The organism is Bradyrhizobium roseum (assembly GCF_030413175.1).
GTDB lineage: Bacteria > Pseudomonadota > Alphaproteobacteria > Rhizobiales > Xanthobacteraceae > Bradyrhizobium > Bradyrhizobium roseum.
In genome coordinates, this window is sequence record NZ_CP129212.1 from 688,310 (window position 1) to 744,461 (window position 56,152).

Consider the following 56,152-nt stretch of genomic DNA (forward strand, 5'->3'; position numbering starts at 1 on the left):
CGAGCTTGCCCGCGCGGTCCAGCGCGTAAAGCTCGTCACAGCCGCCGACATGGGTTGTGCCGATGAAGATTTGCGGAAAGGTCGAGCCGTGTCCGGCACGCTCGTACATCTGCTCGCGATAGGCCGGTTCGTCCGCCACGTTCAATTCGGTGAACGCGGCATTCTTGCGCGTCAGCAGTGATTTGGCGGCGGTGCAGTAGCCGCAGCCCGGGCGGGTGTAGATTTCAATGGCGGTCATGGGGCGCTCTGATTTGGCAAGTACTTGAATTATATGGGAGCGCGGTGGCTGTCCACAACCCGCGCGAATACCAGCACGTCGACCTGCGCGGCCTTGGCGCGCAGCAGCGCCCGGGCGCAGGCGTCCGTCGTGGCGCCCGAGGTGAGCACGTCGTCGATCAGAACGACGCGGCGGCCGGCGATGTCAGCGCTGCGGTCCGGCGCGACCTTGAAGGCGCCCTGAACGTTGGTGGCGCGCTGCGGCCGCGACAGTCCGATCTGCTGCGCGGTTGGGCGGATGCGCCGGAGCGCCTCGGTGGCCAGTTTCACCCCGCTTTGGCGCGAAATCACCCGCGCCAGTGCGCCCGACTGGTTGTAGCGGCGGCTCCAGCCGCGCCGCCAGTGCAGCGGAACCGGCACCAGCACGTCGGCCTGGCCAAGCAATTCCTGTCCGGCGCGGGCCATCCAGCGGCCCATGGCCGGCGCGAGATCGGTGCGGTCCTGGTATTTCAACGCATGCACCAGCGTGCGGGCGACGTCGTCATAGCGTACCGCGGCGCGGGCGCGCTGGTAGGCGGGTGGGCTGGCGATCGCCTCCATCGACAGCAGGTCCGGTCCCGGATCGTAAACAAAGGGTATCCCGAGCCGCGGGCAATAAGGCGGTTCGATGAACGACAGCTTTGCCCAGCACGAAGCGCAGACGCCCTCGCCATCGACCGGCTCGCGGCAGGACACGCACTGCGTCGGCAGCGCGATGTCGAGCGCGAGTTTTGGCAGATGCGCGAACGCATCGCGACAGGCGTTCAACGCGCCGCGCAGGTGGCTGGTGACGGAGCGTGGTGGTGATGCCTCGGCGTCCATGGGGGGAGGCTAGCGCCGGGGCGGGCGCGGCTCAAGCCGCAAGATGTTGTCACGCTACAACAGCATTTCGTTGTGCTGGCGTAATATCGCTCGCGCGCTGCGGGTCTCGCCGTGCTGGCTCGGCGCGATCGCATCATAGGCCAGCCGCATTTGGCGCGCTGCCGTCGCCGGCGCAACGGCGCCGATGCCAGTGCCAAGTCCCGGAACGAGCAAGGTCCGAATTGGCGTCTTCGTGCGTGCGTTGTGCGTCAGCACAGCAATCAACGCAGCCCGGAAGGCCAGATACACATTGACTGTCGCGCTGATGTTCGAGGGTATCCGCATCGTCGGCGCGCTAATCAAATATGGGATATAGTCGTGGCCGGTAGGCACGACTACGGCTTGCCCAACCGGCAGTTCGCCATAATGCTGCTCCGCGAGCAGGCCTTGCAGCGCTGTTTGAAGCTCCCACCCGAAATATTTCGAATACAGCAAGTCGATCCCACCATCCATGAAACCAAAGCTATTAGCCGGGCTAACGATGGCGTCCGCCTTGTGTTCGAAGATGTCGCCGCGAGATACGTGCACTTCGGGTACGTCGGCAAAAGCCTGTTCCCAAGCCTTGACGATGCCTGCATTGATGTCTCGAAGATGAACCGCGAGCATGAGGAATATCCGTATCCGTATGACAAAAGAATAGCGGTCCATCTGGCAGCTCTCAACCTCCGGATTGCCAGCGTAGGGCGGGCAGCGTACCAACCGGCATGGCTTCGAATCCGACCGCCGCGCCCATCCTGTTCGACCGCGCCTTGTTGCGCGCGCGGATGGAACGCGCGCGGCGTGGCGGACCAGCGACCTTTTTGCTCGATCGCATCCGGGAGGATTTTGAAGATCGGCTGCAGGCGGTGATGCGGAATTTTGCCGATGTCGCCGATATCTGGACGCCGGACGGATTGCTGCGAAAGCCGCTGGCCGATCGCTTCCAGTCGCTCACGCGCATCGATCCCGATCAATCGGAAGCGCTGCCGCTGCAACCGCTATCGCTCGATCTGGCCGTCTCGGCGCTGGCGTTCCAGTTTGCGAACGATCTGCCGGGCGTGCTGGCGCAAATCCGCCGTGCGCTGCGGCCCGACGGGCTGCTGCTGGCGGCGATGATCGGCGGCGATACCTTGACCGAACTCCGGCAATCCTTTGCCGCGGCAGAAGCCGAATGCGAAAGCGGGGTGTCGCCGCGCGTCGCGCCGTTTGCGGATTTGCGCGATGTCGGCGCGCTGCTGCAGCGGGCGGGGCTGGCGCTGCCGGTCACCGACGTCGATCGCGTGGTGGTCCGCTACGACAGCGCGTTTGCGCTGATGGCCGACCTCCGGCGGATGGGCGCCACCAATATCCTGATCGAGCGGCGGCGTACGCCGACCCGCCGCGCCACCATGCTGCGGATGGCGCAGATTTACGGCGAGCGATTTGCCGATGCGGACGGTCGCATCCGCGCGACCTTCGATGTCATCTGGCTGACCGGCTGGGCGCCGCATGAAAGCCAGCAGCAGCCGTTGAAGCCGGGGTCGGCGAAGGCGAGTCTGGAGGACGCAGTGAAGCGGAAGAAGTGATGCCTGTCATTGCCGGGCTTGACCCGGCAATCCATCCGCTTCTCGAAGAGTCTTTCGAAGATGGATAGATGCGCGGGTCAAGCCCGCGCATGACGATCGTGGGCGTTGCGCGCCCCGCTACATCAGCACATCGATCAAATGCGGAATCAGCGGAATGTCCGCCGGCGGCATCGGGTAGTCGCGCAGCCTGTTGGCGCGGACCCAGGCCAGTTGCTGGCCTTCGCGCGCGACGGCAAGGCCTTCCCAGCGCCGGCAGATGTACAGCGGCATCAGCAGGTGAAACGTCTCATAGGCGTAGCTGGCAAAGGTCAGCGGCGCGAGGCACGGCTCGCTGACCTCGATGCCGATTTCCTCGCGCAGCTCGCGGATCAAGGTTTGCTCCGGACGTTCGCCGGGCTCGACCTTGCCGCCGGGAAATTCCCACAAGCCCGCGAGCGCCTTGCCTTCCGGGCGCTGGGCGATCAGCACGCGCTTGTCGGCATCGACCAGCGCACAGGCGACGACGAGGGTGAGCTTGAGGTCGGCCATGCGACGCGCTCTCGCCTATGACCGGTAGTCGCCGTTGATTGCGACATATTCCTTGGTGAGGTCGCAGGTCAGCACGCGGTCGCGGCCCTTGCCGAGGCCAAGCGTGACCTTGATCTGGATTTTCGGGTTCTTCATCACCTCGGAAACCTCGGCCTCGTCATAGGACGGGTCGCGCGCGCCGCTTTTGGCGACGCGGATGCCGTTGAACGAGATCGATAGCTTGTCGCGGTTGGCCGGTTCGCCGGCCTTGCCGACCGCCATCACCACGCGGCCCCAATTGGCGTCCTCGCCGGCGATCGCCGTCTTCACCAGCGGCGAATTCGCAATCGACATCGCGATTTTTCGCGCAGACATTTTGGTGGTCGCGCCTTCGACGACCACCTCGACCAGCTTGCGCGCGCCTTCGCCGTCGCGGGCGACCTGCTCGGCGAGGTCGGCCAGCACGGCGTGGAACGCCCTGGTAAACGCCTTCAGCCTGGGATCGCTGGCGCGGCTGATCTTCGGTGCACCGTTGGCGGCGGCCGCGCCGGTCGCGAAGGCCAGTAGCGTATCCGACGTCGATGTGTCGCTGTCGATGGTGATGGCGTTAAACGTGTCCTCGACGCCGCCCTTGAGCAGCGACTGCAGCACGGCCGACGACAGCGGCGCGTCGGTGAAGATAAAGGACAGCATGGTTGCCATGTCGGGTGCGATCATGCCGGCGCCCTTGGCCATGCCGTTGATCGTGACCTTGGCCTTGCCGAGTTTCACGGTCGCGGTCGCCACCTTCGGAAAGGTGTCGGTGGTCATGATCGCCCTGGCGGCGTCCATCCAGTGGTCGGGCGTAGCGGCGTCCGCCAGCGTCGCCAGCACGCCGTCGAACTTGGTGGCGTCGAGCGGCTCGCCGATCACGCCGGTCGAGGCGAGGAACACGTCGGAGGTCGCGCAGCCGACCGCCTTCGACGCGATCTGCGCGGTCTGCGCGGTCGATTGCTTGCCGGTCTTGCCGGTGAAGGCGTTGGCGTTGCCGGAATTGACCACCAGCGCGCGGGCCTTGCCGCCTTTCAGCCTGGCGCGGCACCATTCGACCGGCGCGGAGGGGCATTTCGACTTGGTGAAGACGCCCGCGGCCGTGGTGCCCTTGTCCATCACGGCGAGCAGTACGTCGGTGCGGTTCTTGTAGCGGATTCCGGCGGCGGCGGTGGCGAGCTTGACGCCCGCAATCGCCGGCATGTCGGGAACATCGGTCGGGGCGAGGGGGGAGACGGCAGTGGACATGGAAGCACCTGTTCGGCCAGATCAAACCATAGCCGGACCAGCCCCGGCCATCGACGTCTTCAGGGCCGGTTAGCGACCCCCGGACATGAAACGGCCGGGCGCTTCGGCCCGGCCATAACGATGGTCAATACTATTGGTCTCGCTGAAGGAACAGCGATTTTTTACTTCTTCGCCGGCGGCGCCATCTTGGAATCCGACGGCTTCGGCGCGTCGGTCTTGGCGGCTTCGGCCGGCTTGTCCATGCGCTCGACCTTGGCGGTCTCGCGCAGCTTGGCGACGTACTCGGCCTGGGCCTTGCGCGTCACATAGGTCTCGATCTGGGCCTTGACCTGCTCGAACTCGGGGGCCTTGCGGGCGCGCTTTTCCTCGACCTTGATGATGTGCCAGCCGAATTGCGACTTGACCGGGTCGGAGATCTTGCCGGGCTCGAGCGTGAAGGCGACGGCGGAGAATTCCGGCACCATCTGCTCCTTGGTGAAGAAGCCGAGATCGCCGCCATCGGAGGCGCCCGGGTCCTTGGACTTTTTCTTGGCCAGTTCGGCGAAATCGCCGCCCTTCTTCAGCTCTTCGGCGATCGCCTTGGCCTCGTCCTCGGTCTCGACCAGGATATGGCGGGCATGGACTTCCATTTCGCCGGTGATCTGCTTGGAGGCCTCCTCATAGACCTTCTTCATGGCCTCGTCGGTGGTCGCGGCCTTGCCCTCGGTGGCGAGCAGGCTGTCCATCAGGAGGCGGCTGCGGGTGAAGGCCAGACGCTTCTTGAAATCCTCGGAATTCTCGACCTTCTTGTCCTCGGCGGCCTTGGCGACGATTCTCAGGTCGATCAGGAACGCCAGCACGTTGTCCTTCTTGGTCGCCGGGTCCATCTGCGCGAGGCTGGGGCCCAGTTCCTCTTCCGCGAGCGCCACGTCGCTCTGGCGTATCTCGACACCGTTAACCTTGGCGAGAACGGGGTTGTCCTGGGCACGAACCGGCAGGCCGGCGGCCAGAATCGCGGCCAGGCAGGCCGTCGTGGCCAGGGTGGCGAGGCCGAAACGCAGTCCGGTTTTCGTTTCCGGGAACGAGGTGGTCATGCAAAATCCTTGTCTTGAAGATGGGGGCGGCAAAGGCGGCGGGACACTCGCCCAATCATACGGCATTGGCAACGCGAAAAGTCTGTCAAAATGATGAATTCCTTGACAGATGGCTGCACGTTGACAAGGTCCGAACCCAGCCATATCTGTGCCGGAACCACCAGCGGCGATAGCGCTTATTTTGCTGCGTTTTTTGCCGTTGAACCTTGGATTGCCCGATTCCCACTCATTTGGCGGATGACCCCCGGTTCGGGGCGTTCGCCTCGATGCGTCACGGTGAGTTGATAGGCAACTTGGTGGACCACGTCGCGGTTGGTAACGCAAGTAACGGCAAAGGCAGGATTGGCATGATCGGCGCGCTCGCCCGCAAGTTTTTCGGCTCCGCCAACGACCGGCGGGTGAAGGGATATCAGTCCCGCGTCAACGCCATCAATGCGCTTGAGCCCGAACTCGTCGCGCTGTCCGACGACGCGCTGAAAGCCCGCACCGCCGAATTCCGCCGGCAGCTCGCCGACGGCAAGTCACTCGACGATATCCTGGTGCCGGCCTTCGCCACCGTGCGCGAGGCCGCCAAGCGCACCCTCGGCCAGCGCCATTTCGACGTCCAGCTGATCGGCGGCATGGTGCTGCATGAGGGCGACATCGCCGAGATGAAGACCGGCGAAGGCAAGACTCTGGTGGCGACGCTGGCGGTGTATCTCAATGCGCTTGCCGGCAAGGGCGTCCACGTCGTCACCGTCAACGACTACCTCGCCCGCCGCGATTCCGGCTGGATGGGCCAGATCTATTCCTTCCTGGGCATGACCACCGGCGTCATCGTGCACGGCCTCGACGACGCCGAGCGCAAGACCGCCTATGCCTGCGACATCACCTACGGCACCAACAACGAATACGGCTTCGACTATCTGCGCGACAACATGAAGTACCGCCTGGAGGACATGGTCCAGCGCGGGCACTATTACGCGATCGTCGACGAAGTCGACTCGATCCTGATCGACGAGGCGCGTACGCCGCTGATCATCTCCGGTCCGCTCGACGACCGCTCGGACTTCTACAACACCATCGACACCTTCATGCCGAAGCTGGAGAAGAAGACCGACTACGAGGTCGACGAGAAGCAGCGCACGGTGACGCTGACCGAAGGCGGCATGGAGAAGATCGAGACGCTGCTGCGCGATGCCGGCCAGCTCAAGGGCGAGTCGCTCTACGACGTCGAGAACGTCTCGGTCGTGCACCATGTCAACCAGGCGCTGCGGGCGCACTCGCTGTTCACCCGCGACAAGGACTATATCGTCCGCGACGACGAAGTCATCATCATCGACGAGTTCACCGGCCGCATGATGCCGGGCCGGCGCTATTCGGAAGGCCTGCACCAGGCACTCGAAGCCAAGGAGCACGTTACGGTCCAGCCGGAAAACCAGACGCTGGCCTCGATCACCTTCCAGAACTATTTCCGCATGTACGAGAAGCTCGCCGGCATGACCGGTACGGCCGCGACCGAAGCCGACGAACTGTTCGACATCTACAAGCTCGAGGTCCTGGAAATCCCGACCAACGTGCAGGTCGCGCGTCTCGACGAGGACGACGAGGTCTACCGCACCCAGGGCGAGAAATACGCGGCGATCCTGGCCGAGATCGAACGGGCCAACGCGCGGATGCAGCCGGTGCTGGTCGGCACCGCCTCGATCGAGAAGTCGGAAGTGCTGGCCGAGTATCTCAGGAAGAACGGCTACAAGCAGATCGATTTCGGCGCGGAACACGGCATGGAGAAGCTCTACGCCGCGGCGCGGGCGGGCAAGCCGGCAAAACTGTTCGCGGTGCTGAACGCGCGCTTCCACGAACAGGAAGCCTACATCGTCGCCGAAGCCGGTGTGCCCGGCGCGATCACGATTGCCACCAACATGGCCGGCCGCGGTACCGACATCAAGCTCGGCGGTTCGCTGGAGATGCGGATCCAGCAGGAGACCGGCAACATCACCGACGAGGCTGAGAAGGCCAGGAAGATCGAGCAGATCAAGGCTGACATCGAGCGCTTCCGCGAGATCGTGCTGAAGGCGGAGGAAACGGTCGAGATCGAGCCCGCCAAGGGCTCCAAGCCGGCCAAGACCATTACCAAGCCAGGCGGCCTCTACATCATGGGCTCGGAGCGGCATGAATCCCGCCGCATCGACAACCAGCTTCGCGGCCGTGCCGGCCGTCAGGGCGACCCCGGCCGCTCAAAATTCTTCCTGTCGCTGGAAGACGATCTGATGCGGATCTTCGGCTCCGACCGTCTCGACAGCATGCTGCAGCGGCTCGGCCTCAAAGAGGGCGAGGCCATCATCCATCCCTGGATCAACAAGGCGCTGGAGAAGGCGCAGCAGAAGGTCGAGGCCCGAAACTTCGACATCCGCAAGAACCTGCTCAAGTTCGACAACGTCCAGAACGACCAGCGCAAGGCGATCTTCGACCAGCGCATCGACCTGATGAAGGACGACAGCGTCGCCGAGACCGTGACCGACATGCGTCATTCCTTCATCGACGACGTCGTCGCCAAGCACATTCCCGAGCATGCCTATGCCGAGCAGTGGGATACGGCTGGGCTGAAGGAAGAGTTGAAGCGCGTGCTCGACGTCGATCTGCCGGTTGACGAATGGGCCAAGGAAGAGGGCATCGCCGACGAGGAACTGCTGTCGCGGATCGAGAAGAACGTCGACGAGCGCATGGCGGCCAAGGTCGCACAGTGGGGCCCCGACGTGATGCGCTACGTCGAAAAGACCATCCTGCTGCAGACGATGGACCATCTCTGGCGCGAGCACCTGATCATGCTCGACCATTTGCGCCAGGTGATCGGCCTGCGCGGTTACGGCCAGCGCGATCCGTTGCAGGAGTACAAGCTCGAGGCCTTCAACCTGTTCGAGACGATGGGCGCGCATCTGCGCGAGGCAGTGACCGCGCAGCTGATCCGCGTCGAGATCGTGCCGCCGGAAGAGCAGCAGCCGGTGCTGCCGCCGATGGAAGCGCACAAGCTCGATCCGAACACCGGCGAAGACGAGATGGCGTTCGCCGGCGCCTCGCTGGTGCCGGATGCCACCGCCGCCGCCCGCGACCCGAAGAACCCAGCCAGCTGGGGCAAGGTCGGCCGCAACGAGGATTGCCCGTGCGGGTCGGGGAAGAAGTACAAGCACTGCCACGGCAGATATGCCTGACCGCCGGTGCCGGCTCTCGAGCCGGCGCCGCAGGCGAACACCCTGTCCGGCAGCGAGCCGGACATCAGCCAGGTGCAGGCCTCAATTCGAGCTGTCGATCAGGCTTTCCAGCAGCCGCTTGAGTTCGCTGGTCGGCTTGTCGCCGTAGCTTTCCAGGATGTGCTCCTCCTGGCTCACGGCCAGGGAATTCAGCCGCTTGCTCAGCGCCTTGCCGCGGTCGGAGACGTACATCAAGACCTTGCGGCGGTCCTTGGGGTCCTGAACGCGGTAGACCAGCGCGTCCGACACCATGCGGTCGACCATCTTGGTCAGGGTCGGATGGTTGAGGAGCACGGCGTCCGCCAGTTCCCCCATGGAATGCCCTTTGCCGTCGGACAGCACCTTGAGGATGCGCCACTGCTCGACAGGTACGCCTTCCTTGCTCAGCCGCATCTCCAGCTGCCGGTTGATCTCCCGGTTGGCTTGCGCGAGCAGATAGGCGAGATGTTCGGTGATGGGGGAGTTGTCTTTTGGCGGTTTGGCCACGGTTGAGACTTCGTCTTGATCCAAATGAGTGAATGTCCGGCAGCGAATGCCGTTTCTATATGCACTTCAATTGTTGAATATTCAATATTTTCCAATAGGATATTTCACCAACTAACAAGGGCGGATGCCGCGGCCGCCTGCTGGATGCGTTCAGGTCTGGTGCCAGACAGGAGTTGGCGTGCCTTCGACGGAAAACTTCCCGGCTGCCGGCGGGTCTGCGTTTCCGCCGTCTTTGCTGTTGAGGAATTTGGCGTCGCCGGCGGTCGATCGCGCGTTGTCACCGGATGACCGTACCTTCGGGCGGCGTGGCGCGCGCAACAAGCTTCGTGTCGGCGGCTTCATCTGTTGCACCGGCTCACCCGGGGTTTGGGGGCCGTGCGCCACCAGCAGCGCGCAGTTGGCGGTCGCCGAGATCAACAGGCGTGGCGGCGTGCTTGGGCGCGAGATCGAACTGTCGATCTACGATGCCGGCGGGCCGATCGACGAAGTCGTGGACCGTGCCGAACAGGCCATTGCTTTCGACGAAGTCGACGTGATCGTCGGGCTGCACACCAGCGCGGTGCGTGTCGCGCTGCGCGATGTTATCACCCGCAACCGGATTCCCTACATCTACACACCTGTCTACGAGGGCGGCGAGCGGACGCCGGGCGTCATCGCGATCGGCGAGACGCCGCGTTTTCAAAGCCGGCCGTCGATCCACTGGCTTGCCGAGGCCAAGAAGGCTTCGCGCTGGTACCTGATCGGCAGCGATTACGTCTGGCCGTGGCATTCGCATCGCGCGGTGAAGAGATACATCGCCGAGACCGGCGGACGGGTGGTCGGCGAAGAGTTCGTTCCCCTCGGCGAGGACAATCATGAGCCGCATCTGGCGCGCATTCGTGCCGCCAAACCCGACGTCGTGCTGATCTCGCTGATCGGCACCGACAGCATCACCTTCAACCGCGCCTTCGGTGAATGCGATCTCGGCGCCACCACGCTGCGGCTGGCCGGCGCGATGGATGAGACCGTGCTGCTCGGCATCGGCGCCGACAACAGCGAGAACCTGTTCTGTGCTTCCGGCTATTTCCCCGGCATCGCTTCGCGCGCCAATGATGACTTCCAGAGCCGATATCGCACGATGTTCGGCCCGAATGCCCCGCCGATCGGCTCACTTGGTCAATCCAGTTATGAGGGGCTCTGCCTCCTCGAAGCCGCGGCCAATCAGGCAGGCACGCTGACGGTCGGGCCGTTGCTCACGGCCGCGCGCAATCTCGTCTATCGCGGCGCCCGCGGTTCCGTCGCGATCCGCAATGGCCACGCCCGGATGCCGATGTATCTCGCCGAGGCCGACGGGCTCGACTTCAAGCTGATCAAGCCGATCTGACGACGGGCCATGTACCGCAGGTGGGTGCTTTCAAAATAATGCTTGAAAAGGAAAATATTTCCGTTTTCAATACCGCGGTGATGGCTGCGCCGGACATCAGGTCGATCGAGGTGCCGCGCAGAGGGACTCAAAGCTTCAGGAGAAGGCCGTGTCAGTCGCCCTACCAACCCCAATGCAACTTCGCGCGGTCGCCGAGCAGTGCGGCCTGTCGCTGACTGAGGAAGACGTCGCCTCGTTCCGCGGCCTGATGCAGGGCTCGATCGATGCCTACAATCTGGTGGCGGCGATGCCCGACGAGGTGCCGGAAGTGAAATATCCGCGTACGCCGGGCTACCGGCCGTCTCCCGAGGAGAATCCGCGCAACGCCTGGTACCGCAAATCGATCGTGAAGGGGGCGGCCTCCGGCAAGCTCAAGGGCAAGACCGTCGCCCTGAAGGACAACATCATGCTGGCCGGCGTGCCGATGATGAACGGGTCGGCCACGCTGGAAGGCTACGTGCCCGATTTCGACGCCACCATCGTCACGCGGATGCTCGATGCGGGCGCCGAGATTCTCGGCAAGGTGCACTGCGAATCCTTCTGCATGTCGGGCGGCAGCCACACCAACGCGGTTGGGCCTGTGCACAATCCGCACAAGATGGGCTATTCGGCCGGCGGCTCGTCCTCGGGTAGCGGCGTCGTCGTCGCGCTCGGCGAAGTCGACATGGCGATCGGCGGCGACCAGGGCGGTTCGATCCGCATGCCGTCGTCGTTCTGCGGCACCTACGGCATGAAGCCGACCTGGGGGCTGGTTCCCTACACCGGGATCATGCCGATCGAAATCTTCGTCGATCATACCGGGCCGATGACGGCCACGGTCGCGGACAACGCGCTGCTGCTGGAGGTGCTCGCCGGCGACGACGGCTACGATCCGCGCATCAAGGCGCCGAAAGTCGAGGAATACACCAAGGCGATCGGCGCCGGCGCCAAGGGCATGAAGATCGGCATCCTCAAGGAGGGTTTTGAACAGCCGAACGCGGAAACGGCCGTCAATGAAAGCGTGCGGGAGGCCGCCAAGCGGTTCAAGGATCTCGGCGCCTCCGTCGAGATGGTGTCGATCCCGATGCACCTGACCGGGCCGGCGATCTGGACGCCGATCGGCACTGAGGGCATGACGCAGACCATGATGTATGGCGACGGCTACGGCCTGAGCCGCGGCGATCTCTATTCGACGTCGCTGATGGATTTCCATCGCGGCTGGCGGCGGCAGGCCGACTCGCTGTCGGAAACCACAAAACTGTTTCTGCTGCTCGGCACCTACATCAACAACAATTTTGGCCCGCGCTACTACGGCAAGGCGCTCAACATCTCCCGCCGGCTGACCGCCGCCTATGACAAGGCGTTCAAGGACTATGATCTCTTGCTGCTGCCGACGACGCCGATGAAGGCGACGCCGCTGCCGCCGGCCAATGCAAGCCGCGAGGACTATGTGGCCCGCGCGCTGGAAATGATCTCCAACACCGCGCCGTTCGATATCACGCATCATCCGGCGATGTCGGTGCCCTGCGGCATGGTCGACGGCCTGCCCGTCGGGATGATGCTGGTCGGCCGCATGTTCGAGGAATCGACGATCTATCGCGCCGCGCATGCCTTCGAACAGATCGGCGACTGGAAAAAGATGTGAGGAGACCATCATTGCCGGTCGGCTGGACATAGGACATGGCGAGCACCTTCGTTGCGGCATTCGAGATCCTGAGTTTCGGCGCGATCATCGTCCTCGTCGTGCTGGGGCTCGGGATCATCGCCAGCATGATGGGGATCTTCAATTTCGCGCAGGGTGAGTTCGTCCTGCTCGGTGCCTACGTGACCTACCTCGCCCATAGCCGCGGGCTGCCGATCTGGGCCGGCATGGCGGCCGCGCCGTTCATTGTCGGCGGCATCGGCTTCGTGCTCGAGGCGCTGATCATCCGGCGCTTCTATGCCGCGCCGATCGTCGCAATGCTGGGCACCTATGCGCTGGGCCTGATCGTCCGCGAAAGCGTGCGCGGCCTGATCGGCGGCTTCTATCTGACCGTGCCGGAGCCGATCGGCGGATCGATCGATATCGGCACGATGCACATCTCGGCGTGGCGCTTCACGATCGTCATCATCACCGTGCTGGTGATGGGAGGCTGCTATTTGCTGCTGTCGCGAACCAGCTTCGGCCTGCGCGTGCGCGCGACGCTGGAAAATCCTGCGCTGGCGCGGGCGTCGGGAATCTCCACGCCCCTGATCTACGGCGCCACCTTTGCCTTCGGCGCCGCGCTGGCGGGGCTTGCCGGTGCGTTGATCGTGCCGGTCTTCAGCCTGTTTGCCGATCTCGGCATTCGCTTCCTGATCCAGGGCTTCGTCGCGGTGATGGTCGGCGGCATCGGGTCGTTCATCGGGCCGGTTGCCGGCGCGGGCCTGATCGGGACGCTCAGTGCCGCGCTGCCCTGGGTCATGGCGCCCGTCGTTGCCGACGTTCTCGTTTTCGTATTGGCCATCGTGTTCATCAAGTTCCGGCCGCAGGGCCTCATCGCTGGAAAAGGGGTTTAAATCATGTTCGCTGATCGTCTTGATCTGACACGCCGTCGTTTCATGAGCGGCTTTGCCTTCACGGCTGGCGCGATCGCCACCGGCGCCGGAAGCTGGGTGATCCGGCCCGACTGGGCCAACGCCGCCGAGGGCGCGATCAAGGTCGGCATCGCCACCGACCTGACCGGCCCGATCGCCTATGCCGGCAACGCCGACGCCAACGTCGCCAAGATGGTCATCAAGCAGATCAACGACGCCGGTGGCCTGCTCGGCCGGCCGATCGAACTCTATATCGAGGATACCGCCTCCAACGAATCGGTCGCCGTCGGCAACGTCCGCAAGCTGATCCAGCGCGACAAGGTCGACATGGTGCTCGGCGGCATCACCTCTTCGATGCGCAACGCGATCAAGGACCCGATCGTGGCGCGCGGCAAGACGCTGTACATCTATCCGCAGCTTTACGAAGGCAAGGAATGCACGCCCCATCTGTTCTGCACCGGGCCTACGCCGGCGCAGCAATGCGACGAGTTCATTCCCTGGTTGATCAAGAACGGCGGCAAGAAGTTCGCGTTGCCGAGCGCCAATTATGTCTGGCCGCACACGCTCAACGTCTATGCCCGCAAGGTGATCGAATCCAACGGCGGCGAGGTCGTGTTCGAGGAATACTATCCGCTCGACCAGGTGGATTTTTCGTCGACCGTCAACCGCATCATTTCCAACAAGGTCGATGTGGTCTTCAACACCGTCATCCCGCCGGGCGTCGGTCCGTTCTTCAAGCAGCTCTACGAGGCCGGTTTCCTGAAGAACGGCGGCCGGCTCGCCTGCGTCTACTATGACGAGAACACGCTCAACATCAATCAGGCCGCCGAGATCGAGGGCCTTGCGAGCTGCCTCGACTATTTCAAGGTGCTGACCAAGGAGAACCCGTTCGACGCCAAGATCCAGGCCGCGTATGAGAAGGATTTTCCTGGCAACTTCCTGTTCGCCGCCGGCAGTGCCGCGACCGGCACCTATCGCGGGCTGAAATTGTGGGAAGCCGCGGTCAAGGAAGCCGGCAAGATCGATCGCGAGGCGGTCTCCGCGGCCCTCGATCACGCCAAGATCGCTGAAGGACCGGGCGGACCGGCCGAGATGGTGCCGGGCAAGCGGCACTGCAAGATGAAGATGTATACGGCCGTCGCCAAGGGCGGAAATTACGAGATCGTCGGCCGTAGCAATGGTCTCGTCGATCCCAAGGAATGTTGAAGCAATGCTGAGTGATCGATGGGCGCAGCAAAGCAGGCCCTCCGCGTGACAGTAAGCGAAGGGTCGGACGTGTCGATGGCTGACGATGGATCGAACCGGGCATTGCCGGCGCGACAGGCGGCAGGACTGAAGGTCCTGCCGATCGTGGAAGGATTGGTGCTGATCGTGGCGCTGGTCCTGCCGCTATTCCTGAAGGACTACCTCACGGTATTTGCCACCCGTGTCGTCATTCTCGCGCTGTTTGCGCTCTCGTTCGACCTGGTGTGGGGATATGCCGGCATCATGAGCTTTGGCCAGGCCCTGTTTTTCGGCTCGGCCGGCTATGGAGTCGCATTGCTGGCGCGCGATCTCAACGTCACCTCGATCCTTTTGGTGTTGCCGGCGGGAACGCTGATCGGGCTCACCACCTCGCTGTTGCTCGGTGGATTTCTGCTGCTCGGCCGGCATCCTTCCAGCGTGATCTTCGTTGCGCTCGGCACGTTGACGGGATCCTACGCGGCCGATCGGCTGGCGCGGGGCTGGTACTATCTCGGCGGACAGAACGGCATCCCCTCGATTCCGCCGATGACGCTCGGCAGCTATGACCTGACCGAGGGGCCGGTCTATTACTACTTCGCGCTCGGCATCCTCACGATTTGCTATGTGCTGTGCCGCTTCCTGGTGCGCTCGCAGTTCGGCCTGGCGCTGGCCGGATTGCGTGAGAACGAGCCGCGCATCGCCTTCTTCGGCTACAAGACGCAACACCTCAAGGCGATCGTCTTTGCCGTCGGCGGCACTATCGCAGGGCTGGCCGGCAGCCTCTACGCATTCCACGAGGGCTTCGTCTGGCCCAACATGCTGGGTGTCGTGATCTCGACCCAGGTCGTGCTTTACGTTCTGTTCGGCGGATCGGGCACGCTGATCGGAGCGGTGATCGGCGCGGTGATCATCGAGGGCGTCAGCTTCTGGCTTTCGGACAACTACCGCGAGATCTGGCCGATCATCCTCGGCGTGCTGCTGCTGCTCGTGATCCTGTTCCGTCCGCTCGGACTGATCAGCTTCGTGCTCGGCGAGCGCGAGCGTGTCGGCAGTTTCGGGGCGAGGGCCCGGGAGAAGCGTCATGCCGCTCCTTGAAGCCGTCGGCATCGGGAAGGTTTTCGGCAAGCTCACGGCGCTCGATGGCGCGTCGCTGACCGTGGAGGAGAACGAGTTTCACGGCCTGATCGGCCCGAACGGCTCCGGGAAAAGCACGTTGATGAAGTGCGTTGCCGGCGCCGAAACGCCGACCAGCGGCAAGGTCAGCTTCGTCAACCGCGATATCACGGCGCTGTCGCCGACCGAGCGGGCGCGCGCCGGCATGAGCCTCAAATTCCAGATCACCAGCGTGCTGCCGACGCTGACGCTGTACGACAACATCCTGCTGGCGCTGCAGGCGCAGTCGTCGCTGATTGATCTCGTATTCTCGCGCACCCGCGGCGCGCTGCATGATCAGGTCATGACCATGTTGAGCCAGTTTCGCCTCGCCGATCGCGCGGATGATGCCGCCGCAGCCTTGTCGCACGGGCAGCAGCAATGGCTCGAGATCGCCATGGCGCTCGCGGGCAAGCCGCGGCTGCTGCTGCTGGACGAACCGACCGGCGGCATGAGCCTCGAGGAGCGCCGCGTCACCGGCGAATTGCTGCAGCCGATCAAGCAGCATTGCTCGCTGGTCATCGTCGAGCACGATCTGGATTTCATCCGCGATATCTGCGACCGCCTGACCGTGCTCGACCAGGGCCGTGTGCTGGCGTCCGGCACCGTCGCGGAAATCCAGGCCAACAAGAGCGTCCAGGAGATTTATCTGCGCCGTGCCTGAACCAACATTCCTCGACATAAGACATCTCGACGCCGGCTATGGCCGCAGCCAGGTCCTGTTCGATGTCAACATCGGCATCCCCTGGCGCGGCGGGGTGGCGGTTCTCGGCCGCAACGGCGCCGGCAAGACCACGTTGATGAAGACCATCGTCGGCGAACTCGCAAGTTCGAAGGGCGAACTGTTCTTCGACGGCCGCGATATCACCCGCCGCCGCACCGAGGAGCGCGTCCGCTCCGGCATCGGTTATGTCCCGCAGGAGCATTCGGTGTTTGCCCGCCTCTCGGTGCGCGACAATCTGTCGGTCGGATCGCTGTCCAATTCCGATCCGACCGCCATCGACCGGGTGCTCGCCATCTTTCCGAAACTCGGACAGCGGCTCGACCAGCCGGCCGGCACGCTGTCGGGCGGCGAGCGCAAGATGCTGGCGATCGGGCGTGCGTTGTTGGGTGATCCCAAATTGCTGTTGCTGGACGAACCGACGGAAGGCGTGTGGATCGGCGTGATCGAGGAAATCACAGAGCGGCTCATCGCGTTGGCCAAGGAGATATCGGTCGTCATCGTCGAGCAGCATCTCGATCTCGCGCTGCGCGTGGCCGACTATGCTTATGTGCTCGACCGCGGCCGGGTGGCGCTGCAGGGCGCCGCCGGCGAAGTCCGCAGCGATCCGGAATTGCTGCGATATCTCGCGCCATAGCGCGCGCAAGCGCTGGCTGCGCGGACGTTGGTTGCCGATTCGATGGAACGTCCGCGCTTATCTCACCGCGCCAAAACGGCTGTCGAACGAGTTCGGCGGCACGATCGGGGCGGAGCCGGCCACGTTCCTGTCCTTGGCGGCGGGGGTAGCGGTATCCACCGACGGCTTCAGCGGCGGGCGGGGGGCAGCGGCGGCTTGCTTGGTGTCGTGCTTCGGTGCCGCGGTCTTCGGCGCTTCCGGCTTCGGCGGCTGCTTGGCCTCCGCCTTTGGCTTCGAGGGCGGGGTGCTGGCGGTGGCGTCCGCGCCGCCGCCGAGGCCGACCTTGCGGGCGAGGTTGGAGAAAAAGCCGCCTTCTTCCTGCGCCGCCGGTGCTGCGTTGGCGACCCGGGTAGGCGCGGCGGCGGCCGGCGCTGCGGCGAGCTTCGGCTGCTCCGGTGCGCCCATCAGCAAATTCTCGGAAGGTGCCCGGTCGGCAGGCGCCCGCGGCGGGTTGACGTGCGAGGGAACGGTGCCGGGGGCCCGGGCCATCAGCGACAGCGATGAGCCGTCGCCCGGCTCCGAAAGACCGGTGCTGCCTTCGGGCACACGGGCGGCGAACACGCGATGCATGCCGCCGTCGATGCCGGTGTTGATCTTGGCGACCGGCGTGCCCTTGGCGACCAGCCGCGCGGTCTCGGCGATGTCGGTGGCCTGCTTCTCGCGCACGGCGTCGGCGACGTCGTCCGCAATCGCGTAGTCAGGGCATTTGCCTGCAGCGTCGAACACGAGCTCTTTGGTCGCGCCCGGCTTCTTGATCGGGTCGAAGACGTATTTCTTTTCGCAGAATTCGACCTTCGGCTCGTGCTTCGTCACCTCGAAATGATCATTGCCGTCCTTGATCATCCGCCAGAACGGCATGTTCGGATTGTTGCGGTGCTTGGCGAGGTTGGCCGGCGTCATTTTGAACGGATAGGCCTGCAGCTGGAACTGCTTCTGGCCGCCGAAGAAGGATTCGCGGCCCAGCGAATAGATCTCCGCAATCTGCTCGTCGGTCATCGCGTAGCAGCCGCGCGAGGAACAGTCGCCATGCACCATCAGTTGCGAGCCGGTGCGGCCCAGCGCCTTGTCGAAGGCGTTCGGGTAGCCGGTGTTGAAGGACAGGTAATAGGCCGACTGCGGGTTCATCTGCGCCGGCGAAATCGAATAGAAACCTTCCGGCGCCTGGCGGTCGCCTTCCTTCACCTTGGGTCCGAGATCGCCGGACCAGCGGCAGATCGGGTAGGTCTTCAGCAGCGCGAAGCGGCCGGAGCGGTCCTGCTTCCAGATTTCCAGTTCGGCTTCCTGCTTGAACAGGCGGACAAGGATCGGCGACTGCAGGTCCATGTCCTTCGCTGCCATGTCGGCGACCAGCTTCGGCGGCACCGGCTGGTTGGCCTTGGCGTTGTTGGCGAGCGAGATGTCGTTGCTATTGCAACTGGCCATCAGCACGCCCGCGCCCAAGAGGGCAGCCGACGTCACGAGCGCGCGAACAAACGAGCGGTTATTCAAAGGCTAAGCTCCACACCCACCGGACATTTTCGCACCCCAAACCACAGCGAATATGCCCTGAAGCCAATGCATAAAATTGTACCCTTTGACCTTTCGCGCCGCAACCGCAACGCGCCGCACGGGCCGCTTCTACGGCCGGCATGGTCAACGGGAGTTTAAAGACCGGGTCTGGGCCTAATTAGGGCCGAATCAGGTGATCCGGCGAAATAAAGCCGCTTTTTGGGAGAGGTGACGCCAAGCGAATCGGGTCGACCGGAGGCGAGGCCGATCAGCTCAGCTTGCGGCCGATATCGAGGAATTTCTGTCGCCGCTGCTGGCGGACGCCGGCCGCGTCCAGATTGCGGAATTCGTTGAAGGCCTCGGCGATGGCGTCGCCGGTGGCCGAAATCATCGCGGCGGAATCGCGGTGGGCCCCGCCGGACGGTTCCTTCAGGATCCGGTCGATCACGCCGAATCGCAGCATGTCCTGGGCGGTGATCTTCATGCCGTTGGCCACTTCCTGCGCCTTGGTGCCGTCGCGCCACAGGATCGAGGAGGCGGCCTCCGGCGAGATCACGCTGTAGATCGCGTGTTCGAACATCAGCACCTTGTTTGCGGTGGTGATGGCGATGGCGCCGCCCGACATGCCCTCGCCGGTGATGATCGCGACATTGGGCACGCCAAGCGACAAGCAGGTGTCGGTCGAGCGCGCGATCGCTTCGGCCACGCCGCGTTCCTCGGCGCCGATGCCGGGATAGGCGCCGGCGGAATCGACCAGCGACAGCACGGGAATGCCGAAACGGTCGGCCATTTCCATCAGCCGCACCGCCTTGCGATAGCCCTCGGGCCGCGCCATGCCGAAATTGTGCTTGATGCGGCCGTCGGTGGTGGCGCCCTTTTCCTGGCCCATCACGCAGATCGGCTCGCCGCGGAAGCGGCCAAAGCCGCCCACCAGCGCCTCGTCCTCGGCAAACTTGCGGTCGCCGGCCATCGGGGTGAATTCCGTCATCAGCGCGCTGACGAAATCGGTGAAATGCGGCCGCTGCGGATGGCGGGCCACCAGGGTCTTCTGCCACGGCGTGAGGTTGGCGTAGAGGTCCGACAGCGCCTGCTGCGCCTTGTCCTCGATGCGCGCGATTTCGTCGCCGATGTCGCTGCCGGTCGCCGCCAGGGCGCGCAGTTCATCGACCTTGGCCTCTAGCTCAGCGACGGGTTTTTCAAAATCGAGATAGCTGCGCATCTGATCCGGCATCGACACAATATAGGGAACAACGTGCTTTGAGGCGAAGCGGTTTCGATTCGCTTAAGGAAAGCACGCATCTTCAATGATTTAGCACGCATCTCGGTCCGGTGGCTCGGCTTGCCGAAAGCGCGCCAAACATGGCCGTGGGGCGAGAAACGGCTGTTTCGTTGGAGACGAAGCGGAAGTCAAGGCGGGTGTTGCGGAGAAGCTTATTTCTCCGCCAGCGGGTGCAGGTCGCGCACCAGGCTTTTGAGCCGCTCTTCGACCACATGGGTATAGATCTGGGTGGTCGAAATGTCGGTATGGCCGAGCAGCGTCTGCACGATGCGCAGGTCGGCGCCGTTATGCAGCAAATGGCTGGCAAAGGCGTGGCGCAGCACGTGCGGGGAAACCAGCCGTGGCGCCAACCCCGATGCCGCCGCCAGTTCCTTCAGGTCGCGAGCAAAATGCTGCCGCGTCAGATGGCCGCTCTCGCCGAAGGAGGGAAACAGCCATTTGGACGCGACGGCGTTTTTCTTGTTCGCGGGCTTGAGTCCTTCCATCGCGGCGAGATAATCGGCCATCGCCTGCCGCGATGCGTCGTTGAGCGGCACCAGCCGTTCCTTGTTGCCCTTGCCGCGCACCACGATCATGCGGGCGTCGCGCCGCGCCGCCGACAGCGGCAGCGCCACCAGTTCCGAGACGCGCAAGCCGGTGGCGTAGAGCACCTCCAGCAGGCAATACAGCCGCATCGCGCGCAAACGCGCCTGAGGCGAAGCGCTTTCGGCCTCGGTCAATTGCTTTGCCCGCGTCAGCATGCGGTCGACATCTGCGATCGACAGCACTTTGGGCAGGCCGCGGCCCCGTTTAGGGCCGGACAGGATCGCCGCCGGATCGTCGCTGCGGATGCGCTCATTCAGGAGAAATCGAAACAGATGCCGCATCGCCGACAGCCGGCGCGCCACGCTGGAAGACTTGAAGCCTCTGACATCGAGGTCGGCGAGGTAGTCGCGCAGCACATCGGTCCCGGCGCCGGCAAAGTTTTGGCCCGTGCGGCCGAGAAAGTCGGAAAAATCCGTGAGATCGCGGCGGTAGGCGTCGAGCGTGTTGACGCCCGCCCCCTGTTCAGCCGCGAGCATGTCGAGGAACAGGTCCGTCAGTCTCGCGTCTGTCGCCGTCTTGCTGGAACGCATTGCCCCCGACACCCCCGTTACGGGATGCCGCCCCCGAATCCGCCTGTCACAGAATCAGACGATAGCGGCTATTTCTTGAGGAACCTGTCTGCGGGGATAGTGACCGTCATTTCCCGGGGCTTTGGGGTGACGAAATTCGCCAGCGAAAAAATCACGCCATAGATCACCCCGGCGATGAGGCCGACGACCGTCAGAAAGCGGAACAAACTGGGCATTGGGGGGCTCAGGGCGACGAATTAACCAATGAAATCATCCAACATGTTCCCATCCCTGTGGCAAGAGTCTCTGGCGGGGGCGTCAATGGGGGTAGTATAGGTGTCGAAGCTGCGGGCAAGTCCCGCAAAACCGAAGGGTTTTCGATGTCCGAGACCGCCGCACCGGCACCGGCGAGCCCCAGCCTGGAGGCCGACATCACGTCGGCGCTGGGACGGCGTTCGGTCGTGCTGGTCGGCATGATGGGCGCCGGCAAGTCGACCATCGGCCGGCGGCTGGCGGCCCGGCTCCACCTGCCGTTTCTGGACGCCGATATCGAGATCGAGGCCGCGGCCAGGATGTCGATCCCGGAAATTTTCGAGACCCATGGCGAGCCGTATTTCCGGGACGGAGAAGCGCGGGTCATCGCGCGGCTGCTCGACGGCGGTCCGGCCGTGATTGCCACCGGCGGCGGTGCCGTGATGCGCAAGGAGACCCGCGACCGCATCCGCGACAACGCGGTATCGATCTGGCTTAAAGCGGACCTCGACGTCATCATGAAACGTGTCAGGCGACGCGCCGACCGGCCGCTGTTGCAGACCGAGGACCCGACGGGGACCGTCAGTCGCCTGCTCGAAGCCCGTGAGCCTCTCTATGCCACGGCCGATCTCACGATCGGCTCGCGCGACGTGCCGCACGAGCGCATCGTCGACGAATGTGTCGATGCCCTGCGCGCCCGCCTGTGCCCCGCCGCCCCTCCTGCCCAGCCGACAACCGACGGGATCAGCGTCACGCCATGACCGCACCACTGAAGCACTCCGCCGATATCACGGTCGACGTCGCGCTCGGCGACCGCGCCTACGATATCGTCATCGGCCGTGGTGTGCTGTCCTCGCTCGGCGCGCGCGTTGCCGCGCTGCGACCGGGCGTGCGCACCGCGATCGTCACCGACCGCACCGTAGCCAAGCACTGGCTGGAGCCGGCAGAGCGCTCGCTAGCCGAATCCGGCATTCCCACCTCGCGCGTCGTCGTCGAGGAAGGCGAGGGGTCGAAGACCTATGCCGTTCTCGAAAAGGTGTCCGAGGCGCTGATCGCTGCGAAGATCGAGCGCAACGATCTCGTCATCGCGCTGGGCGGCGGCGTGGTCGGCGATCTCGCCGGCTTCGCGGCCGCGATCCTGCGGCGTGGCGTGGATTTCGTACAGGTGCCGACCTCGCTCCTGGCGCAGGTGGATTCCTCCGTCGGCGGCAAGACCGGCATCAACTCGCCGCAGGGCAAGAACCTGCTCGGTGCGTTTCATCAGCCGGTTCTTGTGATCGCCGACACCTCCGTGCTCGACACGCTGTCGCCGCGCCAATTCCGCGCCGGCTATGCCGAGGTCGCCAAATATGGCGTGCTCGGCGACGAAGCGTTTTTCAGCTGGCTCGAGGCCAACCATGCCGACATCTTCTCAGGCGGTGCGGCGCGCGAGCACGCGATCGCCACCTCCTGCCGCGCCAAGGCTGCGATCGTTTCCCGCGACGAGCGCGAGAACGGCGAACGCGCGCTGCTCAATCTCGGGCACACGTTTGGTCATGCGCTGGAAGCCGCGACCGGCTTTTCCGATCGCCTGTTCCACGGCGAGGGCGTTTCCGTCGGCATGGTGCTGGCGGCGGAATTTTCCGCGCAACTTGGCATGATCTCCGCGGCCGATGCCGCGCGTGTCGAACGTCACCTTGCGACCGTCGGTCTGCCGACCCGTCTGCAGGACATCGCGGGCTTCGCGCAGGAAGGCTTGGCGGACGCGGACGCGCTGATGGCGCTGATGGCGCAGGACAAGAAGGTCAAGCGCGGCAAGCTGACCTTCATCCTGCTGCAGGCGATCGGCCGCGCGGTGGTCGAAAACGACGTCGAGCCGGCGCTTGTGCGCGACTTCCTGCAACAGAAGCTGTCGGGATGAGAACGGGATTGCCGGGACGCGGCGCGGCGCAAGCAATGCGCGGAGCCTTCACGAGGCAGGCATGAGTTCGACTGCATTCAACCTGCTGCTGGCGTTCCTGCTGCTCGCCGCCAACGCGTTCTATGTCGCTGCCGAATTTGCGCTGGTCAAGAGCCGTGGCTTTCGCATCAGGGCGATGGTCGAACAGGACCGGTTCGGGGCGCGCCTGCTGCACGACATGATGGGTAATATCGAGGCCTATCTGGCGTGTTGCCAGCTCGGCATCACCATGGCCTCGCTCGGTCTCGGCTGGGTCGGCGAACCCACGGTTTCAGCGCTGCTCGAGCCGTTGCTGATTCCGCTCGGATTGTCGGAACGCACCCTGCACTTCGTGTCGTTCACGGCGGGCTTTCTGGTATTCTCCTCGCTGCATATCGTGATCGGCGAGCAGGTGCCGAAAACGCTCGCGATCCGCCAGCCGATGCCGGTCTCGCAATGGATCGCCTACCCGCTGTATCTGTCCTATCTGATCTTCTACCCGCTGAACTGGCTGCTCAACGCCGCCTCGCGCGGCATCCTGCGCATGCTCGGCGTCAAGGAATCCTCGCAGCACGAAATTTTGACCGACTCCGAGATCGAGGGGCTGGTGGAGGAATCCGCCGTGCATGGCGGCATCGAAAGCGGCGAGGCCGAATATATCCACAATGTCTTCCGCTTCGGCGATCTCGCCGTCTCCGACGTCATGGTCCATCGCACCGCGATGGTGATGATCAACGCCGATCTGCCGGCGGAAGAACTGGTGCGCGAGGTGCTGGCGACCGAATACACCCGCATCCCGCTATGGCGCGACAAACCGGAGAACATCATCGGCGTGCTGCACGCCAAGGACCTGTTGCGCGCGATCCGCGCCTCCGAGGGCGACACGTCGCGCATCAACGCCACCGCCATCATGCTGCCGCCCTGGTTCGTGCCGGAGATGCGCCCACTCTCCGAACAGCTGAAGGCGTTCCGCCGCCGCAAGACCCATTTTGCCCTCGTCGTCGATGAGTATGGCGAGGTCGAAGGCATGGTGACGCTGGAGGACATCCTGGAGGAGATCGTCGGCGATATCTCCGACGAGCACGACGTCGTGGTGGCCGGCGTCCGCGTCCAGGCCGACGGCTCGGTGGTGGTGGATGGCTCGGTGCCGATCCGCGACCTCAACCGTGCCATGAACTGGCATCTGCCGGACGAGGAGGCGACCACCGTCGCGGGCCTCGTGATTCACGAAGCGCGCTCGATCCCCGAGCGCGGCCAGAATTTTACCTTCCATGGTTGCCGCTTCCGCGTGCTGCGGCGTGAGCGCAATCGCATCACGGCGCTCAAGATCACGCCACTGCCGCGCGACGCCGAGGGTGAGGATCCGAAGCCGAGACGGGCCGGGACGGCGTTCTGAGCGTCTCCGGTTGTGCCATCCCGGGCGATCCGCACAAGAAGCTGGACGATCACCTCACGCCAGATAGCCGATCGCTTCCGCGAGCAGACGTCCGGGTGGATGCGCCGATGTATCCAGTGTCAACCTTGCGTCGGTCCAGGCTTCATATTCTGTCCGGCGCTGCTCGACCCTGGCCCACGTGACCTCGGCCATCCCCTCGATTCCACGCATTCGCGCCTCGATCCGCCGGCGGTGCGTCGCTTCATCCGCACACACGCATTCGATGATCGCGAGGTCGGCGTGATATTTCGCAGCGAGGTTTCGCCATACGGCGCGTGGCGCCTCGACCGGGTTCACGGCGTCGATCACGACGGACTGCCCGCGCCGCAGATGCTCCTCGGTCAGGGCTTGCGCAACGACATAGGCGGCGATCCCGGTTTGATCCCGGGGCAGGCCGCCGCGCCACATCGCCGCTTCGATCGGATCGATTGAGAACAGCGGCAGCGAAAAATGCCGAGAAAGTCCTTCCGCCAGCGTGCTCTTTCCGGAACCCGGCAGTCCTGCCAAAACAATGAGCTTCTGCGACGTTTTCATCGGATGCTCATATTCTTGCGGCCAGCGCTCCAGACTACCGGCCGGCGGTTTCTCCCGGCGCCTGCGCCTTGATCGCGAGCGCGTGAACGGAGCCCTTGAGTTCCGCGTCTAGCGTCGCATTTACCATGCGGTGGCGTTCAATCCGGCTCTTCCCTTCGAAGGCCGGAGACACGATATTGACCCTGAAATGCGTTTCGCCGCCTTCCCGGTGACCCGCATGACCCTCATGCAGATGAGATTCGTCCGTGACGTCGAGGCTTTCCGGAATGAAAGCTTCACGCAACTTGTTTAAGATAGCGTCTTTGGTGCTCATGATGGCGTCAGATAATTCCGTTATCAGCTTTTCGTCAATGACGCATCCGAACAGAGGTATTGGCAATGTCAAGACTTGAAGCCTTGAGCATTGCGTAGTCAAAGTTAGCCATGGCAATTGATTCATCCAAATTCTTCGACTCCATTCGCATCAAGCCCAACAAGCAGAGCGCGAAGCAGCAGGCGCAGGCGCGCGAGGAAGCCGCCATGTGCGAGTGGGCGGGCTGCCCGAACAAGGGCCCTCATCGCGCGCCGAAGGGCCGGGAGAATTCGCGGGAGTATTTTCACTTCTGTCTCAACCACGTCCGCGAATACAACCAGAACTACAATTTCTTCCAGGGCATGAACGCCGACGCCGTCGCGCGCTACCAGAAGGATGCGCTGACCGGCCACCGTCCGACCTGGAAGATGGGCGCCAACACGGCCGGCAAGAAGGGCAAGCAGGCCGCCGAGGATTTCGACGGCGCCTCCGATCCGTTCAGCATGTTCTCCGAACTCAACGGCCGCGGCCGCTGGCGGCCAGGCCCAGGCGCCGAGGCCAAGGTCGAAACCCGCAAGGTGATGAACGCCGAGCGCAAGGCGCTGCAGGTGATGGGCCTCACCGCCGAAGCCACCCTCGAGGACGTCAAGGCCAAGTACAAGGCGCTGGTCAAGCAGCACCACCCCGACGCCAATGGCGGCGACCGCTCCACCGAGGACCGCCTGATCGAGATCATCAAGGCGTATAATTATCTGAAGACGGTGGTGCGCGGCGCGTAGTTGCCAGCCAAGTCTCTCGTCGTCCCGGCGAACGCCGGAACCTATATGCCGCAGCCTCTCGATTGAGAACCGTAGTCGGCGAACTCCTTCAACCCACCTCCGCCTGTGGTTATGGATTCCGGCTCAAGGCCGGGATGACGGCGGAGTTTGTGGCTCCGCCGTCACTTAAACTACCGGCGCCTCTCACCCCGGCATCGGCCCGATATACGCCGAACTCGGCCGTATCAACCTGCCGCCGCGCTGCTGCTCACGCGCATGCGCGGTCCAGCCGGCGGCGCGGGCGACGGCAAAAATCGGCGTGAACGCCTGACGCGGGATCTTCAGCGCGTCGAGCAGGATCGCGGTGAAGAACTCCACATTGGTATCGAGCGGGCGGTCGGGATTCTTCTTCCGCAACGCGCTGCGGATATAGGCCTCGACCTCGCCGGCAAACGGCAGGTCGGTGCCTTCGCCGGCCAACTGTTCGATCGCGCTTTTCAGCACGTCGGCGCGCGGATCGCGGACGCGGTAGACGCGATGGCCAAATCCCATCAGCCGCTCGCCGCGCGCCAGCGCGCTGTCGACCCAGGGCTTGATGCGCTCGCGGGAGCCGATCGCGTCGAGCATTTCCAGCACCGGCTCCGGCGCGCCGCCATGCAGCGGCCCGGTCAGCGCGCAATAGCCGGCGGTGACGGCGGCGAACAAATCGGCTTGCGTCGACGCCACCACCCGCGTCGCGAAGGTGGAGGCGTTCATGCCGTGGTCGCACACCGTGACCAAATAGGCGTCCAGTGCCGCCACCTCGCGCGCGTTCGGCTTGCGGCCGAGCATCATCGACAGTGTGTCGGCGGCATGGCTGGCGGTGGGATCGGGCGCGACCGGTTCGCCGCCCCTGACCTGCTGCACCAGGGCGCCGGCGATCACCGGAAACGCGCCGACGATGGTGGCCTCGTGCGCCAGGCCTGCTTCCGCGCGAAGCCCCGCGACCGCCGCGCGAAAACCATCGACGATCGAGAGCCCGCGCGTGATGCCGAGCAGGTCCGGTAGCCGCGCAAAGGCGCGTTCGCGGCCGGCGCCGAGCGCGGCGCGGACCGCGGCTTCGCCGACCGGCTGGCCGGTGCCGCCGCTCCATAGCCGGGCGGTCACGCCTTCAAACCCGGTCTTGCGGGCAAGGTCGCCGACCCGCTCGCCGGCGATGATCAGTTCGCCGCGCTCGCCGTCGACATGGCTGAGCACGGTTTCTGCGGCGGGAATTCCGTCCAGGCCGATCGGGGTCTTTGAAAGCTGGATGTTCATGAGAGCCCTCCTTTGTCGGTTTCAAAGTCGAGCCTCTCGACAGATTGATCAATCTTGATTATGTAAATCAATATGAAAAAATCCGCCGGCCTGTACCTCTCGGCGCGCGAGGCCTCGGCCGAACTCGCGATTTCGCAGGCCACCCTCTACGCCTACGTCAGCCGTGGGCTGATCCGCTCGGAGCCGTCGGAGGATTCCCGCAGCCACCGCTACCGGGCCGAGGACGTCCGCACGCTGAAGGAGCGGCGCACGCCGGCGCCCGAGCCGCGCGGCATGCGCAGTTTCGACGCCGATCTGCCGATGCTGGATTCGGCCGTCGGGACCATCACCGAGGACGGCGCGATCTATCGCGGCGTCAACTGCATCGATCTGGCCGAGCGCGACACCCTCGAACACGCCGCGACGCTGTTGTGGGACGTCACCGGCGTCGATCCGTTCGAGCAGGACAATTGCCCTGTTGTGTCGGATGAAATGCGCGCTGTCGCCGAGGCCACGAGCAAGGCCAACGCGATCGATCGCGCGATATCCGTGCTGGCGCTGGCGGCCGCTGCCGACCCGCGCGCCTTCACCCGGGCGCCCGACGGACGCGCGATGGTCGGTGGCCGCATCGTGCGGCTGGTGGTCGCGACCATGCTGAACGCGAAATCATCGGCAAAACCGCTTCACGTGCAGATCGCACGCGTCTGGGCCCCTGACAACAAGCATGCGCCGGACCTGATCCGCCGCGCGCTAGTGCTGCTGGCGGATCACGAACTGAACGCCTCGACCTTCACCGTCCGCTGTGCGGCCTCGACCGGACTCAACCTCTTTGACTCCGTGATCGCCGGCCTGGTGGCGCTGAAGGGCCCGAAGCACGGCGGCGCCGGCGTGCTGGCGGCGCAGCTCCTGAAGACGCTGGCGAATGGCGAGGTCGCTCCCGTAATCCGCGAGCGCGTCGCGCTCGGCGAACGTTTTGCCGGCTTCGGTCACGGCGTCTACAAGCACGGCGATCCCCGCGCGCGGGCGCTGCTGGCGGCGCTGGCGCGCTGCGGCGCGGACCGCAAGTTCACCCATGAAATCCCCGAGAGCATTGCCGAAGCCACCGGCGAGTTCGTCAATATCGACTACGCGCTGGCCGTGCTGGTGCACACGCTCGGCCTGCCCCCCGGCCATGAACTGGTGCTGTTCGCCATGGCGCGGACGGTGGGGTGGATCGCGCATGCCTGCGAACAATTGCAGCACGGCCGGCTGATCCGGCCCCGCGCGCGCTATGTCGGTCCGGCGCCCGGGCGCGGCCCGGGGCGGGCCTGATCAGGAAGCCTTTGCGATCCGGCGGCGGCGCAACGCCCAGACGCCGAGGGCCATGATCGCGGCCGCGAACACGGCAAGCATCCACAAATGCTTGCCGACGTGCTGGTGGTGCGGCAGGCCGGCATAGTGATGCAGGGCCGAGACCGCGAGCACGCCCGGCAGCACATGCGCGCCCGCCCAGGCCAACACCGCGGGAATATTGACGCCGAAGAACAGCGCGGGGCGCATCCCGAGCGCGCCCGCCGTGACCGGCACGAAAGCGCGGATCGGAGGCACAAAACGCCCGAAAAACACCGCCAACGTCCCCCAGCGATGGAAAAACGCCTCGCTCTGCGCCATTGCGGCGGGATATCTCGCCATCGGCCAGGCATTGAGGATTTCGCGTTGCGCGCGGTGGCCGGTCCAGAACGCCGAACCGTCGCCGATCAGGGCGCCTGTGATCGCCGCCGCCAGCACACCCCACAGCGTCAGTTCGCCGCCCGGCACCAGCGCGCTCAGGGCCAGGATGATGGTCGAGCCCGGCACCAGCGCCCCCACCACGGGGGTGGCCTCGAACAGGGCCGCCATAAATAATGTCAGATAGGCCAGCCACGGGTGGGCGGAAACAAATGCAATCACGGGATCAAGGAACGAAGTCACCATCTGCCTTCCGCCAAAGGGGCTAACGCACCAGAGCTATCAAGCCCTGACCACGGCTGAAAGTGCCTGAGAGGCCCGATTTCAGCCGGCGGGGCACCCAGGTAGGCAAAAGTGCGGCGTGATTCGCAGGGCAGCCCTCCAAAAACCTGATACACAGCCTATCTAGATGATAAGGCGACGGAACTTTCATTTCGCCGCGGGCTTCTGCCGGCCCGTGCTCTCTGCTAAGTTGACCCAAGCCCCCATCCGCAGCCATTCAACAAATCTGGTTTCGGGAACGCCCGGGATCTCGGAGGATTGATGACGACCGCCGCCATGAGCAAAGTTACGCAGCCCGCCGGATTGCCCGACATGAAGGTGTCCGTTCGGCAGGTATTTGGAATCGATACTGATCTCGAAGTGCCCGCCTATTCGGAAGTCGATCCGCATGTGCCGGATGTCGATGCTGACTACCGGTTTGACCGCGCCACCACGCTCGCGATCCTCGCCGGTTTCGCCCACAACCGTCGCGTCATGGTCACCGGCTATCACGGCACCGGCAAGTCGACGCATATCGAACAGGTCGCAGCACGGCTGAACTGGCCCTGCGTGCGCGTCAACCTCGACAGCCACATCAGCCGTATCGACCTCGTCGGCAAGGACTCGATCGTGGTCCGTGACGGCAAGCAGGTCACTGAATTCCGCGACGGCATCCTGCCCTGGGCGCTGCAACACAATATCGCGCTTGTGTTCGACGAATATGACGCCGGCCGTCCCGACGTGATGTTCGTGATCCAGCGCGTGCTGGAAGTCTCTGGCCGCCTGACGCTGCTCGACCAGAACAAGGTGATCAAGCCGCATCCGGCATTCCGGCTGTTCTCGACCGCCAACACGGTCGGCCTCGGCGATACGTCGGGCCTCTATCACGGCACCCAGCAGATCAACCAGGGCCAGATGGACCGCTGGTCGATCGTCACCACGCTGAATTATCTGGCGCATGACGAGGAAGTCGAGATCGTGCTCGCGAAGGCCAAGCACTATCGCACGCAGGAAGGCCGCGACATCGTCAACAAGATGGTGCGGCTCGCCGATCTCACCCGCAACGCGTTCGCCAATGGCGACCTCTCGACGGTGATGAGCCCGCGCACGGTGATCACCTGGGCCGAGAACGCCGACATCTTCAGCGATATCGGCTTCGCGTTCCGCGTCACCTTCCTCAACAAGTGCGACGAACTGGAACGGCCGCTGGTGGCCGAATTCTATCAGCGCTGCTTCAATCAGGAGCTGCCCGAGAGCTCGGTGAACGTGGCGCTGAGCTAGCGGTCGTCCCGGTGGAAGTCCGGATCGAGACGACTTACGGCGCGACGAAAAAATTCGTTGCAGCCGGTCTCGAGGCCTTCAATTGTGAGCATCAGGCGGGCAGTCCGCCGAAATCGTTCGCGGTCACAGTGAGGGAGAACGAAACTGTTCGAGGCGGTTTGGTCGCCGAAGGTGTCGGCCATTGGATGGTCTTCACTCTGCTGTGGGTGGAGGAGCGATATCGTCGCCGCGGCTTTGGAGCCTGATTGCTTCGCGCTGCGGAAGCTGAGTCGAAAAACAGGGGTGCAGTTGGTGTTCTCGTCGATACCTATTCGTTTCAGGCGCCGGCCTTCTACAGGAAGAACGGCTACGCGGCCTACGGGCAGGTTGACGATTTTCCCGAAGCCGGAATGATCTGGTTCCGATTCAAGAAAGCGCTCTGATCGATTGGCACCGTTGGATTCTGCAAAAGAAAGCGAATGCGATGAGCACGACGACCAGCAAGGTCCGTCCCGGATCGAACGAAACATCGACCGCGTCCGCCCGCTACGAGGACGATCTCTACGGCTGGGTCGAGGCTCAGGTCGCGCTGCTGAAGGCCGGTCGGCTGGCCGAAGTCGACGCGGAGAATATAGCTGAGGAACTGGCGGACGTGGGGCACGATCAGTACGACAAACTGGAAAGTGCGTTGAGCATCCTGATGATGCACCTTTTGAAATGGGACCATCAACCGACGCATCGATCGCGAAGTTGGTTGAATACTGTGCACGAGCAGCGGAAACGGATTGCGCGCGTCCTGCGCAAGAACCCGAGCCTCAAGTCGCGCATTCCAGAGGCGACAGAAGAGGGGTATGAGGATGCGCGGGACAACGCTGCGGCCGAAACCGGGATCGCTAAAAAGCTCTTCCCGAAAGTCTGCCCTTATGACTGGTCCGTTATTACGACGCGTGTCATCGAATTTGACGATCTCCGGTCGCCGGAAGAATAACATGCTGCTGGAGCTTCGGGCGATCCCATGACCACCTCCAACTCCAAATTCCGTACCGGATCCAAGGAAGCGCCGACCGAGCCGTTCAAGCGCGCGGTGACCTCCTGTTTGCGCGCGATCGCCAAGGCGCCGGAACTCGACGTGACGTTCGCGGCCGAACGTCCCGGGCTCGCGCCCGGCAAGGCGCGGCTGCCGGAGCCCGCCCGCAAGATGACCCGGCGGGATGCTGCGATCGTGCGCGGCCACGCCGATTCGATCGCGCTCAAGCTCGCCTGCCACGATCCCAAGGTGCACCGCAAGCTGATGCCGGGAAACCCGCAGGCGCGCGGCGTGTTCGAGGCGGTGGAGCAGGCGCGCGTCGAGGCGATCGGTTCGCGCCGGATGGCGGGGGTCGCGAAAAACCTGACCGCGATGCTCGACGATCATTTTCACCGCGGCAAGTATGACGAGATCACCGACCGCGCCGACGCGCCGTTGTCGGATGCGCTGGCGATGCTGGTGCGCGAGCGTCTGACGGGGCTGGCGCCGCCGGCGGCGGCGAAGAAGATGGTCGATCTCTGGCGGCCGGCGCTGGAAGACAAGATCGGCGCCCGGCTCGACCAGCTCAGCCGCGTCACCGAGGACCAGGCCAAGTTCGGCGATCTCGTGCATGACCTGCTGTCGGCGCTCGACCTCGGCGACGACCGCGATGCGGACGCCGATGATGACGAGAACGACGAGAACCAGGATGGCGAGAACGATCAGTCCGGCGCCGAGGGTTCGCCCGATTCCGATGCCGCGCAGGAAATGAGCGCCGATCAGGCGCAAGCCTCCACCGACGAAATGTCGGAGAGCGCGATGGAAAGCGCACAGGCCTCCACGTCCGACACGTTCGACGACGGCGAACTCGGCGACGACGAGACGCCGGGTGAGGCGACGCGACCGAATTCGCGCGGCGCCAACGAGCCGCGTGGGCCGGAATATCACGCCTTTGCGCCAAAATTCGACGAGGTGATTGCGGCCGAAGATCTCTGCGATCACGACGAACTGGAGCGCCTGCGCAGCTATCTCGACAAGCAGCTCGCACACCTGCAGGGCATCGTCGCGCGGCTCGCCAACCGGCTGCAGCGCCGACTGATGGCGCAGCAGAACCGCGCCTGGGAGTTCGATCTCGAGGAAGGCATCCTCGATCCGGCGCGGCTGTCGCGCGTCGTCACGGATCCCTATCATCCGCTGTCCTTCATGCATGAGAAGGAAGCGACCTTCCGCGACACCGTGGTGACGCTGCTGCTCGACAATTCCGGTTCGATGCGCGGCCGCCCCATTACGGTGGCGGCGACCTGTGCCGACATTCTCGCGCGTACGCTGGAGCGCTGCGGCGTCAAGGTCGAGATTCTCGGCTTTACCACCCGTGCCTGGAAGGGCGGGCAGTCGCGCGAGGCGTGGCTGGCCGCTGGTAAACCGGCCAATCCCGGCCGCCTCAACGATCTCCGCCACATCATCTACAAGTCGGCCGACGCGCCCTGGCGGCGCGCGCGCAAGAATCTCGGGTTGATGATGCGCGAAGGCTTGTTGAAGGAAAACATCGACGGCGAGGCGCTCGACTGGGCGCACAAGCGGCTGCTCGGCCGGCCCGAACAGCGCAAGATCCTGATGATGATCTCGGACGGTGCGCCGGTCGACGATTCCACGCTGTCGGTCAATCCCGGCAACTACCTCGAACGGCATCTGCGCCACATCATCGAGGAGATCGAGACCCGTTCGCCGGTCGAACTGATCGCGATCGGCATCGGCCACGACGTTACGCGCTACTATCGCCGCGCTGTCACCATCGTCGATGCCGAAGAACTCGGCGGCGCGATCACCGAAAAGCTCGCCGAACTGTTCAGCGAGACCCATGTCGCCGCGCCCACCACGGGCCGCCGGCCGCGCCGGCTGCATTCGTGAGAGCATGCGCACGCCGATAGGCCGCCGCTGGCTGTTGACGTATGCGGCGGCGGGGCTTTCGGTGGCTGCTGTCCCCGGGGTGGCGCTGGCGCAAACGGCCGTGCAGCGGCCACCGAAGCCGGCCGTCCCGGACGAATTCGCGGTCACCGCGCCGGTTTCGATCGAGGTCAATGCCCGGCCGCTGCCCTCCTTCGACACCCGCGACCGCTCGCGTGCGCGGTTCGGCCAACTCGAATACCGTAGCGGGCTGATCCTGACCTCGCGGTTTCGCGGTTTTGGCGGATTGTCCGGCCTGCGGCTCGACACGAAGGGCGAGCGCGTCATCGCGATCAGCGACAAGGGCGGCTGGTTCACCGGCCGTATCCTCTACAAGGGCCGCGACATGATCGGGCTCGACGACGTCGAGGCCTCGCCGATGCTGGGCCCCGACGGCAAGCCGATCACCTCGCGTGGCTGGTTCGATACCGAGGCGCTCGCGCTCGACGGTTCGCTGGCCTATGTCGGCATCGAGCGCGCCAACCAGTTGCTGCGCTTCGATTTCGCCAAGGGTTTTACCCGGGCGCTGGCCGAAACCGTGCCGCTGCCGCCGGCGGCGCGCAGGCTGCCACACAACAAGGGCATCGAGGCGCTGGTGGCCGTGCCGAAGAACCTGCCCTTGGCGGGGACGTTGATCGCGCTCTCCGAACGCGGCCTTGACGCCCAAGGCAATATTCTGGGCTTTCTGATCGGCGGGAAGTCGCCCGGGCAGTTTTCGATCCGCCGTACCGAGAATTTCGATATCAGCGACGCGGTGTTGCTGCCAACCGGCGCGCTGTTGATCCTGGAGCGCAAATTCTCCTGGCTCGGCGGCGTCGGCATCCGCATCCGCCGCGTCGCGCTTGCCTCCGTCGTCCCGGGTGCCGTCATCGACGGGCCTTCGATCTTCGAGGCCGATCTCGGCGATGAAATCGACAACATGGAAGGCATCGATGCCCATGTCACTCCGGAGGGCGACACCGTGCTGACGCTGATCTCGGATGACAATTTCTCGCTGATCCAGCGTAATCTGCTGCTGCAATTCACGCTGGTGGAGTAGCGGGGGGGGGGGGTAATAACGGAACGGTTCTTGCAGCGCTCCAGGCGATGAAACGGAGCTTTTGATGAACAAGTCTCTTCGCGTTATTTGCGTATTTCTCAGCTTTTGGGCAGTCGTTACCGCCCCCGCCGCACAGGCGCAAACCCAGCCAACGGGTTGGCCGACGCGGCTGATCAAGGCGACCATTCCGTTCGGCGCGGGCAGCGCGGCCGACGTGGTGCCGCGGCTGGTGTTCGAGCGTCTCGCAGTCGAGCTCGGTCAATCGATCGTGATCGAAAACCGCGCCGGCGGCGGCGGCATGGTCGGTTCGGCGCTGGTCGCGAAATCCGATCCCGACGGCTACAGCCTTCTCGCCCAGTCGTCGGCGCTGACGATCGCACCGGCGATCTTTCCGAGTGCGACCTTTGACCCCACCCGCGACCTCGCCTCCGTGTTCATGATCGGATCCAGCGCCAACGTGATGATCGTGCCGAAGGAGCGGCCCTGGAAGACCATCCAGGACTTCATCGCCGACGCCAAGGCCAAGCCCGGCTCGATCTCGTTCGGTTCGGTCGGCATCGGCAGCGCCGTGCATATCTCGAGCGAAAAATTCCGCTTCGCTGCCGGGATTGAAGCCACGCATGTGCCGTATCGCGCCGGCCCGGAAGTGATCGCCGACATCCTCGGTGGGCGGATCGACCTGTATTTCTGCCCGCTGGCGACCGCGCTGCCGCTGATCCGCGAGGGCCAGGTCCGCGCGCTGGTGGTCTCGACGGCCAAGCGCGTCGCCGAACTGCCCGACGTGCCGACGCCGGTCGAGATCGGGTTGAAGGACGCCGACAGCAACATCTGGTTCGGTGTGCTCGCGCCGGCCAAGACGCCGCGCGAGATCGTCGAAAAACTGTACGCGGCGAGCGAGAAGGTGCTGGCCGATCCGGCGATGCAGGCGAGCCTGAAAAAGCTCGGCCTCGAACCGATGCCGATGAAGCCGGCCGAGATGGACGACCTTCTCAAGCGCGAGATGGCGGCGAATCTGGAGCTGATCAAGGCTGCGGGCATCAAGCCGTAGGGGAGGGTTGCGCTCCCGGCGGCTGGAGGGGAGGGAAGCGGCTCGACCATGATGCGATCCGAAGAAGTCGCATCTATTTGTTTGAGCATGATCTTTTCGAAAAACCGGTTTCCACTTTTTCGGATCATGCTCTAGCATCGCGGCCAGCTTCCCTCCGGTCCGGATCCCATTCCCATGAGCGCCCTGTTTACCCCGATCAAGCTGCGCGGCCTTGACCTTGCCAACCGGATCATGGTGGCGCCGATGTGCCAGTACTCGGCCGTCGACGGCGAGGCCAATGACTGGCACTTCACCCACATCAATTCGCTGGCGCTGTCGGGGGCCGCGATCTTCTGCATCGAGGCCACCGCGGTGGAACCGATCGGCCGCATCACCCCCGGCTGCCTCGGCCTTTACAACGACGCCACCGAGGCCGCGCTGAAGCCGGTCCTTGCCTCGGTGCGCAAGCGCTCGAAGGCCGCAATCATGATCCAGCTGGCGCATGCCGGCCGCAAGGCATCGAGCCACACGCCGTGGGATGGCGGGCAACTGATCCCGGTGGCCGAAGGCGGCTGGCGGCCGGAAGGCCCCTCGGCGATCCCGCACAAGGAGGGCGAGACGCCGCCGCTGGCGTTCGACGCGGCGGGACTGAAGCGGGTGCGCGAAGCTTTTGTCGCTGCAGCGAAGCGTTCCGAGCGGCTCGGGATCGACGCCATCGAGGTGCATGCCGCGCACGGCTATCTGCTTCATCAATTCCTGTCGCCGATCGCCAACCGGCGCACCGACGAGTATGGCGGCGCGTTGCCGAACCGCATGCGGTTTCCGCTCGAAGTGTTCGACGCGGTGCGCGAGGCGTTCCCGCACGATAAGCCGGTCGGCATCCGCGTCTCCTGCACCGACTGGGTCGAAGGCGGCTGGGATCTGCCGCAGACCATTGAATTCGCCGGGGAATTGAAGAAGCGCGGCGTCGACTGGATCGACGCATCCTCGGGCGGCGTTTCGCCACTGCAAAAAATCCCGCTCGGTCCCGGCTATCAGGTGCCGTTCGCGCAGGCCATCAAGGAGGCCACCGGTCTTACGACGATCGCCGTCGGCCTGATCACCGAGCCGAAGCAGGCCGAGGAGATCATCGCTTCCGGCAAGGCCGACATGGTCGCGCTGGCGCGCGGCATTCTCTACGACCCGCGCTGGGGCTGGCACGCCGCCGCCGAACTCGGCGGCGAAGTTTTCGCACCGCCGCAATACTGGCGCTCGCAGCCCTCCACGCAAAAGGCGCTGTTCGGCACCACGACATTCGGCACGAGGTAGCGGCATACGCCGCTCTTCCTTCCCCTCTCTTGTCCGCCGAAGCCTTGGCGAAGGCGGATGTGGGAGAAGGGATGCGCGCGTCACACCGCCGCGGACCTCTGCCTCGCCATTTCGTCATATCTCGGCCACAGCCTCGGCATGCTATGCTCTCGCTGGCGCGCGACAGACGCGCTTTCAACAAAACACATAGCGAGGACGCCCCATGGAGATCGGATATTTCACGATGCCGTCCCATCCGCCGGAGTGCGGGTTGAAGGAGGGTCACGACTGGGATCTGCAGACGCTGCGGTGGCTCGATGAACTCGGCTACCAGGAAGCCTGGATCGGCGAACACCACACCGCGCCGTGGGAACCGCATCCCTCGCCGGATCTCATTCTCGCGCAAGCATTTTTGCAGACAAAGAACATCCGCCTCGGTCCAGGCGGATTTCTTTTGCCCTACCACCATCCGGCCGAACTCGCCAACCGCGTCGCCATGCTCGATCACCTGTCCGGCGGGCGGCTGAATTTCGGCATTGCCGCATCGGGCCTGCCGAGCGACTGGGCAATGTTCAACGTCGACGGCATGTCGGGCCAGAACCGCGACATGACGCGCGAGGCGCTGGAGATCATCCTGAAAATGTGGACCGAGGATGCGCCATGGTCCTACAAGGGCAAGTACTGGACGGTGAACAAGCCGGATGTGATGTTCGACTTCCTCAAACCCCACATCAAGCCGCTGCAGCCGCCGCATCCGCCGATCGGTGTCGCCGGCCTCTCGAAAGGCTCGGACACGCTGAAACTCGCCGGTGAGCGCGGCTACATCCCGATGAGCCTCAACCTCAACCCGGCCTATGTCGGCAGCCACTGGGAAGCGGTCGAGATCGGCGCGGCCAAAACCGGCCGCAAGCCGAACCGCAGCGACTGGCGCATGGTGCGCGAGGTGTTCGTCGCCGATACCGACGAGGAAGCGTGGCGACTGTCGGTCGGCGACATGATGGGCAGGATGATGAACGAATACTTCCTGCCGCTGCTCGGCCATTTCGGCTTCAAGGATTATCTCAAGGCCAATCCCAATGTGCCGGACTCCGACGTGACAGCGGAATATTGCGCGCGCAACAACTGGATCGTGGGCTCGCCTTCGACGGTCGCCGAGAAGATCGAAAAGATCTATCACGAGGTCGGCGGCTTTGGCACGTTGCTGGTGTTCGGCTTCGACTACAAGCACAAGCCGGAGGCCTGGCACAACTCGCTGCGGCTGTTGAAGCAGGAAGTGATGCCGCGGCTGAACCATCTCAACCCCGATATGATCAGGGCGGCTTGAGATTGTTTTCCCTTCTCCCCTCTTGTCCGCCGAAGCTTTGGCGAAGGCGGATGTGGGAGAAGGTGCCGGAGCGAAGCGGAGGGCGGATGGGGGGTATGTCTCAGCGAGTCATGGACGTTGAGAGAACCCCTCCTTCGGCCTTCGCGCCACCTTCTTCCACAAGGGAAGAAGGCAAGAGCGTTCTGCTCACCCTACCTTCGGCGGGGCGTCGGCGGCGCGAACTTGCCAGAATTTCAGGAGGCGGCGGGCGCTTTCGAGCGTCAGCTTGCCGTATTGCTCTTTCGCCTTCGCCAGTTCGTAGCGGCCCATGCAGCCCGAGGCGAAGCGGCTGTTGAGCACGGCGTCGACCGTTTCCCAACTCAGCCCTGCGACGCGGCAGGGGATCAGTACGCCGTCGTCGCGCAGGCTCTGCATCACCGGGCGGATCACGTCGATTGCCGAGCCCGACAGTTCGGCCAGCGCCGCGACCGTTTCGGCGTATTTGTGCTCCTTCGCCAACGCCAGCAGCATCGGCTCGTTGAGCTTGCCGTTCTTGGCCAGTGCCGCAACGAAGCGGCGGGCCGCGGTGAAATCGCGCGTGCGCGCCATCTCGCGGTTGGCGCCGGCGGCGGCCAGCGCGATCGCGTTCCTGATTTCCTCGAACAGATGCGGCGGCGCGCGTGACAATAGCCGCGTGCGCACCGCTTCGGTGGCGCTGCGCAGCAATTGCGTGCGTAGCTCGGCCGGCAAATCCACGCGGATGCCGGTTTCGACCGCCAGGTCGGGGTCGTGCTCCGCCTGCTTCAGCACGATGGCGTAGCCGGATGCCGACATCCGGGCGCCGGGATTGGTGACAAGCCGCCGGCTCACGGAAGGGTAATGCCGCTTCAAGAGCGCATCGGTGACGATCTCGGTCAGCCACCAGCGCCCGGAGATCGCCAGCAGATGCGGCTCGCCCTTGGTCTGCGCCAGCGCGATCAGGTCTTCGGCCGTCAGCCGCGCCGATTCCGTCAACACCGGCCGCGCGATCGTGATTTCGTCATTGTTGGCCAGGCGGCGGACCACGTTGGCGGGCGCCTGCTTGGTGGAGGCGAGCTGTGTGCTCATTTCAGCGAGCGCGATCCGCGCCGAGACGTCGGCCAGCGCGCGCAGTTCGACGGTGCGAATCAGCCGTTCGAGCACGTCGCCGAACAGCTCGATCTGTTCGCCGGAATAGCCGTCGGCGGAACGCAGAAACAGGTCGGTGACCTGTTTCAGCGTATCCAGATGTTTGTCGGCGGAGCCGGCCGTGACGGCCGCCTCGACCTCGTCGGCGATCGATCGTTCCAACATCGCTCGTCCTGAGCGTTTCAAGCCGGTTCTGGCAGCAGGACGCAGAGAATAGGGGGCAGTGCTGAACGTTGCGTAAACCATTGGGGTCGCGCGGCGGCGGCAATGCGGCCGAACCGGTACGAAAGGGCGGGTGTTCGTTCCGCGCAGGCCGCCTTGCAAAGGCGCCACGGCGGTTGTGCTGGCGCAAAAGCTGCGGTCAGATGGCGATAACGACAAGAATTCATAGGGAAATACCGCCATGCTGGACCGGCCGGATCTGCCGCCTGATGAAAGCCACCGTGAAATTACGGAAGCCTGGCTTGCCGCATTCCGCACGGCGCTGGAACGGCGGTCGGCGGCGGAATTGTCCTGGTTGTTCGTGGCCGACAGCCACTGGCGCAATCTGTTCGGCTTGTCCTGGCAATTTGCGACCTTCAGCGGCCAACGCACGGTCGCGGCCGAACTGGTGGCGCGTTCGGTCTGGGCCCGGGCGCACGGCTTTCGTCTCGACACGGCGCGGCTTTTGCCGCGCGCGGCGAAAGTCGGCGGTCGCGAGGTTCTGGAGGCGATCTTTGCCTTCGAAACCGTCAACGGCCCCGGCTATGGCGCCGTCCGGCTGCTGCGCGAAGAAGACGGCGTGGCGCGCGCCTGGACAATCTCGACCTCGCTCGATTTCGATGCCATCTGCGCCGCGCGCGAGGCGGCCGCCGCGACGTCCCATATCAGGGATTTTGCCGGCCCGGACTGGCTCGAGCAGCGGCGGGTTTCCGCCGCTTACGACGATCGGGACCCCGACGTGCTGATCGTCGGCGGCGGCCACGCCGGCATTTCGGTGGCGGTGGAGGCCCGGCGCATCGGTCTGTCGGCGCTGGTGGTCGACCGCATGGCGCGGATCGGCGACAATTGGCGGCTGCGGTATCGCGGGCTGAAGCTGCACAACAAGACGCCGGTCAATCATTTGCGCTACCTGCCGTTCCCCAGGACCTTTCCGGATTACATCCCGAAGGACCAGATCGCGAACTGGCTGGAAAGCTATGTCGACATCATGGAGGTCGACTTCTGGACGCATACCGCGTTCGACGGCGCCGATTACAACGAGGCCACGCAGCGCTGGACCGCGCGGCTGACGCGCGAGGGCGAGGTGCGCACGCTCAAACCAAAGCACATCGTGCTGGCGACCAGCGTCAGCGGCACGCCGAACATTCCCGAGATCGAAGGCATCGAGAATTTCCAGGGCGAGGTGCTGCACTCCAGCGGCTTCAAGGCGGGCCGGGAATGGGCCGGGCGGCCGGTCATCGTGTTCGGTACCGGCACCAGCGCGCATGACATCTGCCAGGAGTTGCAGGCCGCGGGCGCCGACGTCACCATGGTGCAGCGCAGCCCGACCATGGTCGTCAATGTCGAGCCGGCGCAGCTTTACGACAAGGCCTATCTCGGCGACGGTCCGTCCATCGCGTCCCGTGACATCCTCAATTCGGGCGTGCCGCTGCCGGTGATGAAGCTGGCGCACAAGCTGGTCACCGACGAGGTAAAGCGTCTCGACGCGCCGTTGTTGACGCGGCTGGAGGCGGCCGGCTTCCGGCTCGAATATGGCGAGGATGGCACCGGATGGCCGCTGAAGTTTCGTACCCGCGGCGGCGGCTATTACTTCAACGTCGGCGCCTCCGAGCTGATCGCCGACGGCAAGATCAAGCTGATCCAGGCCGCCGACATCGAAGCCTATGTGGCCGATGGTTTGAAGCTGCGCGACGGTACCGTGCGCAAGGCCGATCTCCTCGTGCTCGCCACCGGCTACAAGGGGCCAGATCACTTGCTCACGCAATTGTTTGGCGCGGAGGTAGCAACGCGTGTCGGCCGCGTCTGGGGCTTTGACGACGCCACGTCGGAACTGCGCAACATGTGGACGCGCACCCCGCAACCGGGCCTGTGGTTCGTCGGTGGCGCGTTTTCCCAAGCCCGGATCTACAGCCGCTACGTCGCGCTGCAGATCGACGCGATCGAAGCGGGAAGGTTGGCGAAGGCGGGATGAGGGTGTCTTTCCGCAGCTACAATCCTTTGCCCATCTCGCTGCCGCTTCGCGTCCGCGATTCACCTGCTCGCACAACCAGCGCAATCAGGGCTTGGTCACCCGCCCCGCCGCTCGCACCTCATTTGCAAAGCGGTGCCAGATCTCCGGCCGCCAGCTTCCATTGGCGGCGCCGGAGGTCGAAGGCAGTATCCACACCCTGGTGTCGCCGATCGCCTCCACCTGCTGGCCATAGTCCCGCTTGCCGTCGAAGAATTTCTGGCCGGCGGTCTTGCTGGTGAAGGCGAGGAATGTTGGACGGAATGTCGCGATCGCCGTACTCAGCCGGGCGCGATCCGCTGCGGTCAGTTTGGGAAGTGTGTCGCGATCCATCCCGGCGCCCGCTTTCACCAGATCGGTCAAGCCGATGCCATGCTGCAGCAGGTCGCGATACTGATGCGGCTGCAGCCGTTCCGGTGTCAGCTTCGTCTCGTGCAAAATCTTCCAGAACTTGTTTTGCGGGTGCGCGTAGTAGGCCCGCTCGGCAGCGGATGTCGTTCCGGCAGCGGTCCCGCACAACACAAGGCGCAGCGAATGTTGCAGCAGGTCGCTCAGCACGTCGGTCACGGCGTGACAATCCTACTGGCTCATCCAGACAATCCGTGCGATCCAGGCGACCTCGTCGGCGTTAACGACGCGGTCGGCCTGGGTCGGATTCAGCGAAGCCAGTTCCAGCGTCTTTGTCGTTCGGCGCTTCAATTCCTTGACCATCACCTCGCCGTCCGACGTCTTGAGCACCACGCGGTCGCCGCGTCGGATCGGCGTTCCTGGCGACACCACGATGATGTCGCCGTCACGATAGACCGGCTTCATCGCGTCGCCCGAGATCTCCAGCGCATAGACGTGCTCGTCGGAGGCCTGCGGCAGCGTCACCTCGCCCCAGCCGCGGCCCGCCGGAAAGCCGCTGGCGTCGAAATGGCCGCCACTGCCGGCCTGCGCGAGCGCGAGCAGCGGAACCGATTGCAGGCCGCGCGCGCCGTCGCCGATCAACTGTACAAAAATTTCGATCGAGGAATTGGTCGCCGCCAGGGCCTTGGACACCGATTCGGTGGAAGGCCAGCGCTCGCGGCCGTCGGCGGTGATGCGCTTCGACTTGTTGAAGGTGGTGGGGTCGAGGCCTGAGCGTTTGGCGAGGCCGGATGGCGACATTCCGGCGCGTTCGGCCAGCCGGTCGAGCGCGCTCCAGACCTGGGCGTGGGTCAGAATGCGCTGAGCCTTGGGGTGCCTGGCCATATAAAATCCGGGAATCGCCTAGGAATTATTGCCTCATTCCGCTCCGCGGCGCAAATCTTCCCCCACGCCTGATGCGGCAGCGCTTGAGTTGCCGGGCTGCCGCCTTTACGGTCGACCGCCACCCGGCCATTTTCCGGGAAATCCCATCCGTCTCAACGACAAGCCCGGAAAGCCGTGCGCACCATCTATAAAATCACTCCCGCCTCGGCCTGGCGCGAGGCCGAACGGCAAGGTGTCTACCGGGGCAGCAGCGACGATCTGCGCGACGGTTACATTCACTTCTCCACGGCGTCTCAAGTCGCCGAGACGGCGCGCAAGCATTATGTCGGTCAGACCGGCCTGTTCCTCGTCGCGGTCGATGCGCATGCGCTTGGCGACGCCCTGCGCTGGGAACCGTCGCGCAACGGTGAATTGTTCCCGCATCTCTATGGTGAACTCGATCTCGGCGCCGTGACAGCCATCCTCGACATGCGCGCGCGGTCTGACGGCACGCATGATATTCCGGAACTGATGCCGTGATCCGCGCCTTCGATGCCTTTTCGCTGCCGCTGCTGCGCTGGTTCGATCCGGAGGACGCGCATCGCATGGCGATCCAGGGCCTGCGGCTGCTGCCGCCGGTCAAGCCGCGCGCCGACGACCACAAGCTGGCGGTGCGCGCCTTCGGCCTGAATTTCCCCAATCCGATCGGCATGGCCGCGGGCTTCGACAAGAGCGCGGAGGTGCCCGACGCACTGTTGCGGCTCGGCTTCGGCTTCGTCGAGATCGGCACCGTAACGCCGAAGCCGCAGGCCGGCAATCCGCGGCCGCGGCTGTTTCGCCTGGAGCGGGATGAAGCCGTGATCAACCGCATGGGCTTCAACAATGACGGCGCGGAAGCCGCGCTGCGCCGCCTTGCCGCGCGCGCTCATCACGGCGGCATCGTAGGTGTCAATGTCGGGGCCAACAAGGATTCGACCGACCGCGTCGCCGACTACGTCAAGCTGATCGAGACGTTCGCGCCGGTCGCGAGCTATTTCACGGTCAACGTCTCCTCGCCGAATACGCCAGGCCTGCGCAACCTGCAGCAATCGGCGGCGCTCGACGATTTGTTGGCCAAGGTGATCGATGCGCGCGAACGCGTGCGCAAGAATGCCGGCGATTCACCCGTGCTGCTGAAGATCGCCCCGGACCTGAGCCTGACCGAACTCGACGACGTCGTGCACATCGCGCGCTCCCGCCGCGTCGACGGCATGATCGTCGCCAACACCACGCTGGCGCGGCCCTCGTCGCTGCGTGAACAGTCCCGCGCCAGTGAGCAGGGCGGCTTGTCCGGCCGACCGTTGTTTCGACTGTCGACCCGCATGGTGGCCGAGACCTATGTCCGCACGGAGGGCGCATTTCCGTTGATCGGCGTCGGCGGCATTGATTCCGGCGGCGCGGCGCTGACGAAAATCCGCGCCGGCGCCAGCCTGATCCAGCTCTACTCGTCGCTGGTCTACAAGGGGCTCGGGCTGGTCGAGGACATCAAGAACGATCTGGCTTCGACCTTGCTGCGCACCGGGCGGGATTCGCTGTCGGAGATCGTTGGCGCGGATGCCGCGGCGATCACGGCCGAGGATTGGCCGGTGAAGTGATTCGGGCTACGGACCGAACGACTTCCGCAACAACACCGGATATCTCAGCGCTTCCAGCCCGCCGCGGGCGGCGTAGTGCACCAGCAGTGCGCCCCATAGCCCGGCATTGCCGAATGATCGCAGCGCAAACCACGCGCCGAGGAAGATCACGAGCGACAGCACCATCAGGTTGCGCATGTCGCGCGCCCAGGTCGCGCCGATATAGATGCCGTCGAACGCAAACGCGAACACGCCGAGCAGCGGTGCAAAGATTACGAACGGGAGATAATAGCGTGCGATGCGACGTACTTCTTCGCTCGCCGCCATCACATCGATGAAAAAAGTCCCGAAAAGCAGGAAACAGGCGGCGACCGCGAGCGCGAAACCAAAACCCCACCTCACGATGAGCTTGACGGCGCCGGCAAAGGCATCCCTGTCGCGCGCGCCGTAGGCACGGCCGCAGAGCTGCTCGGCGGCGTTGGCGAGACCATCGAGGAAAAAGGCGCTGATCAGCAGGAAATTGTTGAGCACCGCGTTGGCGGCGAGCGTCACGTCGCCGGCGCGGGCACCTTGAGCGGTAAAGAACAAAAAGGCCGCGATCAGCGACGCGGTGCGGATCATGATGTCGCGGTTGACCGCGAGCATGCGCATCAGCTTGGCGCGGTCGAACAGCAATGCGCGGGAAGCCGCGAACTGCCCGTTCGAAAGGTGGCGTGCGATCAGCAGTCCAAGGACGAGGCCGGCGGCTTCAGCAATCAGCGCGGCGATGGCGGCGCCGGCGATGCCGAAATCGAACACCAGCACCAGCAGAACGGTCGCCGCCATGTTGATGAGGTTGATGGTGACCTGAGTGCCCAGCGCCAGTCTGGCGCGGGCCTGTCCGATCAGCCAGCCCAGCACGACATAGTTGCCCAGCGCCAGCGGCGAGGACCAGATCCGGATCACGAAATACGTCTTTGCCGCGCGCGTGACGCCATCGCTGCCGCCCATCGCGTTGAGCAGAACCGTGGCGAGCGGGATCTGCAGGACGATCAGCGCAGCCCCAACCAGCGCTGCGACGATAAGCCCACGCAACAGGATAGCGCGCAATTCATTCGTCTCGCCGGCGCCGAGCGATTGCGCGGTGAAGGCGACCGTGCTCATCCGCAAGAATCCGAACAGCCAGAACATGCAGTCGAACAACACGGAGGCCATGGCGACGCCGCCCAGCAGCGTGGCGTCGCCGAGCCGGCCGATCGCCGTGGTCGAGACGATGCCGATCAGGGGCGTCGTCAGGTTCGCGACCATCGCGGGACCGGCGATGGCGAACACCTGCGCGGTCGTGACTTTGGACGGCGTTACGGGAGAGTGCATGCCTACAACTCGACGGCCATGCCGTCATGGGCCGCGAGATAGGGCAGTTCGCCGACGCGAGCGAGCATGTCCTCGCTCATATGCGTCAGTACCAGCCGCTTAGCGTTGATCTCAGGCAAGCGCGCTTCCAGCGTCTTCAGGCTGAGATGGTTCTTGACGATCTTGTCATAGTAATACGCCTCGGCAATGAACAGGTCCGCGCCGCGCGCCGCCGGGATCAGCGTGTCCGTCCACTCGGTATCGGCGCTGTAGGTAATGACGCGGCCCTCCGCCTCGATGCGATAGGCCAGGAACGGTCCGCCGGATTCGCCGTGGACCACCGGATAGGGCGTCACCTTGACCTCGCCAAAAATCCTGCTGTGCTCGGGTTCGAGCGCGACGACCGAAAGATCGAAGCGCGGCTTTGTTTTGGAGGAATGCTCGAACAGCGTTTCCATCAGCGCGGCGAGCTTGGTCTCGATGCCCTGCGGGCCGGCAATCACAAGCGGACGGGCGCGCCGTGTGAATTGCGCGTCCAGCAGCAGGAATGGCAGTCCGCCAAAATGGTCGCCGTGGAAATGCGTGATCAGGACCAGGTCGATGCTCTCGCGCGCGATGCCGAGCCGCTTCAGCGCCGGCAGCGACGACGCCCCGCAATCGATCAGGAAATTGACGTGGTTGCCCGTGACATGGAAGCAGGTGTTGAACCTGCCTCCGGAACCGAACGCGTCGCCGCAGCCGACAAATCGCAATTGCATCGGCTGCAGCCTTGCCGGTCCGACCTATCGCCCGCGCGGTGTGCCGAACAGCCGCGATAGCAGCCAGATCGGGATCACGATCACGGCGCCGAGCAGGAAGTAGCGCCACAGCCAGTTGACCGCGTCGAAGCCGAGATCCCACAGCCGCTGGAACAGCATGCGGATGCTGATGAGGATGTTCCAGGGGTCGAAGCCGATGGCGGCGAGCACCACGCCGACCAGAATCGACAGCATGATCAGCCGGAACGCGACCGACAGCGGCGAGCCGCCGAGGAATCGGTACAAGCCGTCATTGCTGGCCGGCAGGTCTCGTACGTCGTTCGGCATCGGTTTCTCCCGCGGAATGGTCCGCAACAGTATAGAGCACGGCGAGGCAAATGGGGAACCCGCGTCTCGCCGTCAATGGCTGCCATGCGACAGCGGAACGTTAATTTGCCGTCACGTCTTTCAGCATCCGTTCCAGCGTCTCCAGCCGGTCGGCCTCGCGCGGTGGCTTGTCCCAGCGCAGCCGGCTGATGCGGGGAAACCGCATCGCGACGCCGGATTTGTGCCGCGGCGAGCGCGCCAGCCCCTCGAACGCCACTTCCAGCACCAGCCCCTGCTCCGGCTCGTGCACGACATGGCGGACCGGACCGAACTTTTCGGTCGTGTTGCGGCGGACGAAACGGTCGATCTGCAGCAGTTCCTCATCGGTGAAGCCGAAATAAGCCTTGCCCACCGGCACCAGCTGCTCGCCGTCCTCGCCCGAAGTCCAGACGCCAAACGTGTAGTCGGAATAGTAGGACGAGCGCTTGCCATGGCCGCGCTGCGCATACATCAGGACGGCGTCGATGATGTGCGGATCGCGCTTCCATTTCCACCACTGGCCCTTCGGCCGCCCTGGCAAATAGGGCGCGTCGCGCCGCTTCAGCATCACGCCTTCCACGGCTTCAGCATCTTCGCCCGCGCCGGCGCTTGCGGGATCGGCCCGCGCGGCCATCAGCGCCTCCCAGCTTTCGAAGGCGATCGTCGGCGACAGGTCGATACGCGGGTCATCCAGCTTCTTGATGAATTTATCGAGATGCGCGCGGCGCTCGGCGAACGGCAGTTCGCGCAAATCGTTCTCATCGTCTCCGAGCAGATCGTAGGCGCGCAGGTGAATCGGGAATTCCTTGATCAGCTTTGGCGAAACGGCTTTCCGGTTCAGCCGCTGCTGCAGCACGTTGAAGGTCTGGACCCGGCCCTCGCGCAACACCAGCAGTTCACCGTCGATGGCGCCGGGCAGACGGAGCGAGGGGACCAGGTCGGGAAAGCTTTTGGTAATGTCCTCGCCGGTGCGTGAGTAGAGCCGTGCCTGCATGTGCCCGCTTTCGTCGCGGCCCGAGACAGCCTGCACGCGAATGCCGTCCCATTTCCATTCAGCGACGAAGTCCGCGGGATCGAGACTGGCAAAGTCCGTATCCTCGATCGCATGTGCCAGCATCACCGGGCGGAACGGCGCTGGATCGAGGTTGACCGGCTTTTCACCGCGGCCTTCCAGCCAGGCGAACAGGTCGAGATAGGGCGGGGCAAGTCCGGGCCAGATCAGTTCGACGTCGTGAGGGTCCTTGTCGCTGAGGGCGGCCGCCGCGGTCTTCGCCAGCCGCGCCGAAATCCCGATTCGCATCGCGCCCGTGACGAGTTTCAGCAGCGCCCAGCGGCCGGTCTCGTCGAGTTCGTCGAGCCAGCGCGCGAGCTGTTTTGGCAGTTCGGTCTTGCCGAGGGTGCGCAGCGTGGTGACGACCTCGGAGAGGGTGGGGGGAGGCCGGTTGTTGTGGCCGGGCAGCGGGGCTTTAGGCCACATCAGCGCGACCGTCTCCGAGAGGTCGCCGACATAGTCGTACGACAGCCCGAACAGTACGGGGTCGGTACGATCCATGATCAGATCGCGGATCAGCCCCGGCTTGGCGTGCTTGAACGACAGCGCGCCGGTCAGCGCGGCGAGCGCGTAGCCGCGGTCGGGATCGGGTGTGTCATGCAGGTAGGCCGTAAGCAGCCGCAGCTTGTTGTTGCGGCCGGGCTCGTAGGCGAGGCGGTCGAGCAGGTCGGCGAAACGGTTCATGCCTCGGCCTCGTCGGCCACTGCCGGCTCGTGCTCTTCCTCATCGCCATAGCCGACCAGGTCGAGCGGCTGTGCAGCAAGCCCGCGCGACTTGCACCAGTGCACCAGCGCGTCTTCCTGCCCGTGCGTGACCCAGACCTCGCCGGCGCCCGTGGCCGCGATGGTGGCGGTCAGGCCGTCCCAGTCGGCGTGGTCGGAGATCACCAACGGCAGCTCGATGCCGCGCTGCCGGGCGCGCGCCCGTACCCGCATCCAGCCCGAGGCGAATGCCGTGACCGGATCGGGGAAGCGCCGCGTCCAGACATCAGATGTGGCCGAGGGCGGCGCCAGCGTGATGGTGCCGGCGAGATCGGCCTTCTTCACGCCTTTCACGGCGCGCAGCTCGCCGAGCGCGATGCCGCGGCTTTCATAGTAATACGTGATCTTTTCCATCGCGCCATGCAGATAGATTGGGGCGTCATGGCCGGCCTCGCGCAGTAGCGCGATCACGCGCTGCGCCTTGCCGAGCGAATAGGCGCCGACCAGATGCGCGCGCTCCGGAAACAGCGCCACCGATGCCAGCAGCTTCCTCACCTCATCCGCCGCATCGCCGTGACGGAACACCGGCAGGCCGAACGTCGCTTCTGTAATGAAGACGTCGCAGGGTACCACTTCGAACGGCGTGCAGGTCGGATCTTTGGCATCCTTGTAATCACCGGAGGCGACGATGCAGGTGTCCTCGCAGGTCACGGCGACCTGCGCGGAGCCCAGTACATGGCCGGCCGGATGGAATTTGATCCTGACGTCGCCGAGCGTCATTTCCTCGCCGTAGCGGATAGCCTGTGTCGTTCGCGCAAAATTGTCGCCGTAGCGCAGCCGCATCATGTCGAGCGTTTCCTGCGTGGCGAGTACGGCGCCATGGCCCGGCCGGGCGTGATCGGAATGGCCGTGCGTGATCACGGCGCGCTCCACCGGGCGCACCGGGTCGATATGAAAGCCGCCGGGCTTGCAGCACAGGCCGGCGGGAACGGGCATCAGGATGTCTTGCGGGCGCATGCGGCGTTATATAGGAGGTCTTGCGTCGAATTTTACCCGCCATGCGCCGGCTTGACCCGCGCATCCATCCTGGAACCCATACTTTCCTGGAAGTCATGCCCTCGCGCCTGTTTCTCTCCTCCGGCGATCTGATGGCCGACCGCCGCTTCGATTTCGCGCGCGATCTGCAATTGAAGGGCGATCTGGCGGCCGCGGCCGATCTGCTGCTGCAGGCGATCGAGCTGGCGCCGAATTTCACGTCGGCCTGGTTCACGCTCGGCGGCATCCGCGAAGAACTCGGCGAGCATGATGCCGCCGTCGTGGCCTATCAAAAGGCGCAGGCCAGCGATCCCGGCGACCGCCACGGCGCCGGGCTTCGCTTGATGCGGCTTGGCGCCGAGCCGGTGTCCGGCATGCCGCAGGCCTATGTGCAGACATTGTTCGATCAGTACGCGCCGCGGTTCGAAGCCTCCCTGGTGGGCGATCTCGGCTACCGCGGCCCGGCGCTGCTGTTCAAGGCGGTGCTGTCGGTGCGATCGGCGGCCCGCAGGCCGGCGCTCTTTGATCGAGCCATCGATCTTGGCTGCGGAACCGGGCTTGCCGCAGCGGCCTTCGCCCGCACGGTCGATCATTTCATCGGCGTCGACCTCTCGCCGCGCATGATCGAGCGGGCGCGGGCCACTTCGCTCTATGCGGAACTCGAGGTCGCCGACATGCTGCAAGGCCTGCGCGCGCGGCCGGACGCCAGTGTCGACCTCATTCTGGCCGCGGACGCCGTGGTGTACGTCGCCGAACTCGCGCCTGTCGTCGCAGAGGCCGCCCGTGTGCTGACCGCGGGCGGGCTGTTTGCCTTTACCGCCGAAACCCATGACGGCGAAGGCGTCGTGATCGGCAGCGGGCTGCGCTATGCCCACGCCGCGGCTTACGTCCGCGCCACGGTCGAATCCGCCGGCCTCCAATTAGCGCTGCTGGAAAATAGCTCGGCGCGGAACGAGGATAATGCCCCCGTGCCGGGCTTGGTCGCCGTCGCCGCTAAAACTTGAGTCTAGGCGCTACGCGCCCACCGAATGGCGCATTGCGTGCGGCATGTCAGCTATTGCCAGTGACGCCGGAATGCCGGATCAAGACTGCCATAAGGGAGAGATACAATGAACAAGAAGCAGACCCGGCGCGAATTCGGCGCCACCGCGCTCGGCGCCATCCTCGCATCGACGCTGCCCGCACCCTTCGTCTGGGCGCAGACAAAGAAATACGATCCGGGCGCCAGCGACACCGAAATCAAGCTTGGGCAGACCGTGCCGCATTCGGGTCCCGGCTCGCTCTACGGCGTGCTGGGCCGGGTCGGCGAGGCCTATTTCCAGATGCTGAACGAGAAGGGCGGCATCAACGGTCGCAAGGTGAAATTCTTCTCGATGGACGACGCCTACAGCGCGCCGAAATGCGTCGAGGCGACGCGGCGGCTGGTCGAGCAGGAGGAGGTGCTGGCGCTGTATGGCTCGCTCGGCACCGCGCCGCAGACCGCCGTGCACAAATATCTCAATTCGAAGGGCGTGCCGCAGCTGCTGCTCAATACCGGCGCGTCGAAATGGAACGACCCGAAGAACTTCAAATGGACCATGGCGGGCCTGCCGCTGTATCCGACCGAGGCGCGCATCCTCGCCAAGCACGTGATCGGCGCCAAGCCGAACGCCAAGGTCGGCATCCTCTACCAGAACGACGATTTCGGCCGTGACTTCCTCGGCCCCTTCAAGAAGGTGCTGGCCGACGCCGGCGGCACCGCCAAGGTGATTATGGAACAGAGCTATGATTTGACCGAGCCGACGGTCGATTCACAGCTCATCAACCTCTCCAAATCCGGCGCGGATGTGTTCTACAACATCTCGACCGGCAAGGCGTCGTCGCAGTCGATCCGCAAGGTGGCGGAACTCGGCTGGAAGCCGCTGCATTTGCTGTCCGCGGGATCGACCGGGCGTTCGATCCTCAGCGCGGCCGGCCTCGAGAACTGCACCGGTATCGTTGCCATCCGGTACGCCAAGGAAGTCGGCGTGCCGCGCTTCGAGAAGGATCCGGACGTGATGGCGTTCGAGGAACTGCGCAAGAAATATCTGCCCACGGTCGATCCGGACAACACCATCGCCTTCGCCGGCTATGGCCAGGTCGCGTCGATGGCGGAAATCCTGCGCCGCTGCGGTGACGAACTCACCCGCGCCAACGTGCTCAAGCACGCCACGACGCTGGCGGGCTTCCACTCGCCGTATTTCCTCGACGGCGTCAATTTCAGCTACACGCCCGACGACTACACGCCGATGAAGACGCTCTACATCTCGGAGTTCAACGGCAAGGATTGGGATATTTCGGACAAGCCGGTGACGGAGTAGGAGACGCTCCCTCTCCCCGTTCTTCACGGGGAAGAGGGCAGGGGTGAGGGGCTCTCTCAACGCGCTGGGTTCGCCGAGAGAGCCCGTCGCCCGGATTGCTTCGCCATCCGACCTTTCCCCGCAACGAGCGGGGCGAGGTGACTTCCGAGGCCCCTCGACGAACCCACCCTGACGGCTTACCTCTGCTCCGTGCCGTCGCCCGATCCCTTGCCCTTCACGCCGCTTGAAACGGCTGCGCTCTTGCCCGACCGCTTTCGGCGCTGGTTCGCCGCGCGCGGCTGGTCGCCTCGCGAGCATCAGTTGGCGCTGCTGGAAAAAGCCGGCAACGACCGCTCCGCGCTGCTGATTGCCCCGACCGGCGCCGGCAAGACGCTGGCCGGGTTCTTGCCGACGCTGGTGGAGCTTTCCGCGGCCTCCAAGGGCGCGGCCGAGAAAAACCTCATCTCCACCGGCAGCACCGTGAAGCGCACGGGTGGCCTCCACACCCTCTACATCTCGCCACTGAAAGCGCTCGCGGTCGACATCGCGCGCAATCTGGAAACGCCGATCGCCGAAATGGGCCTGCCGATCAAGGTCGAGACCCGCACCGGCGACACGCCGGCCTCGCGACGGCAGCGGCAGCGGCGCTATCCGCCGGACATCATGCTCACCACGCCGGAGCAGCTGGCGCTGCTGCTGTCGTCGGATGACGCGCCGTTCCTGTTCTCCTCGCTCAAACGCATCGTGCTCGACGAGTTGCATGCGCTGGTGACCTCCAAGCGCGGCGATCTGTTATCGCTCGGGCTGGCGCGGCTGTGGCGGCTGGCGCCCGACATGCGCGCGATCGGTCTCTCCGCGACGGTGGCCGAGCCGGAATCGCTGGCGCGGTTCCTGGTGCCGCAGCACGACGGCAGGCACGTCTCCGCCGATATCGTCTTGGCCGGTGGCGCGGCGGCGCCCGTGGTCGAGATGCTGGACACCAAGGAGCGCCTGCCATGGGCCGGGCACACCGCGCGCCATGCGCTGGGCGAAATGTACGAGCTGATCAAGCGCAACAAGACCACGCTCATCTTCGTCAACACCCGTAGCCAGGCCGAAATGCTGTTCCAGGATTTCTGGCGCATGAACGACGACGGCCTCGCGATTGCGCTGCATCACGGCTCGCTCGACGTCGCCCAGCGCCGCAAGGTCGAGGACGCGATGGCGGCGGGAAAACTGCGCGGCGTGGTCTGCACGTCCTCGCTCGACCTCGGCATCGACTGGGGCGATATCGATCTCGTCATCAATGTCGGCGCGCCCAAGGGATCCTCGCGCCTGATGCAACGGATCGGACGCGCCAACCACCGGCTTGACGAGCCGTCGCGCGCGGTGTTGATCCCGGCCAATCGCTTCGAGGTGCTGGAATGCCGCGTCGCGATCGATGCGATCGCCGAGAATGCGCAGGACACACCGCCGCTCCGGACCGGCGCGCTCGACGTTCTGGCGCAGCACGTGCTCGGCTGCGCCTGCGGCGAGCCGTTCCTGTCCGACGAGCTCCATGCGGAGGTGCTGACCGCGGCGCCCTATGCGTCGCTGACGCGAGCCGACTTCGACGACGTGGTCGATTTCGTCGCCACCGGTGGCTACGCGCTAAAAACCTACGAACGCTTCGCCCGCATCAAGCAGGACAAGCAGGGTCGCTGGCGCGTCGCCAATCCAAAAGTGCGGCAGAGTTATCGTCTCAACGTCGGCACCATCGTCGAGGACGTTATGATGAAAGTCCGTCTCGTGCGCGGACGCGGCGGCGGCAAGGGCTCGACCGGCGTGATCGCTCGCGGCGGACGGATGCTCGGCGAGATCGAGGAAGCCTTCATCGAAGGTCTCGTGCTCAGCGACACCTTCGTGTTCGGCGGCGAGGTCGTGCGCTACGAGGCGCTGGCGGAAGACGTGGTCTACGTCTCGCGGGCCAACGACAAGGATGCGAAAGTGCCGTCTTACATGGGCGGCAAGTTTCCGCTCTCGACCTATCTGGCCGAGCGCGTTCGAAAATTGCTGGATGACCGGCGCCAGTGGGACGCGTTGCCCGAGCAGGTGCGCGACTGGCTGTCCTTGCAAAAGAGCGTTTCCCGCGTTCCGGCGGTGCGCGAGCTTTTGATCGAGACCTTTCCGCGCGCCAACAAGCATTATCTGGTCTGCTATCCTTTCGAGGGACGGCTGGCGCACCAGACGCTGGGCATGCTGCTGACGCGTCGGCTGGAGCGGGCACGGGTGCGGCCGCTCGGCTTTGTCGCCAACGAGTATGCGCTTGCAGTCTGGGGCCTCGGCGACATCTCGCACATGATCCGCCAGGGCAAGCTCGATTTCGATGCGCTGTTCGAGCCCGACATGCTCGGGGACGATCTCGAAGCGTGGCTCGCCGAATCAGCACTGATGAAGCGCACGTTTCGCACCTGCGCGGTGATCGCGGGTCTGATCGCGCGGCGTTTCGTCGGCGAGGAAAAATCCCGCCGTCAGGTGCTTTTTTCGACCGATCTGATCTACGATGTCCTGCGCAAGCACCAGCCCGATCACGTGCTGCTGCGCGCCGCGCGCGCCGATGCGGCGACGGGGTTGCTCGACCTGAAGCGATTGGGTGATATGCTCTCGCGCATCCAGGGGCGAATCGTTCATCGGGAACTCGACCGCGTTTCCCCGCTCGCCGTCCCCGTGATGCTGGAAATCGGCCGCGAGTCAGTTTATGGCGAAGCAGCGGATGAGTTGCTGGCGGAAGCCGCCGAGGAGCTCGTCAAAGAGGCGACAAGATAGACAGGTAGAACGTGATCGCAGTTGCGCAATCTTCGGGGGATGATCAAGACGTGCGCGCCTCAAAGGTTACGATCGCAGACGTCACGTTCCTCGCCGATCTCTCCGGCGCGCTGTTCTGGCAGGCGCAGCGGCTGCTGATTGTTTCCGACCTGCATCTGGAAAAGGGATCGAGCTATGCCAGGCGCGGCGTGCTGCTGCCGCCCTATGACACGCTCGCGACGCTGAGCCGGCTCACTGCGGTTATTGCGCGGCACGACCCACGCATGGTGATCGCGCTCGGCGACAGTTTTCACGATCGCGACGCCCATGAGCGCCTGTCGACATCGAATCGCGAGATGCTTGCCGCCATGCAAATGCGGCGCGACTGGATCTGGATCTCGGGCAACCATGATCCGGCGCTGCCGCCCGATCTCGGCGGTACGGTGGCGAGCGAGGTCGCAATCGGCCCGATCGTGTTTCGTCATGAGCCGACCGGGGCCGCGGGTGAGATCGCCGGCCATCTGCACCCCAAGGCGCGGGTCGCCACCCGCGGCCGTTCGATGGAACGGCGATGTTTTGCTTCCGACGGCGAGCGCGCGGTGATGCCGGCGTTCGGGGCCTACACCGGAGGATTGAGCATCCGCGATGCGGCATTCGCCAGAATTTTCCGCAATGCCGGCCTGATGGCGCACGTGCTCGGCGACAGCCGGTTGCACGCAATCTCGGCGTCACGCTGCCATTGACGATCGCTTGTCGAATGGTGCGGCTCAGATGCCGGGCGGCCCGAACATCGCGCGAAACTTTGCCCGTGCGCCTGCGGCCTTCCTGACGTCATGGAACATCGCGACCCATTCGCCAAGCGCGATCCGGACCGGGTTGAAGGACCGCTTGCCGCCGACCAGTCCGTAGCGCAGGGCCTCACCCGCAGGTGCCTCTGCAAACGTGCCGAACAGCCGATCGAATACGACCAGGATACCGCCAAAATTCTTGTCGAGGCAGGGCTCGTTCGACGCGTGATGCACGCGATGGTGTGCCGGCGTGTTGAGGACGTATTCAAGCGGGCCCAGCCGCGGCGCCAGTTCGGTGTGAATGAAGAACTGATAGGTCAGGTTGATGCCGAGCATCGCGACGACGGCGAATGGATGAAACCCGATCCAGACCAGCGGCAGGAAGAACAGAAAATTGCCGGAGATGTTGCCGGTCCAGCCGAGCCGGATCGCCGCCGTCAGGTTGAACCTGGTCGGCGAATGATGGACCCGGTGCGTTGCCCACATCCAGCGGACCCGATGCGAGGCGCGATGCTGCCAGTAATAGAGAAACTCGCTGCCGACAAACAGTCCGAGCATGGCAGGTAGGCTCGTCGCGGAGAAGTCGAACAGCCGGTGCTGATAAACGAAGGCGAACGGGATCGCGACGATGCCGGCCTCGAGAAGGCGAACCAGATTCTGCACCACCGCGACGCCGAGCGTCGCGGCACTTTCGCGCCAGTCATGCGTCTCGCGATGCACGAGGCGGCCAAGTCCGTATTCCAGCGCCATGAAGCCCAGC

General features: G+C 64.6%; 54 protein-coding genes (2 of these 54 cut by a window edge). 29 read left to right on the forward strand and 25 right to left on the reverse strand.

The window, feature by feature from the left end; translation table 11 throughout:
* The 3 genes in view from grxC to QUH67_RS03105 are tightly spaced (at most 54 nt apart) and all read right to left on the reverse strand, a layout consistent with a single transcriptional unit that may run on beyond the window.
* Positions 1 to 238 carry the 5' portion of a glutaredoxin 3 gene (grxC, locus tag QUH67_RS03095; RefSeq protein ID WP_300945178.1) on the reverse strand. Its footprint begins 35 nt before the window's first position, so 238 of the gene's 273 nt are visible here — the first part of the coding sequence; it begins with the start codon at positions 236 to 238; its stop codon lies beyond the left edge, outside the window.
* Between the two features lie 29 nt (positions 239 to 267).
* Positions 268 to 1,077 carry a ComF family protein gene (locus tag QUH67_RS03100; protein ID WP_300945179.1) on the reverse strand — a complete coding sequence of 270 codons (810 nt, stop codon included), beginning with the start codon at positions 1,075 to 1,077 and terminating at the stop codon, positions 268 to 270.
* 54 nt (positions 1,078 to 1,131) lie between these two features.
* Positions 1,132 to 1,764, reverse strand: coding sequence for a macro domain-containing protein (locus tag QUH67_RS03105; RefSeq protein ID WP_300945180.1), 633 nt, complete (start codon positions 1,762 to 1,764; stop codon positions 1,132 to 1,134).
* Between the two features lie 56 nt (positions 1,765 to 1,820).
* On the opposite strand from QUH67_RS03105, the gene QUH67_RS03110 reads away from it, so the two are divergent.
* Positions 1,821 to 2,660, forward strand: a complete 840-nt coding sequence (locus QUH67_RS03110; RefSeq protein ID WP_300945181.1) for a methyltransferase domain-containing protein — start codon at positions 1,821 to 1,823, stop codon at positions 2,658 to 2,660.
* Positions 2,661 to 2,777: 117 nt separating this feature from the next.
* On the opposite strand, the gene QUH67_RS03115 is transcribed toward QUH67_RS03110, so the two are convergent.
* From QUH67_RS03115 to QUH67_RS03125, 3 genes are all read right to left on the reverse strand, one after another.
* The gene (locus tag QUH67_RS03115; RefSeq protein WP_300945182.1) at positions 2,778 to 3,188 is read right to left on the reverse strand and encodes a (deoxy)nucleoside triphosphate pyrophosphohydrolase; all 411 of its coding nucleotides are present in this window, start codon (positions 3,186 to 3,188) and stop codon (positions 2,778 to 2,780) included.
* A gap of 15 nt (positions 3,189 to 3,203) precedes the next feature.
* Complete coding sequence (gene argJ, locus QUH67_RS03120) at positions 3,204 to 4,445, reverse strand: bifunctional glutamate N-acetyltransferase/amino-acid acetyltransferase ArgJ (RefSeq protein ID WP_300945183.1); 1,242 nt, start codon at positions 4,443 to 4,445, stop codon at positions 3,204 to 3,206.
* A 161-nt stretch (positions 4,446 to 4,606) separates the two neighbouring features.
* The gene (locus QUH67_RS03125) at positions 4,607 to 5,518 is read right to left on the reverse strand and encodes a peptidylprolyl isomerase (protein ID WP_300945184.1); all 912 of its coding nucleotides are present in this window, start codon (positions 5,516 to 5,518) and stop codon (positions 4,607 to 4,609) included.
* Between the two features lie 347 nt (positions 5,519 to 5,865).
* Between QUH67_RS03125 and secA the strand changes: the two genes are divergently transcribed.
* Positions 5,866 to 8,706, forward strand: coding sequence for a preprotein translocase subunit SecA (secA, locus tag QUH67_RS03130; RefSeq protein ID WP_300945185.1), 2,841 nt, complete (start codon positions 5,866 to 5,868; stop codon positions 8,704 to 8,706).
* Positions 8,707 to 8,787: 81 nt separating this feature from the next.
* On the opposite strand, the gene QUH67_RS03135 is transcribed toward secA, so the two are convergent.
* Entirely contained in the window at positions 8,788 to 9,231 is a 444-nt protein-coding gene (locus tag QUH67_RS03135; protein WP_300945186.1) for a MarR family winged helix-turn-helix transcriptional regulator, read from the reverse strand.
* 178 nt (positions 9,232 to 9,409) lie between these two features.
* On the opposite strand from QUH67_RS03135, the gene QUH67_RS03140 reads away from it, so the two are divergent.
* The 7 genes from QUH67_RS03140 to QUH67_RS03170 all read left to right on the forward strand — a co-directional run bounded on the left by QUH67_RS03140 (position 9,410) and on the right by QUH67_RS03170 (position 16,902).
* On the forward strand, positions 9,410 to 10,594 hold the full coding sequence (locus QUH67_RS03140) for a substrate-binding domain-containing protein (protein ID WP_300945187.1): 1,185 nt from the start codon (positions 9,410 to 9,412) through the stop codon (positions 10,592 to 10,594).
* Between the two features lie 148 nt (positions 10,595 to 10,742).
* Positions 10,743 to 12,257, forward strand: a complete 1,515-nt coding sequence (locus tag QUH67_RS03145; protein WP_300945188.1) for an amidase — start codon at positions 10,743 to 10,745, stop codon at positions 12,255 to 12,257.
* A gap of 35 nt (positions 12,258 to 12,292) precedes the next feature.
* Positions 12,293 to 13,150 (forward strand): branched-chain amino acid ABC transporter permease, encoded by an 858-nt coding sequence (locus tag QUH67_RS03150; RefSeq protein ID WP_300945189.1) that lies wholly within the window; start codon positions 12,293 to 12,295, stop codon positions 13,148 to 13,150.
* Between the two features lie 3 nt (positions 13,151 to 13,153).
* Complete coding sequence (locus QUH67_RS03155) at positions 13,154 to 14,374, forward strand: substrate-binding protein (RefSeq protein ID WP_300945190.1); 1,221 nt, start codon at positions 13,154 to 13,156, stop codon at positions 14,372 to 14,374.
* A gap of 75 nt (positions 14,375 to 14,449) precedes the next feature.
* On the forward strand, positions 14,450 to 15,487 hold the full coding sequence (locus QUH67_RS03160; RefSeq protein ID WP_300945191.1) for a branched-chain amino acid ABC transporter permease: 1,038 nt from the start codon (positions 14,450 to 14,452) through the stop codon (positions 15,485 to 15,487).
* Positions 15,474 to 16,208 (forward strand): ABC transporter ATP-binding protein, encoded by a 735-nt coding sequence (locus QUH67_RS03165; RefSeq protein WP_300945192.1) that lies wholly within the window; start codon positions 15,474 to 15,476, stop codon positions 16,206 to 16,208. Before QUH67_RS03160 ends, QUH67_RS03165 begins: the two co-directional genes overlap by 14 nt.
* Entirely contained in the window at positions 16,201 to 16,902 is a 702-nt protein-coding gene (locus QUH67_RS03170; RefSeq protein ID WP_300945193.1) for a branched-chain amino acid ABC transporter ATP-binding protein, read from the forward strand. The genes QUH67_RS03165 and QUH67_RS03170 overlap by 8 nt, the downstream gene beginning before the upstream one ends.
* 57 nt (positions 16,903 to 16,959) lie before the next feature.
* Here QUH67_RS03170 and QUH67_RS03175 read toward each other — a convergent pair whose 3' ends face one another.
* The 4 genes from QUH67_RS03175 to QUH67_RS03190 all read right to left on the reverse strand — a co-directional run bounded on the left by QUH67_RS03175 (position 16,960) and on the right by QUH67_RS03190 (position 21,038).
* The gene (locus QUH67_RS03175; RefSeq protein WP_300945194.1) at positions 16,960 to 18,429 is read right to left on the reverse strand and encodes a L,D-transpeptidase family protein; all 1,470 of its coding nucleotides are present in this window, start codon (positions 18,427 to 18,429) and stop codon (positions 16,960 to 16,962) included.
* 268 nt (positions 18,430 to 18,697) lie between these two features.
* A complete protein-coding gene (locus tag QUH67_RS03180) occupies positions 18,698 to 19,660 on the reverse strand; it encodes an acetyl-CoA carboxylase carboxyltransferase subunit alpha (protein ID WP_300945195.1) in 963 nt (320 codons plus the stop codon).
* Between the two features lie 200 nt (positions 19,661 to 19,860).
* Positions 19,861 to 20,823 (reverse strand): site-specific tyrosine recombinase XerD, encoded by a 963-nt coding sequence (gene xerD / locus QUH67_RS03185; RefSeq protein ID WP_300945196.1) that lies wholly within the window; start codon positions 20,821 to 20,823, stop codon positions 19,861 to 19,863.
* A 68-nt stretch (positions 20,824 to 20,891) separates the two neighbouring features.
* The gene (locus QUH67_RS03190) at positions 20,892 to 21,038 is read right to left on the reverse strand and encodes a histidine kinase (RefSeq protein WP_300945197.1); all 147 of its coding nucleotides are present in this window, start codon (positions 21,036 to 21,038) and stop codon (positions 20,892 to 20,894) included.
* 144 nt (positions 21,039 to 21,182) lie between these two features.
* On the opposite strand from QUH67_RS03190, the gene QUH67_RS03195 reads away from it, so the two are divergent.
* From QUH67_RS03195 to QUH67_RS03205, 3 genes are all read left to right on the forward strand, one after another.
* Complete coding sequence (locus QUH67_RS03195; RefSeq protein WP_300945198.1) at positions 21,183 to 21,815, forward strand: shikimate kinase; 633 nt, start codon at positions 21,183 to 21,185, stop codon at positions 21,813 to 21,815.
* Positions 21,812 to 22,954 carry a 3-dehydroquinate synthase gene (gene aroB / locus QUH67_RS03200; RefSeq protein ID WP_300945199.1) on the forward strand — a complete coding sequence of 381 codons (1,143 nt, stop codon included), beginning with the start codon at positions 21,812 to 21,814 and terminating at the stop codon, positions 22,952 to 22,954. The genes QUH67_RS03195 and aroB overlap by 4 nt, the downstream gene beginning before the upstream one ends.
* Before the next feature lie 61 nt (positions 22,955 to 23,015).
* Positions 23,016 to 24,368, forward strand: coding sequence for a hemolysin family protein (locus QUH67_RS03205; RefSeq protein WP_300945201.1), 1,353 nt, complete (start codon positions 23,016 to 23,018; stop codon positions 24,366 to 24,368).
* Positions 24,369 to 24,422: 54 nt separating this feature from the next.
* Here the strand turns inward: QUH67_RS03205 and QUH67_RS03210 are convergent, their stop codons facing one another.
* Both QUH67_RS03210 and QUH67_RS03215 read right to left on the reverse strand, forming a co-directional pair.
* Complete coding sequence (locus QUH67_RS03210) at positions 24,423 to 24,941, reverse strand: AAA family ATPase (protein ID WP_300945202.1); 519 nt, start codon at positions 24,939 to 24,941, stop codon at positions 24,423 to 24,425.
* A gap of 34 nt (positions 24,942 to 24,975) precedes the next feature.
* Complete coding sequence (locus tag QUH67_RS03215; protein WP_300945203.1) at positions 24,976 to 25,254, reverse strand: BolA family protein; 279 nt, start codon at positions 25,252 to 25,254, stop codon at positions 24,976 to 24,978.
* A 110-nt stretch (positions 25,255 to 25,364) separates the two neighbouring features.
* On the opposite strand from QUH67_RS03215, the gene QUH67_RS03220 reads away from it, so the two are divergent.
* Positions 25,365 to 26,012, forward strand: coding sequence for a J domain-containing protein (locus QUH67_RS03220; RefSeq protein ID WP_300945204.1), 648 nt, complete (start codon positions 25,365 to 25,367; stop codon positions 26,010 to 26,012).
* Positions 26,013 to 26,195: 183 nt separating this feature from the next.
* On the opposite strand, the gene QUH67_RS03225 is transcribed toward QUH67_RS03220, so the two are convergent.
* Entirely contained in the window at positions 26,196 to 27,287 is a 1,092-nt protein-coding gene (locus QUH67_RS03225; protein ID WP_300945205.1) for a citrate synthase/methylcitrate synthase, read from the reverse strand.
* Positions 27,288 to 27,359: 72 nt separating this feature from the next.
* Here QUH67_RS03225 and QUH67_RS03230 point away from each other — a divergent pair, with 72 nt between their 5' ends.
* Positions 27,360 to 28,577 (forward strand): citrate synthase family protein, encoded by a 1,218-nt coding sequence (locus QUH67_RS03230; RefSeq protein WP_300945206.1) that lies wholly within the window; start codon positions 27,360 to 27,362, stop codon positions 28,575 to 28,577.
* On the opposite strand, the gene QUH67_RS03235 is transcribed toward QUH67_RS03230, so the two are convergent.
* Positions 28,578 to 29,216: a DedA family protein gene (locus tag QUH67_RS03235; protein WP_300947923.1), complete on the reverse strand. Its 639-nt coding sequence runs from the start codon at positions 29,214 to 29,216 to the stop codon at positions 28,578 to 28,580.
* A gap of 300 nt (positions 29,217 to 29,516) precedes the next feature.
* Between QUH67_RS03235 and cobS the strand changes: the two genes are divergently transcribed.
* The gene (cobS, locus tag QUH67_RS03240; protein ID WP_407080402.1) at positions 29,517 to 30,515 is read left to right on the forward strand and encodes a cobaltochelatase subunit CobS; all 999 of its coding nucleotides are present in this window, start codon (positions 29,517 to 29,519) and stop codon (positions 30,513 to 30,515) included.
* On the opposite strand, the gene QUH67_RS03245 is transcribed toward cobS, so the two are convergent.
* On the reverse strand, positions 30,512 to 30,697 hold the full coding sequence (locus QUH67_RS03245; RefSeq protein WP_300945208.1) for a hypothetical protein: 186 nt from the start codon (positions 30,695 to 30,697) through the stop codon (positions 30,512 to 30,514). The genes cobS and QUH67_RS03245 overlap by 4 nt on opposite strands.
* A gap of 63 nt (positions 30,698 to 30,760) precedes the next feature.
* Here QUH67_RS03245 and QUH67_RS03250 point away from each other — a divergent pair, with 63 nt between their 5' ends.
* The 7 genes from QUH67_RS03250 (at position 30,761) to QUH67_RS03280 (ending at position 38,121) form a co-directional block, all read left to right on the forward strand.
* A complete protein-coding gene (locus QUH67_RS03250; protein ID WP_300945209.1) occupies positions 30,761 to 30,937 on the forward strand; it encodes an N-acetyltransferase in 177 nt (58 codons plus the stop codon).
* 41 nt (positions 30,938 to 30,978) lie between these two features.
* Positions 30,979 to 31,482, forward strand: a complete 504-nt coding sequence (locus QUH67_RS03255; protein ID WP_300945210.1) for a DUF29 domain-containing protein — start codon at positions 30,979 to 30,981, stop codon at positions 31,480 to 31,482.
* 27 nt (positions 31,483 to 31,509) lie between these two features.
* A complete protein-coding gene (cobT, locus tag QUH67_RS03260) occupies positions 31,510 to 33,408 on the forward strand; it encodes a cobaltochelatase subunit CobT (RefSeq protein ID WP_300945211.1) in 1,899 nt (632 codons plus the stop codon).
* A 4-nt stretch (positions 33,409 to 33,412) separates the two neighbouring features.
* Entirely contained in the window at positions 33,413 to 34,483 is a 1,071-nt protein-coding gene (locus tag QUH67_RS03265; protein ID WP_300945212.1) for an esterase-like activity of phytase family protein, read from the forward strand.
* 64 nt (positions 34,484 to 34,547) lie between these two features.
* Positions 34,548 to 35,531, forward strand: a complete 984-nt coding sequence (locus QUH67_RS03270; RefSeq protein ID WP_300945213.1) for a Bug family tripartite tricarboxylate transporter substrate binding protein — start codon at positions 34,548 to 34,550, stop codon at positions 35,529 to 35,531.
* Positions 35,532 to 35,705: 174 nt separating this feature from the next.
* On the forward strand, positions 35,706 to 36,818 hold the full coding sequence (locus tag QUH67_RS03275) for an NADH:flavin oxidoreductase/NADH oxidase (protein WP_300945214.1): 1,113 nt from the start codon (positions 35,706 to 35,708) through the stop codon (positions 36,816 to 36,818).
* Positions 36,819 to 37,020: 202 nt separating this feature from the next.
* Positions 37,021 to 38,121, forward strand: coding sequence for an LLM class flavin-dependent oxidoreductase (locus QUH67_RS03280; protein ID WP_300945215.1), 1,101 nt, complete (start codon positions 37,021 to 37,023; stop codon positions 38,119 to 38,121).
* 186 nt (positions 38,122 to 38,307) lie between these two features.
* On the opposite strand, the gene QUH67_RS03285 is transcribed toward QUH67_RS03280, so the two are convergent.
* Entirely contained in the window at positions 38,308 to 39,432 is a 1,125-nt protein-coding gene (locus QUH67_RS03285; protein WP_300945216.1) for a DUF2336 domain-containing protein, read from the reverse strand.
* Positions 39,433 to 39,670: 238 nt separating this feature from the next.
* Between QUH67_RS03285 and QUH67_RS03290 the strand changes: the two genes are divergently transcribed.
* Complete coding sequence (locus QUH67_RS03290) at positions 39,671 to 41,440, forward strand: flavin-containing monooxygenase (RefSeq protein ID WP_300945217.1); 1,770 nt, start codon at positions 39,671 to 39,673, stop codon at positions 41,438 to 41,440.
* Between the two features lie 84 nt (positions 41,441 to 41,524).
* Here QUH67_RS03290 and QUH67_RS03295 read toward each other — a convergent pair whose 3' ends face one another.
* Together QUH67_RS03295 and QUH67_RS03300 are read right to left on the reverse strand one after the other, a co-directional pair.
* Entirely contained in the window at positions 41,525 to 42,043 is a 519-nt protein-coding gene (locus QUH67_RS03295; RefSeq protein ID WP_300945218.1) for a mismatch-specific DNA-glycosylase, read from the reverse strand.
* 12 nt (positions 42,044 to 42,055) lie between these two features.
* A complete protein-coding gene (locus QUH67_RS03300) occupies positions 42,056 to 42,709 on the reverse strand; it encodes a S24 family peptidase (protein WP_300945219.1) in 654 nt (217 codons plus the stop codon).
* A 174-nt stretch (positions 42,710 to 42,883) separates the two neighbouring features.
* Here QUH67_RS03300 and QUH67_RS03305 point away from each other — a divergent pair, with 174 nt between their 5' ends.
* Positions 42,884 to 43,228, forward strand: a complete 345-nt coding sequence (locus QUH67_RS03305; protein WP_300945220.1) for a DUF952 domain-containing protein — start codon at positions 42,884 to 42,886, stop codon at positions 43,226 to 43,228.
* Positions 43,225 to 44,322, forward strand: coding sequence for a quinone-dependent dihydroorotate dehydrogenase (locus QUH67_RS03310; RefSeq protein WP_300945222.1), 1,098 nt, complete (start codon positions 43,225 to 43,227; stop codon positions 44,320 to 44,322). The genes QUH67_RS03305 and QUH67_RS03310 overlap by 4 nt, the downstream gene beginning before the upstream one ends.
* Positions 44,323 to 44,328: 6 nt before the next feature.
* Here the strand turns inward: QUH67_RS03310 and QUH67_RS03315 are convergent, their stop codons facing one another.
* The 5 genes from QUH67_RS03315 to QUH67_RS03335 form a co-directional block, all read right to left on the reverse strand.
* On the reverse strand, positions 44,329 to 45,654 hold the full coding sequence (locus QUH67_RS03315) for an MATE family efflux transporter (protein ID WP_300945223.1): 1,326 nt from the start codon (positions 45,652 to 45,654) through the stop codon (positions 44,329 to 44,331).
* A 2-nt stretch (positions 45,655 to 45,656) separates the two neighbouring features.
* A complete protein-coding gene (locus tag QUH67_RS03320; protein WP_300945224.1) occupies positions 45,657 to 46,391 on the reverse strand; it encodes an MBL fold metallo-hydrolase in 735 nt (244 codons plus the stop codon).
* Between the two features lie 24 nt (positions 46,392 to 46,415).
* A complete protein-coding gene (locus QUH67_RS03325; protein ID WP_300945225.1) occupies positions 46,416 to 46,718 on the reverse strand; it encodes a DUF6460 domain-containing protein in 303 nt (100 codons plus the stop codon).
* A gap of 100 nt (positions 46,719 to 46,818) precedes the next feature.
* On the reverse strand, positions 46,819 to 48,471 hold the full coding sequence (locus tag QUH67_RS03330; RefSeq protein WP_300945226.1) for a cisplatin damage response ATP-dependent DNA ligase: 1,653 nt from the start codon (positions 48,469 to 48,471) through the stop codon (positions 46,819 to 46,821).
* Positions 48,468 to 49,505: a ligase-associated DNA damage response exonuclease gene (locus QUH67_RS03335; RefSeq protein ID WP_300945227.1), complete on the reverse strand. Its 1,038-nt coding sequence runs from the start codon at positions 49,503 to 49,505 to the stop codon at positions 48,468 to 48,470. Before QUH67_RS03335 ends, QUH67_RS03330 begins: the two co-directional genes overlap by 4 nt.
* A gap of 95 nt (positions 49,506 to 49,600) precedes the next feature.
* Between QUH67_RS03335 and QUH67_RS03340 the strand changes: the two genes are divergently transcribed.
* From QUH67_RS03340 to pdeM, 4 genes are all read left to right on the forward strand, one after another.
* Complete coding sequence (locus tag QUH67_RS03340; protein WP_300947924.1) at positions 49,601 to 50,527, forward strand: class I SAM-dependent DNA methyltransferase; 927 nt, start codon at positions 49,601 to 49,603, stop codon at positions 50,525 to 50,527.
* Positions 50,528 to 50,632: 105 nt separating this feature from the next.
* Positions 50,633 to 51,862: an ABC transporter substrate-binding protein gene (locus tag QUH67_RS03345; RefSeq protein ID WP_300945228.1), complete on the forward strand. Its 1,230-nt coding sequence runs from the start codon at positions 50,633 to 50,635 to the stop codon at positions 51,860 to 51,862.
* 189 nt (positions 51,863 to 52,051) lie between these two features.
* Positions 52,052 to 54,625, forward strand: coding sequence for a ligase-associated DNA damage response DEXH box helicase (locus QUH67_RS03350; RefSeq protein ID WP_407080403.1), 2,574 nt, complete (start codon positions 52,052 to 52,054; stop codon positions 54,623 to 54,625).
* A gap of 50 nt (positions 54,626 to 54,675) precedes the next feature.
* Positions 54,676 to 55,347, forward strand: coding sequence for a ligase-associated DNA damage response endonuclease PdeM (gene pdeM, locus QUH67_RS03355; RefSeq protein WP_300945229.1), 672 nt, complete (start codon positions 54,676 to 54,678; stop codon positions 55,345 to 55,347).
* A 24-nt stretch (positions 55,348 to 55,371) separates the two neighbouring features.
* Here the strand turns inward: pdeM and QUH67_RS03360 are convergent, their stop codons facing one another.
* Positions 55,372 to 56,152 carry the 3' portion of a sterol desaturase family protein gene (locus QUH67_RS03360; RefSeq protein ID WP_300945230.1) on the reverse strand. 53 nt of this gene lie beyond the right edge of the window, so the window shows 781 of its 834 coding nt (coding positions 54–834); its start codon lies off the right edge, out of view; it ends in the stop codon at positions 55,372 to 55,374.

What these genes read in the sequence shown, in the direction of transcription:
- QUH67_RS03245 (WP_300945208.1), bottom strand. Translation starts at nt 30,697, where the DNA reads ATGGCCGACACCTTCGGCGACCAAACCGCCTCGAACAGTTTCGTTCTC.
- cobS (WP_407080402.1), top strand. Translation starts at nt 29,517, where the DNA reads ATGACGACCGCCGCCATGAGCAAAGTTACGCAGCCCGCCGGATTGCCC.
- QUH67_RS03230 (WP_300945206.1), top strand. Translation starts at nt 27,360, where the DNA reads ATGAAAAAATCCGCCGGCCTGTACCTCTCGGCGCGCGAGGCCTCGGCC.
- QUH67_RS03160 (WP_300945191.1), top strand. Translation starts at nt 14,450, where the DNA reads ATGGCTGACGATGGATCGAACCGGGCATTGCCGGCGCGACAGGCGGCA.
- QUH67_RS03195 (WP_300945198.1), top strand. Translation starts at nt 21,183, where the DNA reads ATGTCCGAGACCGCCGCACCGGCACCGGCGAGCCCCAGCCTGGAGGCC.
- QUH67_RS03215 (WP_300945203.1), bottom strand. Translation starts at nt 25,254, where the DNA reads ATGAGCACCAAAGACGCTATCTTAAACAAGTTGCGTGAAGCTTTCATT.
- QUH67_RS03280 (WP_300945215.1), top strand. Translation starts at nt 37,021, where the DNA reads ATGGAGATCGGATATTTCACGATGCCGTCCCATCCGCCGGAGTGCGGG.
- QUH67_RS03320 (WP_300945224.1), bottom strand. Translation starts at nt 46,391, where the DNA reads ATGCAATTGCGATTTGTCGGCTGCGGCGACGCGTTCGGTTCCGGAGGC.
- QUH67_RS03155 (WP_300945190.1), top strand. Translation starts at nt 13,154, where the DNA reads ATGTTCGCTGATCGTCTTGATCTGACACGCCGTCGTTTCATGAGCGGC.
- QUH67_RS03105 (WP_300945180.1), bottom strand. Translation starts at nt 1,764, where the DNA reads ATGGACCGCTATTCTTTTGTCATACGGATACGGATATTCCTCATGCTC.
- QUH67_RS03210 (WP_300945202.1), bottom strand. Translation starts at nt 24,941, where the DNA reads ATGAAAACGTCGCAGAAGCTCATTGTTTTGGCAGGACTGCCGGGTTCC.
- QUH67_RS03205 (WP_300945201.1), top strand. Translation starts at nt 23,016, where the DNA reads ATGAGTTCGACTGCATTCAACCTGCTGCTGGCGTTCCTGCTGCTCGCC.
- QUH67_RS03165 (WP_300945192.1), top strand. Translation starts at nt 15,474, where the DNA reads ATGCCGCTCCTTGAAGCCGTCGGCATCGGGAAGGTTTTCGGCAAGCTC.
- QUH67_RS03315 (WP_300945223.1), bottom strand. Translation starts at nt 45,654, where the DNA reads ATGCACTCTCCCGTAACGCCGTCCAAAGTCACGACCGCGCAGGTGTTC.
- QUH67_RS03125 (WP_300945184.1), bottom strand. Translation starts at nt 5,518, where the DNA reads ATGACCACCTCGTTCCCGGAAACGAAAACCGGACTGCGTTTCGGCCTC.
- QUH67_RS03225 (WP_300945205.1), bottom strand. Translation starts at nt 27,287, where the DNA reads ATGAACATCCAGCTTTCAAAGACCCCGATCGGCCTGGACGGAATTCCC.
- xerD (WP_300945196.1), bottom strand. Translation starts at nt 20,823, where the DNA reads ATGCGTTCCAGCAAGACGGCGACAGACGCGAGACTGACGGACCTGTTC.
- argJ (WP_300945183.1), bottom strand. Translation starts at nt 4,445, where the DNA reads ATGTCCACTGCCGTCTCCCCCCTCGCCCCGACCGATGTTCCCGACATG.
- QUH67_RS03325 (WP_300945225.1), bottom strand. Translation starts at nt 46,718, where the DNA reads ATGCCGAACGACGTACGAGACCTGCCGGCCAGCAATGACGGCTTGTAC.
- aroB (WP_300945199.1), top strand. Translation starts at nt 21,812, where the DNA reads ATGACCGCACCACTGAAGCACTCCGCCGATATCACGGTCGACGTCGCG.
- QUH67_RS03270 (WP_300945213.1), top strand. Translation starts at nt 34,548, where the DNA reads ATGAACAAGTCTCTTCGCGTTATTTGCGTATTTCTCAGCTTTTGGGCA.
- QUH67_RS03335 (WP_300945227.1), bottom strand. Translation starts at nt 49,505, where the DNA reads ATGCGCCCGCAAGACATCCTGATGCCCGTTCCCGCCGGCCTGTGCTGC.
- secA (WP_300945185.1), top strand. Translation starts at nt 5,866, where the DNA reads ATGATCGGCGCGCTCGCCCGCAAGTTTTTCGGCTCCGCCAACGACCGG.
- QUH67_RS03180 (WP_300945195.1), bottom strand. Translation starts at nt 19,660, where the DNA reads ATGCCGGATCAGATGCGCAGCTATCTCGATTTTGAAAAACCCGTCGCT.
- QUH67_RS03285 (WP_300945216.1), bottom strand. Translation starts at nt 39,432, where the DNA reads ATGTTGGAACGATCGATCGCCGACGAGGTCGAGGCGGCCGTCACGGCC.
- QUH67_RS03340 (WP_300947924.1), top strand. Translation starts at nt 49,601, where the DNA reads ATGCCCTCGCGCCTGTTTCTCTCCTCCGGCGATCTGATGGCCGACCGC.
- QUH67_RS03100 (WP_300945179.1), bottom strand. Translation starts at nt 1,077, where the DNA reads ATGGACGCCGAGGCATCACCACCACGCTCCGTCACCAGCCACCTGCGC.
- QUH67_RS03345 (WP_300945228.1), top strand. Translation starts at nt 50,633, where the DNA reads ATGAACAAGAAGCAGACCCGGCGCGAATTCGGCGCCACCGCGCTCGGC.
- QUH67_RS03220 (WP_300945204.1), top strand. Translation starts at nt 25,365, where the DNA reads ATGGCAATTGATTCATCCAAATTCTTCGACTCCATTCGCATCAAGCCC.
- cobT (WP_300945211.1), top strand. Translation starts at nt 31,510, where the DNA reads ATGACCACCTCCAACTCCAAATTCCGTACCGGATCCAAGGAAGCGCCG.
- QUH67_RS03265 (WP_300945212.1), top strand. Translation starts at nt 33,413, where the DNA reads ATGCGCACGCCGATAGGCCGCCGCTGGCTGTTGACGTATGCGGCGGCG.
- QUH67_RS03190 (WP_300945197.1), bottom strand. Translation starts at nt 21,038, where the DNA reads ATGCCCAGTTTGTTCCGCTTTCTGACGGTCGTCGGCCTCATCGCCGGG.
- QUH67_RS03330 (WP_300945226.1), bottom strand. Translation starts at nt 48,471, where the DNA reads ATGAACCGTTTCGCCGACCTGCTCGACCGCCTCGCCTACGAGCCCGGC.
- QUH67_RS03115 (WP_300945182.1), bottom strand. Translation starts at nt 3,188, where the DNA reads ATGGCCGACCTCAAGCTCACCCTCGTCGTCGCCTGTGCGCTGGTCGAT.
- QUH67_RS03110 (WP_300945181.1), top strand. Translation starts at nt 1,821, where the DNA reads ATGGCTTCGAATCCGACCGCCGCGCCCATCCTGTTCGACCGCGCCTTG.
- QUH67_RS03255 (WP_300945210.1), top strand. Translation starts at nt 30,979, where the DNA reads ATGAGCACGACGACCAGCAAGGTCCGTCCCGGATCGAACGAAACATCG.
- QUH67_RS03275 (WP_300945214.1), top strand. Translation starts at nt 35,706, where the DNA reads ATGAGCGCCCTGTTTACCCCGATCAAGCTGCGCGGCCTTGACCTTGCC.
- QUH67_RS03290 (WP_300945217.1), top strand. Translation starts at nt 39,671, where the DNA reads ATGCTGGACCGGCCGGATCTGCCGCCTGATGAAAGCCACCGTGAAATT.
- QUH67_RS03150 (WP_300945189.1), top strand. Translation starts at nt 12,293, where the DNA reads ATGGCGAGCACCTTCGTTGCGGCATTCGAGATCCTGAGTTTCGGCGCG.
- QUH67_RS03300 (WP_300945219.1), bottom strand. Translation starts at nt 42,709, where the DNA reads ATGGCCAGGCACCCCAAGGCTCAGCGCATTCTGACCCACGCCCAGGTC.